A 57,671-nucleotide genomic window follows, 5' to 3' on the forward strand; every position below is an offset into this window, starting at 1 on the left:
ACACCCCTTCACTGCCGCGCTCAAATACCTTGGCCGCCAGCTCCAGCTGCGCTTCGCTCTGCACTTGCTGGCTGATATCAATGTGGGTGCCCACGGTGATGCCCCGCAACTCTCCCTCTTCGTTGCGCAGGGACTGCCCCCGGGACAGCACCCACACCCAGTGGCCATCGGCGTGGGTCATCCGGAAGCGGTTTTCGTAGGTGCCCTCGGCGCCCTGGTCGATGTAGTCCTTGAACACCGCGACGGCGTTGGCGCGGTCCTCGGGGTGGATCAGTTCGGCCCAGACCTTCGTCAGGTTGGGGCGGCCGTCCATAGGGTAGTCGCTCAGGTAGCGACCCAGCATGGAAAAGTACTCCGGACTGCACTCAAGGTAGTCATCGGCGTGGAAGTATTCCCAGGCGCCGGTATTGGACGCGGCGATCAACGAGCGGTAGCGGTCCAGACTGGTCAACAGCTCGTCGGTTCGGCTGGCTACCTCGCGCTCCAGGTGGCGTTTGTGCCAGCGCAGCTCGAACAGCACCTTGGCGAGATAGCCCAATAGCATGGGGAGTAGCAGGGCAATCCCCCAGGCCATGAAGTACCAGGAACCCTGAAGCCAACCGCGAGCGGGGGCAATGGAAAGTACCCAGGGATTGTTGGGCACTTCGATGCGCTGCTCCACCGGCTGATTCAGAGGCTGAGGTGCATTGCCCGAGATGATGGCAGGTTCGCCGGGGGCTTGCTCCAGCCGTTTCAGCTCATAGTGGTACCCCTGGCGCTCCAGCTCGTCGAGCCGGGCGACCTCCAACAGGCGGTCCAGTCGCATAGTGACGTTGGCAAACCCCCAGAAGGCACCTTTTACCTCAACGGGGTAGCGCCCCACGATGCCGTCCATACCTTGTACCAGCCGCAAGGGGCCGGCGACTCGCAGCTCGTTGTCCTCCAGGGTCAATCGGCTTTCCCGTCCCTGTATCGGGTCGGCAAGTTGGTTGAATCCGATCGCCGCACGGTTTTGGTCCAGTGGGCTGGCATAGCGAATAATGCCCCCCGGTGATAGAGACAGGCTTTGCACGTCCGGGAAATAGCGCAGCATATCGTCGGTCACGGCCTGAAATCGATCACCGACATTCTCGACGTTGCGCACATAGGTGGCCAGGGTGTAGGCCGCCGAGAGCGAGTGGCGCAGGTTGGCTTCAATGATTCGGGCGTGGTTGGCCGCAAGGGTGCTGGCGAGCAGTCGCTGCTCGCGAATCAGGGAGTCGCGCTCCTTGCTCATCCAGGCGATGGTCAGCGCGCCGCTGGCAATCAGGGTCACCAGTGCCACAATCCAACTGAGGGTTTTGGGGTGGCGCTGTTCAAGGGAGCGAAAATTCATGGGTAGCCGTGGGTAACCCTGGTGGGGGATGCGTCGGTCATACTGGCGAGTATAGCGGCAACGACGGCGGTTTGGCCAAGTATTCGAGTCGAGAGGCTGAGCGCTGCTTTGTTATGATGGCCGCCGATTCTGCAAGTGGGAGCGTTACCATGATCGATATTGGAGTGAATCTGACCTCGGGCCGTTTCAGCAAGGACCGCGAGCAGGTGCTGGAGAGCGCCTGGGCGCAGGGCATCAATGCGCTGATCATTACCGGCACCTCGGTGGAGGGCAGTCGGGACGCGGCAGCGCTGGCGGCGTCGGATAGCCGGCGATTGTTCGCGACCGCCGGGGTGCACCCACATGAGGCGAAAACCTGGGATGAGGCGGCCGCGCAGCAGCTCCGGACTCTGGTACAGCAGCCCCAGGTGGTGGCGATAGGGGAGTGTGGGTTGGATTTCAACCGCGATTTCTCCCCTCGCCCCGATCAGTTGGCCTGCTTTGAGGCGCAACTGGCATTGGCGGCGGAGATGGGCAAGCCGGTGTTTCTACACCAGCGGGATGCCCATGAGGAGTTTATGCCCATTCTCCGTCGCTATCGGGATCAGCTGCCGGGTGCCGTGGTGCACTGCTTTACCGGTACGGGGGAAGAGCTGGAGGATTACCTGTCACTGGATTGCCATGTCGGCGTGACCGGTTGGGTGTGTGATGAAAAGCGCGGTGGCGAGTTGCGCGAACTGGTGAGCCGGATTCCGGCCGATCGCCTGTTGGTGGAAACCGATGCTCCTTACCTGACGCCTCACAATCTGCCCAAAAAACCCAAAGGCAATCGCAACGAGCCGGCGTTTCTGACTTATGTGATCGAGAAGATTGCACAGTGCCGCAACGAATCGTTTGAAGCCCTGGCGGAAACAACGGCTTACAACGCGGAGAAATTTTTCCAGTTGCCCCGGAACTGAGTCCGTCCGGTCGCGTAGGGCGGGTAAGGCCAAAGGCCGCACCCGCCGCAACAAAAGGCTCACCTACGGCACCCAGCGGTGCCGCTCAACAATACCTTACCAGACCTGAGGCGGCGTATCCGGATTGATCACCTCTTCGGATACACCGCTGCCGAGTTGGACCTCATCTTCGTTGATGTTGCCGCCGTCAATAAAAATCGCACCGGAGTACCGGCCCTCAACCCGCAGCGGGCCGCCGCTGACATTATCACTCAGGCTGACGTTATTGAGATGCACCTCGTAGGCATCATCAATGGTCATGGCCAGGGAGTCCGACTCAATGGAGACGTTTTCCATCTTCAGGTTTTTCATGCGCACGATACGCGCACCCATTTCAGCATTCTTCACCGTGACATTGGTCAGGGTCACATCCTCCACCCATTTTTCGGGCAGGCCAATCAGTGAAATGGCGGTGGGCACACCGTCAATCGATACGTCACTGATATGGATGTTGCGGGCGGTCGGAGCCACGCCCATGGCCTCCGGGCCGGTATAGAAGCTGTTGAAATTGATCGCTTCATAGGTGATGTTCTTCATCACCACGTCGCGCACAAAAATGTTCTCGATCACATTGCCCCGGCCGCGCTCGGTCTTGAACCGGATGCCGCGATCCGCACCGTCAAAGTAAGCGTCGTGCACGTAGACATTGCGAATACCACCCGAGGTTTCGCTACCGAATACCACACCACCACTGCCGGTGCGCACATTTTTCGCTTCGAAATGACGAACGACGACGTTTTCCGTGGGAATGTTGATTTTCAGGGCCTCTTCATTGAAGCCGGATTTCAGCACCACCGCATCGTCACCGGTCTGGAAGTGGTTGTACTCGATCAGGACATTTTTCGAGGAGTCCACGACCACGCCGTCGCCATTGGGGGCGCGCAGGCTATCAATGCGCACGTCGCGAACAATGATGTTCTCGCTGTAAATCAGGTGCACATTCCACATCGGTGAGTCGAGCAGCTTCACGCCCTCTACCAGAATATCCTCGGACTCCCAGAACACCATAAAGCTCGGGCGCATGCCTTCTTTCTCGGCACCCTTACCCCAGTCGCGGCGTGACAGGGGCACCTGGGTGGCGATACCACGAGGCGGTGGGCCGTACTCTTCGAACCACTCCCACCAGTGGTCGCCCTGAGCGTTCAGAAGGCCTTTGCCAGTGATGGCCACGTTTCTGACGTTGGCCGCATAAATCATCGGTGCATAGTTGTAGGCTTCGACGCCCTCGTGCCGTTGGTGCACCACCGGCAGGTAGTCGTCTTTATCGGTGCTGAACAGCACCTCGGCCCCTTCTTCCAGGTGCAGGTTGATGTTGGATTTGAGGTGCAGTGAGCCACTGAGCCACTTGCCTTTGGGGATCAGCACCCGGCCGCCGCCAGCACTGTGGGCCGCTTCAATGGCCTGGTGCACGGCATCGGTAATCTGGTTCCGACGATCATTGGACATTTCGCGCGCGCCAAAGTCGCGAATGTTGAACGTCCGGTCGGGAAAGCTGGGCCGCTCGAGCTGAGGCATTTCAAAAGGCGGGCTCAGCGGCGCAATTTCTTGTGGGACAGGGCCCATCTGGGCGGCCAGAGGCAGGCTGATGGCGGCCAGTACACCGGCTACCAGCCAGGTATGCAGACGCCGCAGTGGCCTCCGCTGATGTTCTGTTGTTGATGAATGCATAGGTTACTCCCGGTTAAACAACCCTATGGTTGGCTGTTTTTGGTTATTGGCGTAGCGTACACCCTGTGCGGGCGAACCCGGAGGCTCTCACTTCCTCCGGGAGAAGGGATATTAGCACTTTTGATGGGGGCTGTTGACCGACCCGGCGTCTCGTCCGAGGTTAAGTTGTGTCAAAAACGCCACAGGCGAGTGATCAGCATGGCCGCCGCGCAGGACAGCCCGACAATCAGCGCCAGCCAGAAACCGTCGGCTCCCTGAGCCGGCACCAACCAATCGGTAAAGGTCAGCACATAGCCCAGGGGCAGACAGATCCCCCAGAAGGACAGCAGCATGATCAGCAGGGGCAGGCGGGTGTCCTTGTAGCCGCGCAACGCGCTGATGGCGGTCACCTGAAGAATATCCGCGAGCTGGAAAATGGCGGCAAACACCAGCAGCTGTGTGGCCACCGCAATCACCTCTGAATCGCTGGTGTACAGGGATACCAGTAGATGCCGGCCCAGTAGCACGATGGGCATATGAATCAGGGCGATGGTCAGCCCCAGAAGCAGCGTGCTACGCGCCAGCAGCCGCGCGGTGCCTGGGGTACCTGCCCCCACCAGAAAACTCACCCGCAGGGTCAGCGCCATGCCCAGACTCAGGGGCACCATAAAGAGCACGGAGGTGATGTTGAGCACGATCTGGTGACCCGCCACTACAATGGCCCCCAGCGGTGCCAGAAATAGGGCAATCACACCGAACATGCTCACCTCCACAAACATGCTGGCCCCGATGGGCAGCCCCAGTTTGAGCAGTGAGCGAATGCGGCGCCAACTGGGGGCCACCCAGTCGGCCAGCAGATGATAGGCACGGTAATAGCGACTGAAATTCAGGTAGCCAAGCATCACCAGGGCCGCCGCGGTGTTGGAGATGGCGGTGGCCCAACCGCAACCCACGCCGCCGAGCTCCGGTGCGCCCAGCTTGCCGTAAATCAGGATGTAGTTGAGCGGCAGGTTGATCAGGGTCGATATCAGCGAAATCACCATGATCACGCGCGTATGCCCCAGACCATCGGTCAGGCCGCGCAGCGAGGTGATCAGCAGGAGCCCGGGCACCCCCCAGACAAAGGCCTGCAGATAGCCCTGGGTGACTGCCGAAGTGACCTCGTCCAGACCCAGAAGCGGCATCAGGGGGCCGGCACTGAGCAGCAGTCCGGCCATCAGCACCATGGACACCAGTGCGATGTACAGACCCTGCCAGGTGACCGGCATGATCTGGTCCTGTTGGCCGGCACCCCGATGCCCGGAGATGGTGGGCTGTTGGGCACTCAATACGCCGTAAAAGAACAGTAGCAGGGGCATCCAGAGGCTGCTGCCGATGCCCACCGCCGCGAGATCCTCGGCGCTGTAGTGGCCCGCCATGATGGTGTCGATCAAGCCGTTGGCCATTTGCGCCAGTTGGGCGACCAGAATGGGGCCGCCGAGCAGTGCCAGGGTTTTCCACTCGGTCAATATCTGGGCAACGCGGCCACCACTGGGGCGCGTGGGCAGTGGCTGGTGGTGTTCGTCCATCGGGACAGCATTCCTGATTCATAACAACGGGCGCATCACTATACCCGAGTTGCACGCCGGTTTGGCAAAAGCCCTTGACCTTGGATGGGCAGGCGCCACAATAGGCCGGCATTCGGAGGCCGGTCGGCATCACGTTGGATTGCGGCGGGTGCGCGCTTCGCGGGTCTATACCGCTGCGCTCGGCCGTAGGGCGGATAAGCGCGAAGCGCGCATCCGCCGTTCCCCAAACCGCGATAACCTATCAATCCGGAGCTCAATCTTGGCCAGCAAATCCAAAACCAAAACCGCCTACGTGTGCAACGAGTGCGGCGCCGACTTCACCAAATGGCAGGGCCAGTGCAGCGAATGCGGCACCTGGAACAGCCTGTCGGAAGTGCGCCTCGGGCCCACCCCGAGCAACCGCAGCGCCCGCTTTGAGGGCTATGCGGGGGCGCCCGCGGGAGAAGTGCAGACCCTGGCCGAGATCAGCCTGGAAGACCTGCCGCGCCTGAGCTCCGGGGCCGGGGAGTTCGACCGGGTGCTGGGCGGTGGTTTTGTGGCCGGCTCGGTGGTGCTGATTGGTGGCCATCCGGGCGCAGGGAAGAGTACCCTGCTGCTGCAGACCCTGTGCCATCTGGCCGGGCAGATGCCGGCGCTGTATGTAACCGGCGAGGAGTCCCTGCAGCAGGTGGCCATGCGCGCCCAGCGCCTGGGGGTGCCCACGGACAAGCTGCAGATGCTGAGCGAGACCAACGTCGAGAGCATTTGCGCCACGGCCCAGAAGATTGCGCCCAAAGTGATGGTGGTGGACTCCATCCAGGTGGTGCACATGAGCGATATCCAGTCCGCGCCCGGGTCCGTCTCCCAGGTGCGGGAAAGTGCGGCTTACCTGACCCGGTTTGCCAAGCAGACGGGTACAGTGGTGATTCTGGTCGGGCACGTGACCAAGGACGGCTCCCTGGCCGGGCCCAAGGTGCTGGAGCATATGATCGACTGCTCCATTCTGCTGGAGGGCGACAATGACTCGCGCTTTCGCACCCTGCGGGGCAATAAAAACCGCTTCGGGGCGGTGAACGAGCTGGGGGTGTTCGCCATGACCGAACAGGGCATGAAAGCGGTGAACAACCCCTCGGCCATCTTTCTCCAGCGCGCCGATGAGATCGCCTCCGGCTCGGTGGTGATGGTGATGTGGGAGGGCACCCGCCCGCTGCTGGTGGAAATTCAGGCGCTGGTCGACGACAGCCATACCGGCAACCCCCGCCGGGTCGCGGTGGGGCTGGATCAGAACCGGCTGGCGATGCTGCTGGCGGTATTGCACCGTCACGGCGGCATCATGATGGCGGATCAGGATGTGTTTGTGAACGTGGTCGGCGGTGTGCGGGTGATGGAAACCAGTGCGGACCTGGCACTGTTGCTGGCGATTGTGTCCAGCTTCCGCGATCGCGCCCTGCCGGAGGACCTGATGGTCTTCGGTGAAGTGGGCTTGTCCGGGGAGATCCGCCCGGTGCCCAGCGGCCAGGAGCGGCTGCGCGAGGCGGCCAAGCACGGCTTCAGAAAGGCGATCGTGCCCAAGGGGAATGCGCCCCGCGAAAAAAAAGAGGGCCTGGAAGTGATCGCTGTGCGCTCTTTGGCCGAAGCACTGGATGCGATCGAATAGCGCCTGAGCGGTGGATGACGGCCTGCGGCCTTATGCCACCCTACAATTGCGCGGCACCGAACCACGCGGCACTGATTTATACACTATAGTTTCTAAAGCCGGTGTGACCTGACACCGAACACCTAAGATTCAAAGGCATACCGGTTCTCCCTCGCATCGACACCCGGTGTCGATTTTCACTTGCATAAGGAGGACACGTGGCAAAGCGATCATCGCAATTCTTGGGGGCCACAGCGCTCACGGCGGCCAGTCTGATTCTGCCCGCTACCGCATTCGCGGAAAACACCTTCTCGGCCGGCGTCTGGGGCACCTACGCCTACTTGCCGGACGACGATACCAGCCAGGACACCTGGGGCGCCTTCGAAGGTGAAGCCCTGATCCTGTACGCTGACGGCAACGCCGAGCCGGACGAAGGGCGCTGGCTCTACTCGGCGGAAATGCGCCTGGGCCCAGGCAGCTTCACCGATCCGGCCAACAACTCCACCGGCGACCAATTCACGCTGCACAAGGCCTGGGTGGGCTGGCAGCTGGATGATGATCATGTGGTCAAGGTCGGTAAGAGTCAGGTGCCTTTCGGTTGGAAAACCGTCAACTTCTGGCCCGGCGACGTGCTGCTGGCCGGCTTTGGCGATCAGATGGACGTCGGGGTCAAACTCTCCGGCGAGCGCGATGCCTGGCGCTACGATGCGGCGCTGTACCTGGCCGATGACTGGGGCGGCACCAGCACCGATACCGTGGATGACAACGGCCACTGGGGTAGCTCAACGACTTTCCGGAAAGTGCAGACCTGGGTCGGCAATGTCGAGTACGAGTGGGTGGAAAACCACTCCATTGGTCTTTCACTGCAGAGCGGCAAGCTGCAGGATCTGACCGGGCTTGGCGACAACGGTGTGGATGGTAGCCATGATGCCGCGGTGTTGCATTATCAGGGGCGCTTCGACGCCTTCTACGCCAAAGCCTCCTACATCACCATGTCCCGGGATTTGCCGTCGCTCTACAGGGACGATGCCGGCCTGCCGGGCACCATTGAAAACCAGCGCGTGGCGGTGGAACTTGGCTACGATGTCGGCCCCTGGTCCTATTACATCGACCTGAGCAATGCCAACCCAGACACCGCGGGCAGCTCCGCTGGCCGAGTCAATGCCATTGCGCCCGGATTACGCTATGACTACGGCCCCGGTTGGGTGTATGTCGAATACCTGACGCAAGACGGTTTCGTTGACCGCAATGGCCAGGTCGGCGAGGGCGACTTCGATGCACTGTATGTCTCGTTGGACTTCTACCTGTAAGTTCGTCTATTTGTAAATTCACATTCTCAAGCTAGGGGTTACCATGGCTGACGATAACACCAAACCTGAGCGGGTATCCGCCATTCCCGAGGGTGCCCAGGATGCTCTGCCGAGCTGGATAAAAATCAATCCGCCCGTATTCGTGGGCTCGGCCGTTTTGTGTCTGCTGTTTGTTTTGGGCACGATCATCGCGCCGGAAATGGCGGGCAAACTGTTTACCAGTGTGCAGAACTGGGTGGTCAACACGGCCGGCTGGTTTTATGTGCTTGCTGTGGCTCTGTTTCTGATCTTTGTCGTGGTCTTGGCGATGTCGAGCTACGGGAAAATCAAACTGGGGCCCGATCACAGCGAACCGGATTACACTTACATGTCCTGGTTTGCCATGCTGTTCTCGGCCGGTATGGGGATCGGCCTGATGTTCTTTGGTGTGGCGGAGCCGGTCATGCACCTGATGAGTCCACCGGTGGGGGATGAAGCCACGGCAGAGGCGGCACGGGAAGCAATGCGGATCACCTTCTTTCACTGGGGTATGCACGCCTGGGCAATTTATGCCGTGGTGGCATTGTCGCTTGCCTACTTTGCCTTCCGCCAGAATCTCCCGTTGACCATTCGCTCGGCGCTGTATCCGTTGATCGGTGAGCGAATTTATGGGCCCATCGGCCACGCGGTGGACATCTTCGCGGTGCTCGGCACGCTATTTGGCGTCGCCACCTCTTTGGGGCTGGGGGTCATGCAGATCAACTCCGGACTCAACTATCTGTTTGATGTGCCCAGCAGCGTCGGTGTCCAGATACTGTTGATCGCCGGGGTCACCGGCCTTGCGACCATTTCCGTGGTGTTGGGGCTGGATGGCGGCATCCGCCGGATCTCCGAGCTCAACCTGATTCTTGCGGTCATACTGGTGCTCTTTGTACTCTTCGCCGGCCCCACGCTGTATCTGCTACAAACCTTTGTGCAGAACACCGGTTACTATATTTCCCGCCTGGTGGACACTACCTTCAACCTCAACGCCTATGAACCCAAAGGCTGGCTGGGCGGTTGGACGCTCTTCTACTGGGGCTGGTGGATCGCCTGGTCGCCCTTTGTCGGCATGTTCATTGCTCGGGTTTCGCGGGGACGCACCATTCGGGAGTTTGTTACCGGCGTGCTGTTTGTACCGGTCGGCTTTACCTTCATGTGGATGACCTTTTTCGGCAACACCGGTATTCACATGATCATGGAGCAGGGGATCACCCAACTGTCAGACGCTGTGGCCGCCGACTCGTCGGTCGCGCTGTTCCAGTTCTTTGAGTACCTGCCGCTGACCACTATTGCCTCGATGATTGCCACCGTTCTGGTTGTCACTTTCTTTGTCACCTCATCTGACTCCGGTTCGCTGGTGGTCGACATGCTGACCTCCGGTGGCACTGACGATGATTCACCCGTGTGGCAGCGCATATTCTGGTCGGTCACCGAGGGTGTCATTGCCGCAGCTCTTCTGCTCGCCGGGGGACTGAGTGCGCTCCAGACGGCCACCATTGCCAGCGCGTTGCCCTTCACCATCATCATGCTCTTGATGTGTTGGGGGCTGTTACGCGCACTGCGGCTGGAAATTTTCAAACGCACCAGCCTCAAAGAGGCCATGCTGGCACCCAGGGTGTCTTCGCAGTCTGACTCCTGGCAGCGTCGCCTCGCCCGGGTGATCCGTCATCCGAAGCGTCAGGATGTGCTGACCTTTATTAATGATACGGTGCATCCAGCCCTGGGTGAGGTCTGCAAAGAGTTTGAAAAACAGTCCCTGAGTGCCCGGGTCGTCCAGGACGACAATGACCGCTGCTGGATCGAAGTCTCTCACGGTGAGGAGATGGACTTTTTCTATTCGGTGCATGCCCGGCCCTATACGCCGCCGACTTTTGTGATGAGCGATGTTCGCACCAAGCGCGGTGAGCAGCTCCGCTACTACCGGGCGGAGGTGTATTTGCGCGAAGGCGGGCAAGATTACGATGTCATGGGCTGGACTCGCGAACAGCTCATTGCCGATGTGATCGATCAGTACGAAAAGCACATGCACTTCCTGCAAAGCGTTCGCTAGTGCTTTTCTTGGACCTTTAGAAGGCCAAGGATTTTCACGTCGTTTCCGAATCGGGGCGGCGTGAAAATTTTCCTTCCCTGTTAACCACCCCACATTGTCGATAATTCCTGGCATGGATTGTCACGACTGACTGGCGTTGCGGCGTTTAGCCGCTATTATGCGCCGGACATTTTCGGTCGTGATCGACAGGGTGAAATACATGGCGACAATAACAATAATCCGCTGGCACCGCCTGGCAGCCATCGCCGTCGGCGGTGGTTGTCTGGGTGTGTTTCCAGCGCTTTCTCATGCACATGTCAAATGGTTCTCGGAGCCCGTGGCCGAGCCGGCGCCGGCGTTGCCGGACAGCACCACCGTGGTAGTGCTCTGCGTTCTGGTTGCGGTGGGTACCTTACTGGCAAAAGCGGTGGACCTGTTGAGCCGGGCCTATTCCCTGACACCGCGCTGCCTTCGCAGCCGCTCCACAGGCCCGCTGCGGCTTGTGTATTATCTGATCGCCGGCTATTTTCTCGGCGCCGCCCTGACCGGAACGTTTCTGGTGCCTCACCTTCATGTTGCCGACCCCTTGTTGACCTTGGGGGTGGCGGCGCAGCTGGTGATTTATAGTGCCTTGTTGCTCGAACGGGGTCGGGCGTTGTGTGCTTCTCTGATTGTGATGCTGTTTGTCATCGCCGGTCTGCACGATCCGCTCTTTGTCATGGAATATCCGGTGCTGTTGGGCTTGGCGTGGGTGGTATTGTTCGCCGATAAAACGCCCACGCCGTTGGGAATTTTTCTGGTCCGCTGTCTGCTCGGCGCCTCATTGATCAGTCTGGCCTTCACCGAAAAACTGCATGATCCCGCGCGAGCCATCGCGCTTCTGGATCACTACTCGCTCAATTTTATGAGTGAGTTTGGGCTGGCGTACAGTGACCGGCTGTTTGTCTACTCGGCCGGAGTGGTGGAGTTACTTATTGGGGTGGTCTTTCTGAGCGGCTGGGTGACCCGGCTGACGGTTGGGGTTCTGTTCGTTTTTATGGTCGCAACTAACAGTTACTTTTTCTGGATCGGAGAGTACCGCATGGCAATGATCGAGCTGGTCGGGCACTTGCCGATCTTTGCCTGTGGAATATTGTTACTGTTTTATCATCCGGTCAGTGACAAAACCGGTTCTGTCACCAGTCATCCGGGCGTGCCAGCAACAGCGTCAGAAGCACCTGGTCGACCTCGCTGAGCGGGCGGTACTCCACCCCCGCCGCCAGTCCGCTATCGGTTTCCTGGCAGTGCACCAGCGTTCCGCGCAAACGGACCAGTTTGCGCGACTGGTACGCCAGCACGTCAGATACGTCGGGTGAATCAAAGTCTTCCAGCTCGATGGTCAGTGTGATTTCATCCCCTTCGTCCAGAGGTAACGTCTCCTGAAGGTTGAGGCGTGCGCCGTTGAAGGACATATCCACCACTTCAACCGAACAGCAACGGTTGTCCTGTGCCACCCGGGCTATGGCTCGAACCGGGTGACGAGTGTGCTCGCGACGTTCTGGGGGCGCCATGGCGGGCATGGTGGCATCCTCGAAGTACGACGGGTTCAGGGTTGTTGACTGGGGGCGATGAGCTCGCACAACTCCCGTTCCATGGCGTCCGAACTTCCGATGTTGAGCTCAATAAGACGACGCAAGTGCTGTATGCTCTCCAGATCAATGGATTGGCACTCCAGGCCCAGCCGGCCCGATTCCTGATGGGCCACACGGCCCTGCATGAAAATATCGATCTGGTCGCTCAGGTGGATATCCACGGAAATGGGGGTGTCGACGTTGACCGAGTGGCTGGCGGGCCACTCAAACAAGGCGCCTTTCAACGACAGGTCCAACACCTCGGCTTCAAAGGTGTCGGAGCCAATGGTCAGTTGTGCGGGAGCATTGAAATGAATGCGGCTGAACGGGCGTCGCTCCTGATGTTGCGGCATACCGGGCCTCACTGACGGGGTTATCCCCTAAGTGTAGTCGTTTTTTGATTGGCCACAAGGGGTGTTTGCGCCGGATGATACCGGTTACCTATAATCGGACCCCCGATAATGAACGACGAGCCCCTGTTATGACGCAGTTTCGAATCGGTATTGATCTCGGTGGTACCAAAACCGAGGTGATTCTTCTCAATGGCGACAGTGACACGCTGTTCCGCACCCGTATTCCCACGCTCAAGGGGGATTATCAGGCGACGCTGTCCGCCATAGCCGATCTGGTGGCGCAAGCGGAGGCGCAAGTTAATCTTCAGGGGTTGCCGGTCGGCGTGGGGATTCCCGGCTCGGTTTCCCGAAAGACCGGGAAAGTGAAAAATGCCAACTCGACCTGGTTGAATGGGCAACCGCTGCATGCGGACCTGTCCCGACGGCTCGAGCGCGATGTCAAAGTGGTCAATGATGCCAACTGCCTGGCGGTGTCCGAGGCCACCGATGGTGCCGCTGCCGGATACGAGTGGACCTTCGCGGCGATTCTGGGCACTGGATGCGGCGCCGGTCTGGCCTGGCGTGGACAGGCCGTGGTAGGGCCCAATGGTGTTGCCGGGGAGTGGGGGCACAACCCGCTGCCCTGGACATCGGACACCGAGTTGCAGTCCCGCCGCTGCTATTGTGGCCGCTTTGGCTGTCAGGAGACTTTTCTCTCGGGGACGGGGCTGTGTCTGTCCTATGAGCGGATGACCGGAGAGGCTCTCACTGGGCAGCTCATTGCGGAACGGGCCGGGTCGGGTGAGCGTGCGGCGGTGACGGTGGTGAATCACTATCTGGATGGATTGGCGCGCGGGCTGGCGGCGGTGATCAACGTGCTGGACCCGGACGTGATTGTGCTTGGCGGAGGTGTGTCCAATCTTTCGGTGATTTACGAGCGGATGCCCGAGTTGCTGCCGCGCTATGTATTTGGAGGGGAGTGCGACACGCCGGTGGTGCAGGCCGTGCACGGGGATTCCAGTGGTGTGAGAGGAGCCGCCTGGCTGAACCCCATCGTGTCATGAGTGGCAACCAGGCGGAAGCGCTTCATCCAAATAAGCTGAAGCTGTTTATTCAAATAAGCTGAAGCTCTCTACCCAAACAGGCTGAAGCTCTCCACATTCAGCCACAGGTGGACAAGAATGCTGGCGATGTAACCCAGGGCGATCACCGGGGTCCACTTCAGGTGGCCGAAGAAGGTGTAGGCACCGCGGGCCTGGCCCATCAGGGCCACGCCGGCGGCGGAACCGATCGACAGCATGCTGCCGCCGGTACCCGCGGTCAGGGTGATCAGCAACCATTGGCCGTGGGACATTTCCGGCTCCATGGTCAGTACCGCGAACATCACCGGAATGTTATCAATCAGCGCCGAGGCGACACCCAGCGTCACGTTGGCGAAGGTCGGGCCCCAGCCGTTGTAGAGAATGTCGGACATCATTGCCAGGTAACCCATAAAGCCCAGGCCACCCACACACATTACCACGCCGTAGAAAAACAGCAGGGTATCCCATTCCGCGCGAGCCACACGGTTGAATACATCAAAGGGCACCACACTCCCCAGTCGACGCAGGGCGGCCTCGTCACCCGCGCGCTCGGCGAGTGCCCGTTTGCGGGCGAGGGAGCCGGGCAGGGTGCGGCGCAGGAAGTAACCGAAGAACTGCAGATAGCCCAGGCCCATCATCATGCCGGCGACCGGGGGCAGATGCAGGAAGGTGTGGCAGGCCACGGCGGTGGCGACGGTAAACAGGAACAACGTCATGATACGCAGGGCGCCGCGTTTCAGTTCCACCTCTTCCACCACCGCGTGGGGTTTGCGGTTCTCGACGAAGAAACTCATCACCAACGCCGGGATACCGTAATTTACCAGGGCGGGAATAAACAACGAGAAGAACTCCTGGAATTGAACAATGCCGGCCTGCCAGACCATCAGGGTGGTGATGTCGCCGAAGGGGCTGAAGGCACCGCCGGCGTTGGCGGCGATGACGATATTGATACAGCACAGATTGATGAAACGGTTGTCGTCCGGGGCCATTTTGGTGACCACGGCACACATTAGCAGAGCCGTGGTCAGGTTGTCGGCAATGGGCGAGATCATGAATGACAGTATCCCGGTCATCCAGAACAGCGTTTTGTAGTTGAAGCCTTTGCGCACCATCCAGGCTCTGAGTACATCGAACAGGCGCCGCTCTTCCAGGGCGTTGATGTAGGTCATGGCCACCAGCAGGAACAGCATCAACTCGGCAAATTCCAGCAGGGTATGACGGAAAGCGGACTCGGACTCCGAGGACATGCCACCCTGCACATACACCCAGCCAATCATCATCCAGATGATGCCGGCCGCCACCAGTACCGGCTTGGATTTACGCAGGTGCAGTTTTTCTTCGCCCATGACCAGCAGATAGGCAATGACGAAGACGGTCAGGGCGACATAGCCGACACCGCTGTCGGTGAGATCCATACTGCCGACGGCAGCGAATGTCTGGGGACTGAATAGCGCGAGCAAAACGCCCGCTAATACCGAAGTAAGCGCGAATGTTTGGGGCATTGTGAATTCCGTGTTGTGAGAGTCGGAAAAGAATAACCGAGGGCGGTTTAACGCGGGCGCGATATTACCATAACGTCTTTCCAAAATCCCCTCTAAAGCCCGCCACTCTGGGGTTTGCTACCCATTGAGAAGTAGTCCGAATTACCATTTTTGTGCTGTGAGTGGCGAACAAAGTGTCTGCTCAGTCACAGCATTGCCCGGTCATGGGGTGTACGCTGACGTCCATCGATGTACTCAATGAGGCAATCCCCCCATGGCCCTGTTAGCTCGCACCCTATCGGACGCTCCGGTCGAAGAAACCCGTGACTGGTTGGTCACGGAAATTGCTCCGCATCAGTTCAGCGCCCACCGCTCCGCACTGGTTCAGGGGAGCTGGACGGGCTGGTTTGATATGGCGGTCTGGCTGAAAACGCCGGCGGGTGCCATGCAGCCGCTGCAACTGGAGCTGGTCTATCGCGATAGTACCGGGGAGCAGCGGGTGGCCATTGACCGGTGTCCGGTCGGGGGGCACCGCACGGTTCTGTTGAACGCCTCGCTACCACTGACCATTTCCGGACGGGTGCAGTGGGCGGCGTTTGTCCTCAAGCGGCTGGCGCCGGAAGCCAAGGTCAGCCTGGATCTGTGCCACCTGGTTCCTCAGGAGCGTCGCCAGCGTTTCGCCTGATCCATTGCCCTGATGACCGCCTGCTATACTGAGGGCTCTGTTCGGAGTCCCCAGTATGTCTATTGTTTTTCCACGGTTGGGCGCGTTTGTGGTCTGGATCGCCTCCCTGCCGGTTTTTGCCACCAATGTTCAGCTCGGCACCAATGTGTCGGACTTTGAGCAGTTCTACAATCGCGGTGGCGGCTCCGTCGAACACATTCAATGTATCTTCGACCACTTGGGGTATACCCCCGAGATTCAGCGTATGCCCTGGAGACGCGCTCGACAGGAGGTGTCCACGGGCAAGATCGATGGGTTTTTTACCGCGATTCACACCCCTGAAGTGGACAAGTACGCCACTCTGTCGTCTCCCCTGTTACTGGAAAACTGGTATTGGTATTGGCCCGCGGGCACGAAAGCGCCGGGCGAAGCGCGCCGAGGAGGACTCCGGATAGGCGCCATTCTGGGCAGTCACCAGGCGGTCTGGCTGGATCAGCAGGGCTACCCGATCCACATGCGGATCAACAGCTTGCCGCAGTTGCTCAAGCTGCTCTTGAGCGGCCGCATCGATGCGTTTATCGCCGACCGGGACCACATGAAGGCGGCGGTCGAGGCGCTGGGGATCGACCAGAACCAGTATCAGGAGCGGTTTTTACGCTATACGCCGCTGGGCGTGTACTTTGGCGATGAGTTCCTGACCGCCCGCCCGGAATTTCTGAAGGCCTTCAACCGGCATATCATCGAGTGCACGGAGAGCGGGTTTGTCATGTCGGCCCTCGAGCAGGCTGAGCTGCACAGCTGGCTATCGCCCCTGTTGAACGAGTGGCAGCGCACCCCAGGATTGGTCGCAGCACTGAGGGCACAGAATCGGCGGCACTCCGACCTGGCACAAGAGGCGTTGGTACAAATGGATCAGCTTTGGCAGGAGGCCTTCCGCCAAGGGGCTTATGAGGAGGTTCAATCCTGGCTGGATCGGGGACTGTCGGATCGACTGCGGGCCCTGGCCGTCGATGCCGATGGCCGCATCACCGAGGTGATTCTCACCGACTCACAGGGCTTCAATGTGGCCATTAGTGATATGACCTCGGATTATTGGCAGTGGGATGAGGCCAAGTTTCAGCGGGCGCTCGCGCTGAGCGCCGGGCAGTTGAATTTCGAACCGGTGGAGTACGATGAGTCCACCCGGCGCTTTCAGGTGCATGTCAGTCAGCCGGTGATGGACCCGGACAGTGGCGAGCTGCTGGGGGTACTGATTGTCGGAGTGGACATTGACAAGGCCATGTCTCGCCCCCACTGACCGGGGCGTCTTAGGCCTTGGCCACCTCTGGTTCGGTGTCGCCCGCCTCGGCGGCCCGGCGCACTTCGTTTTTGCGCTGGGCTTCGGCCACAAGCACCGAGCCCCAGCTCCGCAACCGCTCAAACACCCACAGGCAGAAGCCCAGGGCGGCCACCGCCAGTGCGATTCCGACCAGCCCCAGGGCCTCCTGCTCGGCAAAACAGGTCCAGACGAACTGCCCGACACACAGGGTTGCCACCACCAGCAGGATCGGTTTGCGGCCGATTTTCTCGACGATGAACACGCCCAGAGGCGCGCCCAGAGCGACCACCGGTGCCGCGGCCAGCCAGTTCTCAAACACCCCGGGTTGCCAGCTGTGGGTGACGCTCTTGATCAGGACCCCGTACACGGAGGCCAGGGCCATGATGACCACCGAGGTGGGAATCGCGATCTTCAGGTCCGCCCGGCACAGCAGTACCAGCGCCGCATAGAGCACCATATCAATGCCCACGCCGGTGACCGACACCGCCAGCAGGCAGGCAACCAGCCCGAGCACAAACCCGACCCGGTGATCCCAGTGTTCGTCGAACTCGGTCATACCGACATGGCCGGCAATTTCACCAATCCGGTACAGGTGCAGTACGCCAAAGCTGCCCCAGAGCACCGCGAAGGTGACCTTGATCCACAGGTCCGGAATCAGTGGGGCGAAGAAGAGAATGCCAATGGGGGTACCGATCAGGCCGCCCACCACGGCGCCCTTGAGCATGGACCAGGCCAGTGGCTGGCGGCGTGCCAGAATGAAAATGGTGGCGCTCACCATGCCGATGGACTGCACGGCGAAGCTGAAATCCCGGCCGAGCGTGGCGGGCATGTCGAACAACAACACCAGCACAGGAAAGCCGACCGTGCCTCCGCCCATAGGGGTGGAACCGGCCGCATAGCTGCCGATCGCCATGGCCAGCGCCATGGGCCAGTGATCTATGGCCGCCTGCCAGTGGCCGTCCATCTGAACCAGAAACAGCCAGGCGGTGTAGAACAACCCCAGCCATAGAAACCAGACCCATAAGTGACGCTTGGGTGGCGCTTTGATGTTCATTATTTTTGACCGAATTCAGGTAATGGTATGGGTGGGTTACGGCTCGCCTTTTATGGCGGATGCGCCTTCGGCTTATCCGCCCTACGCATATCACGGGAGGTTGTGTAGGGCGGATAAGCGCGCAGCGCGCATCCGCCGCAACCCAACGCCAAACTTACTTCAACGGCTTGTACTTCACCCGCCGCGGCTGCGCATTCTCACCTTTACGCTTCACAAAGTCCTCGTGGTACTCGGTGTAGTTGCCCTCAAAGAACACCACCTCCGAGTCACCCTCGTAGGCGAGAATGTGGGTGGCCACCCGGTCCAGGAACCAGCGGTCATGCGAGATCACCATCACGCAGCCGGGGAAGGCCAGAATCGCTTCCTCCAACGCGCGCAGGGTTTCAATGTCCAGGTCGTTGGACGGTTCGTCCAACAGCAACACGTTGGCGCCCTGCTTGAGGGTGTTGGCCAGGTGCAGACGGCCGCGCTCACCACCGGAGAGTTCGCCCACGCGTTTCTGCTGGTCCGAGCCCTTGAAGTTGAAACGGCCCACATAGGAGCGCGAGTTCACTTCGTAGTTGCCGATGCGCAGAATGTCCTGGCCACCGGAGATGGCTTCCCATACGGTCTGGTCATCCTTCAGGTTCTCTCGGCTCTGTTCCACGTAGGCCACCTGCACGGTTTCGCCCAGCTCTATCTTGCCGCTGTCGGGCTGCTCGGTACCGGCGATCATCCGGAACAGGGTGGACTTACCGGCGCCGTTACCACCGACAATACCGACCACGGCGCCCTTGGGTACGCTCATGGTCAGGTTGTCGATCAGAAGGCGGTCGCCGTAGCCCTTGGAGACATTTTCCAGCTCGATCACTTTGTCCCCCAGGCGCTCGCCCGGCGGAATGTAGATTTCATTGGTTTCGTTGCGGGCCTGGAATTCCTGGCTCTGCAGCTCATCGAAGCGGGACAGGCGGGCTTTGTTCTTGGCCTGACGGCCCTTGGGGTTCTGGCGCACCCACTCCAGTTCCGCCTTTACAGCCTTCTGGTGTGCGGCTTCAGACTTGGCTTCCTGTTCCAGACGCTTCTCTTTGGCTTCCAGCCAGTCGCTGTAGTTGCCCTCATAGGGAATGCCGTGGCCGCGGTCCAGCTCCAGAATCCAGCCGGCGGCATTGTCCAGGAAGTAGCGGTCGTGGGTGATGGCCACCACGGTACCGGGGAACTGCTGCAGGAACTGCTCCAGCCAGTAGACACTCTCGGCGTCCAGGTGGTTGGTGGGTTCGTCCAGCAGCAGCATGTCCGGGCGGGACAACAGCAGGCGGCACAGGGCCACCCGACGGCGTTCACCCCCGGAGAGTTTGGTGACATCCGCATCCCAGGGAGGCAGACGCAGGGCGTCGGCGGCCACTTCCAGCTTGTGGTCGAGGTTGTGGGCATCCCAGGCGGAGATGATGTCTTCCAGCTCGCCCTGACGCTTGGCCAGCGCATCGAAATCCGCGTCCGGCTCGGCGTAGGCGGCGTAGATCTGATCCAGCTCAGCCAGGGCGTCCACCGCCTCGCGCACGCCGTCTTCCACATTGCCGCGTACGTCTTTTTCCGGGTCCAGTTGAGGCTCCTGGGGCAGGTAGCCCACGGAGATACCCGGCATGGGCCGCGCTTCACCGTTATAGTCCTTGTCCACCCCGGCCATGATCCGCAACAGGGTGGATTTACCGGCGCCGTTCAGGCCCAGAACACCGATTTTCGCGCCAGGGAAGAAGGACAGGGAGATGTCTTTCAGAATTTCTTTCTTGGGCGGCACCACCTTGCCAACCCGATTCATGCTATAGACGTACTGCGCCATGGGGGCTACAACCTCATTGAGACGGGGAATTCGCTGGTTACTATAAAGAAACGCGCAAGGTACCGAAAGCGCGGGAAGAGTGCAATCAGCACGAAGAGGGGGGAGGGGGCTGTCGGATTACGGCCTCCGGCCTAATCCGACCTACTCAGACTATGGAATATCAAGCCATCCAGTAGGTCGGATTAGGCCGAAGGCCGTAATCCGACAAGGTGCTCACACAGGTTACTGACGAGTGCAGTAAGGCCCAATCAGGGTGCCCACAAAACCACCGGCCACATTGGTGCTGAGGTTGGTGGCATCCACCCCTTCGGCCAGGGTGTGACGCTCGCCATTCACCTCATAATGGGCACTCATCTGCCCGGCATCAAACGCCATAGACAGAACCACATTCTCGGTGGTCGACAGCGCGGCCGCATTCACCAGGGTGTCTTCGGTCGAACCCTGACGACGGTAAAGCGCTACCTGGTCTTCGCCGCCGTCCTGGGTGATGGCCAGGAAGATCAGGTTTTCATCGTTCTGCACCGCCGCTAGACCGGCCCGGTCCTGATCGGCCTGGGGATCAAAGGTCACCGTGGTGGACAGGTCGGCAATGTGGTGCTGCTGGCGCCGACCCAGGAAGGCGGGTACCGAGTCCAGGTCGCCCAGGCCATTCTGACAGTTCAGGCTGAGCGTGCCGTTATTCACGTCATGGAAAACGCCGCTGTCCGGGTCGCGAACACCCATCCAGCCCAGCGCCAATTGGTCGCCATCGAATTCATCGGTATAGCCAAAGTCACCCGACTGGGGCGGATTTGGTGTGGGCTGTTCGGGCAGTTCCGGTTTTTCCAGGGCAAAGGGAATGCGCTCGCCCTGAGGCAGAATATAAGGCCAATCGTTTTCCCAGCGCACCGGCAACAGGAAGGTCTCCCGGCCAATGTTAAACATGTCATTGTCGTAGGCGCGGATCGCCAGGAAGGTGGCCCACCAGTCGCCATTGGGAATCTGTACGAATTTGGCGTGGCCGGCGGCGATGATCGGGTTGTCCCGCTCAAAGTCCAGGTCGCGCTGGGTCAGGATCGGGTTGTGCTCGGCGGGGGTGTAGGGGCCCCAGACGTCGTCGGACCGGAAAATGGTCTGGGAGTGATGCACGCTGGTGCCGCCCTCGGCCGCGGTGATGTAGTAGTAGCCGTTGCGCTGGATGATGTGCGGCCCTTCGATCCAAACCGGCTGGGTGGAGATGTCGACCCCGCCGTTGATCAGCTGCTTCCGCTCACCAACCATGGTCAGGTTCTGCCAGTCAAACTCCTGAATCCAGATGGCGCGGTGGCCGTCGTAGCGGGGCTCCTCATTGGGGGCGCCGTTGTTCAGGATGTAGGCCTTGCCGCTGTCGTCCCAGTGGATGGAGGGGTCGATGCCCTCAAAGCCCAGCCAGTGCGGGTCCGACCAGGGGCCGGTCGGGCTGTCGGCGGTCATCACAAAGTTGCCGCCGCAATCCACACAGGTGGAGGCCAGGTAGTAGGTGCCTTCATGGAAGGAGATGTCCGGTGCGAAAATCCCCCGGGACACTTCCAGACCTTTGTAATCAAACTGGTCGGGCCGGTCGATCGCGTTGCCGATCTGGGTCCAGTTGACCAGGTCTTTGGAGTGGTAGATCGGTAGCCCCGGAAAGTGGGTGAACGACGAGGTGACAACATAATAGTCGTCGCCCACCCGCGCCACGGTGGGGTCGGGGGCATAGCCGGAAATGATCGGGTTGCGGAATTCGCCTTCGCCCACCTCGACCTGCTCCTGGGACTGGCCCTCGTAGGTAAACCGGCTGAACTGGGCGGCTGTGGCCGACGCCGTGCTCTCGGATGCGCTGGCCTCCGGGGACGATGAAGCCGCGTCCGGACTGCCGTCACTGGTGGAGTCGCAGCCGACCAGGAGGGCAAACACACTCAACAGTGAGCCTTTTATCAGTTTATTCATACTATAAGTCCTCGTTATCCTGATGAAGAGTCGGATTTCAGTGGGCTGTTCTGACTCCCGATCCCGCGCGTAATCTAGCGTTTTGACCTAAAAAATATGACAGAAATGCTAATAATTTCTGCAAAGTGCAAGTATTTCAGCCACTTGCGGCTGTGAAGGTTATCCATCTGACAATAATATAATAATCACATATGGTACGAATAACTATAACGCCTTTTGTCGCCTCACTCAATTCCTTCCCTTTCGGGGGCTCAGGGTGGCTGGCGGAATTTTCTACCGTATGCGCGGTGGCCTGAGGGCCAGACGATAACCATAAAACGCAAGGTAGGTACTAGCGATGGAAGTTCCCTTTGAAAGACGACCCTTGTTCAGACTGTTTGGTGCGAGTGTGCTGGCGTTGAGCCTTTCGGCCGTCGCACACCCGGGCTATGCGCAGGAATCAGACGAAGAGACCGACGAGGTGTCCGGGGCCGAAGCCGAGCCGTCGATGTCAGAGGCCGCGCCGGCACAGCCCTCCATGGAGGAGCTGGTAGTGGTAGGTGCGCGGCTTTCACTGGAGACCGCACGGGACATCAAACGTGAGTCCACCAATATTGTCGACTCGGTGACGGCGGTCGACGTCGGCGCCCTGCCGGACAAATCGGTGGCCGAGGCCCTGCAGCGGCTGCCCGGCATCACCGTGTCCCGCTTCGCCGCAAACAACGACACCCAGCACTTCTCTGCTGAACCCTCCGGCGTGGTGATCCGCGGCCTGGACCATGTGCGCTCGGAATTCAACGGCCGGGATACCTTCTCCGCCGACAGCTCCCGGGGGCTAAGCTGGGAAGACGTATCGCCGGAGCTGATGAGCCGGGTGGATGTGTATAAAAACCAGAGCGCCAACCTGATCGAAGGCGGGATCGCCGGGGTGGTGGATCTGCACACCCGTGTGCCCTTCGACTTTGATGGCGAAATGCTGGTCGGCTCCGCCGAGGTCAACTACAGCGAGGTGGCTGACTCCTTCGACCCCAATGTCTCTGGCCTGTACAGCAACCGGTGGGAAACGGCTCTGGGTGACTTTGGCCTGCTGGGGCAGATTGCCACCTCCCGTCTGGATACCCGCAGCGAGGGCATATACCTCGGGCGTATGGGCATTCACGAGCCGGGCTATTTCGAGGAAACCCTGCCCGACGGCACCGTCCGTCCCACTCAGGAAGAGACCTATGTGCCCACCTTTATCACCGCCCGGGACAACCTGTACCAGCGGGAGCGCACCGGTGGTGCTTTTGCCGCCCAGTGGCAGAGTCCCGATGAAGAAATCGTGACCACCTTCCAGTTCAACCGCTCGGAGTACGAGCAGTTGAACACCGAGTACAGTGCACTGAACTTCCTGTTTGCCCTGTGGGGGCAACCGGCGGACCATGTCATTCCTGCGGACTGGCCCGACGGTACCTACCCCATGCCCGGGGAGACTTTCATGTTTCGAGAGGATCGCAGCTTTCTCGCCGGTGAGCCCACCGCCGGACCGGGCTGGTGGGGTGGCAGTGAAGAAGAGGCGGCCGCCTTCGGGGTGAACGAAGAAGGCATCCCCCTGATGAATCCCACCGGCTGTGGCTGGGGCACCTCTCAGGAGTATCTTGAGGAATACTGTGAGGAGCCCTACGACCAGCGGGCCGTCGGGATGGAAACCAATTCCCGGCAGATTCACAGCGAAAGCATGACCCAGGATGCGTCCATCAATATCAAGTGGGCACCCACTCACCAATTCCGCGCCAACTTCGACCTGCAATATGTCGATGCCACGCGGGACAGCTATGGTACCGCTGGCGCATTGCAGAGCTATACCGGCATGTACGCCGATTTCCGCGGGGAGCTTCCCTTTGTCGAATACCGGGATCCGCTCAACGTCAACTTCTCGGAGGGTGGGCTACAGAACCCCAACTCCTGGAATTACGCCTGGGTTCAGGACCACAAGAGTGCCAGTGAAGGGGAGTCTCTGGCGTTCAAAGCGGACGGTGAGTACGACCTGAACGGCACCGACTGGGTGGAGTCGATCGCCTTCGGTGCGCGCACGGTCAACCGGGAGCAACTCGTGCGCGAAGCGTGGAACTTCCGTGGCATCACCAGTCGCTGGGAAAGTGCGGCCTATTTCAACGCCGACAAAACCGACCCCATCGATTCGGTCACCTATGCCGGGCAGGAAACCTTCTTTGGCGGCTACCCTGACCCCGAGGAATCATTGACCTATCGGGCCTTCCCCACGGATTACATGGGTGGCGGCGTGATGGACTCCACCGAGTTCCTCTATATCGACCCGGAAGTCCTGGGTGATCCGGCCCGGGTGAATGAGTACTTTGATCGCCGCAACCTGGGGATCGGTCAGTTCTATCCAATCTGCTCCGCCGAAGGGCCCACCCGGGGTCAGGAAGTTCTGGATGCCAATGGCGACTCCACCTGCTTTACGCCCGGCGAGACGCTCACGGTGGAAGAAGAAGTGCATGCCGCTTACGTCATGGTCAACTACGGAGGGCCGGCGGCCACGCTGTTCAATACCGATATCGGTGTGTCGGGCAACGTGGGTGTACGCTACGTGGAAACCAACACCCGCAGCGAAGGCAGTGTGAATTACGGCTCCTTCACTGACAGTCAGTTGGAGTGTTACGAATTGACCGAGGGCAATCAGGATAACCCCGATGCGCCCAACACGGCGCCGCCGTCCACGCCTTATTCAAGCGGCTGTTACCTGATCGGTGCCGAGGCGCACAACGAACAGGTGCCGGATATGCCCGACACGGTGGATGATGGCAACGGCAACATCATCGACAACCCGGCCAAGGTGTATCTGCCCGAGCACATTGAAGGGTCCCGTGAGGACCTGGCGTTTCACGACGGCACCATTGCGCCCGTAGTCGGTGACAAAACCCATTACCACCTGTTGCCCAGTGCGAACCTGAAACTGGATGTGACGGAGAATGTGATTGTCCGTTTTGCCTACTCCAAGGCCATGGCGAGACCGGACTTCAGCATGTTCCGCTACGCCGCCAACATCAACGAGCCGGGTATTGATGTGGGTTACTCCGCCCAGTGCAAAACCTACAATCAGGAAACCGACTCGGTGGAATCGGTGCCCAACTGTACGCCCAGCCCGGAACTCAGTTATGACGATCAGGGCCGTCTGACCGGCGCTCGACCTCGTTACTCGGTCAATACCGGTAACCCGTACCTGGAGCCGATCACGGCGGATAACTACGATGCGACCTTCGAGTATTACTTCGACGGCGCTGGCATGTTTACCGTCAACCTGTTCCAGAAGGACTTTGAAAACTACATCACCTACGGCACCACCGTGGTACCGGTGACCAACAATGGCGTCACCCGGGATATGTATATCAACGGTCCGGTCAACGGCGAAGGTGCCAGTGTCTGGGGCTACGAGGCGAACGTCCAGCGCTTCCTGGACTTCCTGCCCTCGCCCTGGGACGGTATCGGGTTTCAGGCCAACTACACGAAAATCTACAACCAGGGCATTGAAAACACCAACTACGATGGTGCTGGCGGCGCGGTGGACGCCGATGCCGAACGCTACGTGAAAACCGATGCACTGCAGGGTATGTCCGAGGACGCCTACAACCTGGTGCTGATGTACGAAAAAGGCGACTTCGCCTTCCGCACCGCGTACAACTGGCGCTCGGAGTATCTGGTGACCGCGAACGATTGCTGCAACCTGCCGGTGTGGCAGAGCGATCAGGGCTTCCTGGATGCCTCCATTCGCTACCGCCTGACGGATGGGCTGGAAGTGAGCCTGCAGGCAAGCAACATCCTCGATACCACCACCAACCTGCTGCAACAGGTGCGCGGCTCCGATCACGAAGACTACCCGAACCACAAGGTACCCACCGCCTGGTTCAAGAGTGATCGCCGCCTCTCTCTGGGGTTGCGCATGCGGTATTGATGGGTTCGTAACTCTCCCCTGCGAGGAGCCTTGCCCCGGACGCGGTGATTGACCCCGCCCCGGGGCCTTTTTGTTATAGTCGACATAACCAACAAGAGGTCAATAACGTGAATTGGATAAAACCCATGGGCATGGCCGCCTTGATGCTGTTGTCCGGCTGTAGTGGGCCGCCCGGTACGCTCGGTCAGTCAGAGCGCGGCGCGCACGATGCAAGTGTCTCATCGACGTCGCCGGATCAACGGGCGAGCAACCCGCTCATCTGGGCCGATGTGCCGGACCCGTCTGTCATTCGTGTGGGCGACACCTATTACATGAGCAGCACCACCATGCACATGAACCCCGGCCTGCCCATCATGAAATCCCACAATCTGGTGGATTGGGAGCTGCTGGGTTATGCCTATGACATCCTGTCGGACGGCAACGAATCCACCTTGAGCCAGGGCGAGCAATCCTACGGGCAGGGCTCTTGGGCCAGTAGTCTTCGCTATCATCAGGGGCGCTTTTACGTCAGCACCTTCGCCAATCACACCGGCAAGACGTATATTTTTTCCACCAACGATATTGAAAACGGTGACTGGGAGCGGGCTACTATTGATGAGCTCTTCCACGACGCTTCACTGGTGTTTGATCAGGGGCGGGTGTTCCTGATCTATGGCAACGATGACATCAATCTGGTCGAACTCAATGCCGAGGCCACCGCGGTCAAACCCGATGGTTTGCGCACCACACTCATTGAAAAAGCCTCATCCATCGCGGGCGATGAATTCTGGGTGCCCTCCGAGGGCGCGCAACTGACCCGTAAAGACGGCATGTACTACCTCAATCTGATCAGTTGGCCCGCCGGCGGTATGCGCACCCAGTTGGTGTATCGGGCCGAGCAGCTCACCGGGCCCTATGAAGGACGCATCGTGCTGGAAGACCGGGGCATTGCCCAGGGCGGCCTGATCGATACCCCGGACGGGGACTGGTACGCGTTTCTGTTTCGCGATTTTGGTGCGGTGGGGCGCATTCCCTATCTGGTCCCCGTGCAGTGGCGGGACGGCTGGCCCGAGTACGGCATTGACGGCCAGGTGCCCGAGCGGTTGCCCATCGTCGCCACAGGTGATGGGCTGAACAACATCGTGGCCTCGGATGACTTTGATTATGCCTCCGATGCCGATCTGAAGCTCGCCTGGCAGTGGAATCACAACCCGAATGACAGGGGCTGGTCGGTCACCGAGCAACCCGGCTATCTGACCCTCACCAATCAGCGCGTGGACTCTGGGCTGCTCGATACCCGCAATACGCTCACCCAGCGGACCTTCGGCCCCGAATCCCGGGCCACGGCTGCTCTGGATGTCTCCGAACTGCGCTTCGGTGACCGGGCCGGTCTGGCCGCACTACAGGCCAATTACGGGTTTGTCGGTGTGGAGCAGACTGACAGCGGTCGCGCGCTGGTGATGGTGAGCGGCAACTCCGAGCAGGAACAGGTGCAGGCGCGCATTCCGCTGACTCAGTCCATCGTGTATCTCCAGATCCGGGCTGACTTCGAGGGCCAGCGTGATCAGGCCAGCTTCTGGTACAGTCTGGATCAGGAACAGTGGACCCGAATCGGCGAGCCCCTGGCGATGGAATACACCTTGCCCCATTTCATGGGCTACCGCTTCGCCCTGTTCAGCTACGCCACCGAGCAGACTGGCGGTCGGGCCGCCTTTGATTATTACCGGGTGGAATGAATCGTTAGCGCCGCCCTGCATGAGTTGCCGGGCGGCCAAGGCCGCCCAGATAGATTACAAGTAAAACTATATTTCTATATGAAAAATTGTGCGATTTGCGGTAGTCTTCCCTTACCCCCAATAACAAACCACCTCTGAGTCAGTTGCCATGTTCAATCGTCTGTTGTCCGTCCTGCATCGTCCGACCTTACTTAAAGGGTTGGGGATCGTCTCACTGTCACTGCTGACGGCCTGTCAGCCCACCGATACCACATCCCCGGATACGGTGGCGGTGGACGCCCAGCCGCTGACTTTCTGGTACGACCGGCCCGCCGAGGCCTGGACCGAAGCGCTGCCGCTGGGTAACGGTCGCCTCGGTGCCATGGTTTTTGGCGGGGTGGATCATGCCGTGTTGCAGCTGAACGAGGACACCGTCTGGGCCGGCGGCCCGCAGAATAACGTCAAGCCCTCGCTCAAGCCCCATCTGGAAAAAGTCGCGGAACTGGTGCTCGCCAACCGCCACGAGGAGGCCCAGGCCTACGCGGACGAGCACATCAAGTCTCATCACGATGGCATGCCTTACCAGACCGTGGGCAATCTGGTCATCGATCCGCAACACCCGGCGCAGGCCAATGAATACCGTCGCACGCTGGATATCGGTCAGGCGTTGGCGCAGGTCCGCTACGAGGTCGACGGCGTGACCTACCAGCGGGAGACGTTCGCCGCCCTGTCCGCCCCCGTCATTGTGACCCGATGGACCGCCAGTGAGGCCGGAAAACTGGATCTGGACTTGGGTTTCAACAGCCCCATGGAGCATAGCGTTTCCGTGGACAACCAGCGCCTGCGAGTGGAAGGCAAGGGCGGTGACCACGAGGGCGTGGAGGGACAAATCCGCTTTACCGCACTGGTCAATCCGATTCTGGAGGGCGGCACGCTGGATAGCACCGATACCGGGTTACGAATTCGCGGCGCCGACAGCGTGACCGTCTACACCGCCATGGCCAGCAACTTTGTCCGCTATGACGATGTGTCCGCGGACCCGACGGCCCGAGCCGAGCAGCACCTGGCCGACGGCCTGCGCCGTTCTTACGAGGAACTCCGCTCGGCCCACATCGCCGCCTATCGGGATCAGTTCGATCGCGTCTCCCTGGACCTCGGGCCGGCGCCAGCGGAGGACCAGCCCACGGACCAGCGCCTGGCGAACTTCCGTGAGCAGAAGGATCCACACCTGGCGGCGCTCTACTTTCAGTTCGGCCGTTATCTGCTGATCAGCAGTTCCCAGCCCGGCACCCAGCCGGCCAACCTCCAGGGCATCTGGAATGATCAACTGACGCCACCCTGGGACAGCAAGTACACCCTCAACATCAACGCCGAGATGAACTACTGGCCGGCCGAGTCCACCAACCTGTCCGAACTGCACGAACCACTGTTCGGCATGCTCAAGGATCTTTCGGTGACGGGTCGGGAAAGCGCGCGGGAACTGTACGACGCCGACGGCTGGATGGTGCACCACAACACTGATATCTGGCGCATTACCGGCCAGGTGGATGGAGCCTATATGTGGGGCCAGTGGCTGGGCGGCGCCGCCTGGCTCAGCCAGCATATTGGCTACCGTTACCACCATACCGGCAATCGGGATTTCCTCGCCGAGCATTATCCCATTCTGCGCGATGCGGCGCGCTTCTACGCCAGCGTAATGACGGAAGATCCGGATACCGGCTGGCTGGTTCTGGTGCCCAGTAATTCCCCGGAGAACGATTACCTGCACCGGGATGACGGGGTGCAGGCCGCCATCGACGCCGGCGTCACCATGGACAACCAGTTGGTCTTCGACCTCTTCTCTCTGGTTGTGGAAGCGGCCGAGGTGCTGGGGCAGGATGCGGAGTTGGCAGCGGAGCTGAGACAGTTGCGCGACCGGTTGCCTCCCATGCAGATCGGCCAGCATGGGCAACTGCAGGAATGGTTGCAGGACTGGGACAGCCCCGAAGACAAGCATCGCCATGTCTCCCACCTGTACGGCCTGCATCCGAGCAACCAGATCTCGCCCTACCGCACCCCGGAGCTGTTCAGTGCCGTGCGCACCAGCATGGAAATGCGCGGGGATGAGTCCACCGGTTGGTCCATGGGCTGGAAAGTGGGTATCTGGGCGCGCCTGCAGGATGGCAACCGCGCCTACAAACTGCTCACCGATCAGATCAAACTGGTCACCGAGGACAGCGCCCAGTTTGAGGCCGGCGGCACCTACGCCAATATGTTTGCGGCCCACCCGCCGTACCAGATCGACGGCAACTTCGGCGTGACCGCAGGCATCGCGGAGATGCTGGTGCAGAGCCACGACGGCGCCATTCACCTGTTGCCGGCGCTGCCGGATGCCTGGCCGGAGGGTGACGTCAAAGGGCTGGTAACCCGAGGTGGCTTTATCATCGATATGCGCTGGCGTGAGGGCAAAGTCAGTGAACTGAGTGTCCGCTCGACTCTGGGCGGCCCTCTACGCTTGCGCGTGCACTCGGAGCTGACACCGGCCGGTGACTTCGCGCTGGAGCCGGTCCGGGAGGGCGCACCGAGCGACAATCCGCTGCTGCAGGTCCCGGTGATCAAACCGCCCATCATTCACCAACCCGAGGCGGTGCAACCGGTGGACGTGGCGCCCAGTCAATTGGTGGAAGTGGTAACAGAGCGCGGCGAAATGTATCATTTCCGTCGTTGATCGGACACGGGCTTTTTGAGGAACGACGCGATGTTTGACAGTAAAGAGCACTACGGCAAGGTAACCCGGTTCTTCCACTGGGGAATGGCCGTGTTGATCCTGTGGCAGTTCCTGACCGTGGGCTCTCGGGTCCTGATGGAAGATACCGCGGTGGAGCAGTTTATGTGGGGAACGCATAAACCGTTGGGGGTGCTCCTGTTGTTGCTCATCGCGGCGCGTATTACCTGGGCGCTGCTGAACCTCTCGCGTCGGCCCCCGTCAGTCAACCTTCTGGCAACCCTCGGCCATATTGCGTTGTATGCGCTGCTGCTGATCGTTCCCACCCTGGGACTGCTGCGCCAATATGGCTCCGGCCGATCGTTTGAACCTTTCGGTATTCCGTTATTCAGTGGTTTTGAAGGGAAAATTGAATTTCTGGTGGAGCCCGGTAACTTACTGCACGGCTCTCTCGGCTGGACACTCCTGGCCCTGATTGTCGGCCACATCGCTATGGCCGTCTGGCATCGTAAACGCGAAGGGGCAATCGACGTTCTGCCCAGAATGTGGCGCTGAGCCGCGCCCACCCCACGTCATCGACACGACATGGGTGCCCTACAATCGGAGTCGCGTAGGGCACCGGTGCGGTGGCGCCTGAACGTGGGGCAGACTCTCAATTGAGCTCAAACACAAACCGGTTGCGTACACCGTGTACGTCCACCGCCACACCGTCCTGTACTCGTGGCTGATACTTGAACTGCTCCGCCGCGGCAATGGCCGCCCGATCAAATACCGATGTGGTCTGGCCCTCGGTGGTGACTGCTTCCACAATCACCACATCGGCCGTTCTTCCGGTGGCGGTGACCGTATATTCCACCGTCACGAACCCCTCGATACCGCGAGTTGCCGCCAGGCGTGGATACTGTGGTGCGACCTTGACGACGGCCATCAGATCACCGCCGGTGGAAACCGTAAGGGTTTGAGTGCGAGACAGCGAGGGTAACGCAACACTGACCTCGGTGACCGAGGTCACCTGTGTCTCCACGACCGGCTCGGCGATCGGCTCCGGCGCCCGGGCGGGAGGTTCTGGTCGGGTGGGTGCTTCGATGATGGCTTCAATGGGCTCCGGCTTGGCCATGACCACCGGTTCGATTTTCGGAGGGTCGGTCACTACCGGCAGTTCAAAGTCGGTGTTGATCAGAGAGTACATCAGTAACAGCAGGCCGAAGGTGGTCACCAGGGCCATGGGTGGGGCATAGACATGGGAAGCGCGCATAGGCTTGATCTCCTTGATCCATGAGAAAGTAGAATCATTCCCACTTTCACTGTAAGCCTAGTTCGCGGTTATTACGCCAGCAAAGACGAATTGGAAATATTCCCGAGGTTTGAACCACTGATTCGCTATAAAAAATCCGGTATCTACCCGGTGCGCGTATTACAGTGCGGCGGATCCATTGTGGTGCTTGCGATAAGCCAGCGGTGTCGCGCCCAGCATCCGTTTGAAGTGGCGAATGAAGCTGCTGTGATCGTAAAACCCGCAGTCCAGCGCCACATCGGAAATGGGCGCCTTGCTCGTGCGCAGGTGCTCGCAGGCAATCAGGATCCGCAGCCGGATAATATACTCCCGCGGACTCGCCCCGAAGGTCTCCATAAAGCGGCGTTCCAGCTGGCGCTGGGAGAAACCGAACTGTTCGGCAATCTCGGGGATGTTCAAGCGCTGGGCGTAGTGAGAGCGGATGTGTTCCACCACTTTAAAAACCGGCAGTTCGGGGTGATCGTGCATGCGCTCGTAGCTTTGCACGATACCGCACAGCCCGACCACACCGCCTTCGCGGTCAAACAGCGGCACCTTGTGGGTGACGCACCACTCCGGTAGGCCCTCACGGGTCGGGAAAAGCTCAATCAGATCATGCAGCGGCTCGGCGGTCGCAAAAACGGTCGCATCATCCCGCCGAAATTTTTCCACCATATACAGCGGAAACAGAGTGTCATCCCGGCGGCCGTACAGTTCGTCGGCGGAAGCGCAGCCGCAGCGCTCGGCAAAGGCCTGGTTGCCCGTCATGATGTGCCCTTCGCGGTCTTTGACGAAGTAGAGCACGCTGGGCATAAACTCGAAAATCCGCCCTGCGGAGTATCGGGGGTCGAGCTGAGCAAGCCAGGGATCGAATTCATTCATGTCGAAATAATACAATTTTTTTACGACAAGGTACAAGCCGCGGCTGTTCAATAGCGCTAGCATGAGTCCCAGTAATAAATCTAATGAATGGGGAGTACCGCTATGCAATTTGGCGCCAGCACCTGGCTTTGGACATCGCCCTTTACCAGTGACCAGGTGGAGCTTCTGGAGAAGATCGCCGGTCTGGGCTTCGACTTTGTCGAGTTTCCGGTTGAAGACCCCGAACACTATGCGGTGGACGAGCTTCGGCCCGTGTTGCGTGATCTGGGCCTCGATGCGGTGGTTTGCTCGGCGGTGGTAGGTGAGCGCGATCTCAGTGCCGAAGACCCGGCCATTCGACGAAAAGCCCTCGATTACTTCGGTTCCTGCCTGAAACTGGCCGAGGGCCTTGAATCGGAGGTACTGGTCGGCCCCCTGTACGCCCCCGTGGCCAAGCCCCGACTGTCGACCGAAGCGCTGCGTCAAGCGGAGTGGGAACGGTCCGTCGGCAGCCTCACAGAGTTGTCCCGCACCGCCGGTGAACACGGTGTCCGGCTGGGCCTTGAGCCGCTCAACCGGTTCGAGACCGATATGGTCTGCACTGTGGCCGACGCCCGGCGCATGCTGGCCGATGTGGACAGCCCGCATCTGGGCATCGCCCTGGACAGTTTTCATATGAATATCGAAGAAACCGATTTTCTCGACGCGGTCCGTCAGTGCGGTGACAAACTGGTGCATGTGCAGGTGTCCGACAGTCACCGGGGCGTTCCCGGTGAGGGCAACAGCGATTGGGCCGGGCTGCGCGAGGGGCTGCGCAGCGTGGGCTATGACGGCAAGCTGTCGATCGAGAGCTTTTCACCGGACGCGTCCAGTCTCGCCGAGGCAGTATGCATCTGGCGCCGCTTTGCTCCCAACCAGGACGAATTCGCGCGCCGGGGGATCGCCTTCCTGCGCGACTGGTGGGCACACATCTGATTCTGATGACCTGACGCTACGTTAACGAGAACGAGAAATCCGCGCCGCGTAGGTCAGGTAAGCAAAGCGCACCTGACGGGTCAGGTTGAAACCTCTCGGCGCATGACGAATTAGCAACGACATTCTGAGTAACAGCATTAGACAGGAGAGTGATTATGAGCAAGCTGAAAGTAGGACTGGTCGGACTGGGCTTTGGTGCCGAGTTCATCCCCATTTATCAGGCGCACCCGAATGCCGAAGTCGTGGCCCTGTGCCAGCGCAACGAAGCGAGCCTCAACGAGCTGGCGGACAAGTTCGATGTGCCCGCCGGCGGACGCTACACCACCTATGAAGACATGCTGGCCGACCCCAATGTGGACGCGGTGCACATCAACACCCCGATTGGCGATCACGCCAAGCACAGCATCATGGCCCTGGAAGCGGGCAAGCATGTGGCCTGTACGGTTCCGATGGCCACCAGCGTGGAAGATTGTGAGCGCATCGTGAAAGCCACCAAAGCCAGCGGCAAGGTTTACATGATGATGGAAACCGTGGTTTACAGCCGTGAGTATCTGTTTGTGAAGGAAATGTACGACCGGGGCGACTTGGGTCGCATTCAGTTCCTGCAGGCAAGTCACCAGCAGGATATGGACGGTTGGCCCAGCTATTGGGAGGGGATGCCGCCCATGCACTACGCCACGCATTGCGTCGGTCCGGTGCTCGGTTTGCAGCGCAAGCTGGCCAGCCAGGTGCAGTGCATCGGCTCCGGCAAAATCCGCGACGAGTTTGCCGGCATTTACGGCTCGCCCTTCGCCATCGAATCCTGCCACATCCAGATGCAGGACTCGGACGTGGGTGCCCGCATCTATCGCTCCCTGTACGATACCGCTCGCCAATATCGCGAGAGCTTCGATGTGTACGGTTCAGAGAAGTCCTATGAGTGGCCTCTGATCGAGGGCGAAGACCCGGTCATGCACACCCGGGGCAAGCCCGAGCCGGAAGTGCCCGAGCGCGTCAAGGTGCCGGATTACGCTCACCTGTTGCCGGAAGAAATTCAGTCCTTCACCGGCCAGGGCGTGTACGATGAAGAGCACGAACACCTGAGCTTCACCCAGGGTGGTGGTCACGGCGGTTCGCACCCGCACCTGGTGCACAACTTCATTCGCGCTGTGCTCGAAGGCTATAACGCTTACCCGAACGTGGTGGAGTCCGCCAACATTACCTGTGTGGGTATTCTGGCCCACGAATCCGCTATGGCCGGTGGCGAAGTGAAGACCATGCCGGCGTTTGCGCTTGAGGTGGAGTAGCGCCTCATCGAGAACCCAGAAAAACAATAATCCATAGAGACCGGTTTGCCCGGTGGCGGTCACGCGCCGGGCAGCCTGATACCAACACAGTGAAATAACGGTAATAATATGAATAAATTCGAACAACAATGGGCCGCGTGGCGGTCCCGGCTGGGCACGGTCATCCTGTCGGCGTTGTTACTGCCGGCCATCGGTTGCTCAAGCGGCGATCGCGATGCATCGGTCGCCAGCACTACCGAGGCGTCGCAAGACGGTGTGATCAATCTGCTGTTCATTGGCCACGGCCATCGCGAGGGCGACGGCATCCACATGTCCTACCGTAACGCGCCCCTGTTCAACCAGTCGCTGGGCCGCGAAAAGATTTTCATGGAGTACGTGGAAAATCTGGATCGCCTGAGCGAGGAAGGGCTGGAGGACGTCGATGCGGTCATGTTGTACGCCAACTACAACGAACTGTCCCCCGAGCGGGAAGCGGCACTGCTGAGCTTCGTGGAGGAAGGCGGCGCCTTCCTGCCGGTCCACAGTGCCAGCGCCTGCTTCGGCCATTCCGACGCCTTTGTCGATCTGGTCGGTGGACGCTTCAAGAGTCACGGTGCCGGTGAATTCACCGCGACCATCGCGCCGGGGCAGGAAAACCATCCGATCATGAAAGGTTTCCAGACCTTTGAAACCTGGGATGAAACCTACGTTCACGCCGATCACAACGAAGAAAACCGCACCGTGCTCATGCAGCGCGAGGAAGAGCCCTGGACCTGGACCCGTGAGCAGGGTGAAGGCCGGGTGTTCTACACCGCCTATGGTCACGATGAGCGCACCTGGGGTCAGCCTGAATTTCACGACCTGTTGATTCGTGGCATCCTCTGGGCCGTGGGCGAGGAGAAGCGTGAAGCCAACCGCGCGCTGGTAGAAACCTTGCCCGAAGCCGCCTATGAAGAAGCGGGTACCATTCCCAACTACCGTCGTATTGAGCCGGCCCCGAAATTCCAGAAAGCGTTCAGCGTGGAAGACTCCATGGCCCTGACCATGGTGCCGGAAGGCTTTGAATTGCAGTTGTTTGTCAGTGAGCCGGATATCGTCAACCCCATCGCCTTTACCTGGGATGAGCAGGGTCGCCTGTTCGTGCTGGAGTCCGTCGACTACCCCAACAATCAGGCGGAAGACGGCCGAGGTAACGATCGTATCAGTATGTGTGTCGATACCGACGGCGACGGCCGGGCCAATGGCTGCGAAGTGTTTGCCGAGGAGCTGAGCGTGCCCACCAGCATTACCCCGCTCAACGGCGGTTTTGTGGTATCCCAGGCGCCGGACTTTCTGTTCCTGAAAGACACGGACGGTGATGACAAAGCCGACGTTCGTGAAGTATTCAATACTGGCTGGGGCACCCGGGACACCCATGCCGGGCCATCGAACCTGAAATACGGCCACGACAATCGCCTTTGGGGCGCGGTCGGCTACTCTGAAGCACCGGAAGATGAAAGCGGTGAATCCTTCCAGAATGGCGTCTACCGGATGAACCTGGATGGCACCGATATCGAGCCGATCGGCCAGTTCAATAACAACACCTGGGGCCTGTCGTTCAGTGAAGACTTCGAGGTGTTCGGCTCCACCGCCAATAATGCCCCCGTCTTCCATGTGCCTCTGTGGCGCAGCTACGTTTACGGTAAAGATGAAGACGTGGTTCCCGGGCTGGCGGCCCAGGCTTACGACTTCCCCAACATCTTCCCCTCTACCTATAACTTCCTCCAGGTGGACTTTCACGGCCGTTACACCGCCGGTTCCGGGCTGAGCCTCTACACGGCGCGAACCTTCCCGGAAAAATTCTGGAATCGTGGCGCCTTTATGGGCGAGCCCACCGCACATCTGCTCGGTCAGTTTTTTATCGACGCGCAACCCGATAGCGTCGGGTACAAAGCCAAAAACCGTGGTTCGATTCTGAGCAGTACCGATGAGTGGCTCTCGCCGGTGCAGATGGACGTGGGCCCCGACGGACACTTGTGGGTCGCCGACTGGTACAACTTCATCATCCAGCACAACCCGATTCCCTCCAAAGAATCCGCCGGTTTTGATGCCGAAGAAGGCAAAGGCAATGCCCACGTCAACCCGCTGCGGGACCGGGAGCGGGGCCGGATTTACCGGCTGGTGGCCAAAGACGCCCCCGAGTATGAGCCGCTGGATCTGAGCAACGCCGACACTGAAACATTGGTGGACACCCTGTCCAACGACAACATGTTCTGGCGCATGACCGCCCAGCGCCTGTTGGTCACCGAACAGCGCACCGATGCCATACCGGCCTTGCGGGCCATACTGACCGGCAACCCGGATCGTGATTCACTGGGCCTGGATGTGGCTTCGATTCATGCCATCTGGACGCTACACGGCCTGGGAGCGTTTACCGTCACCGACGAAGCCTCGGACACGGCCGTACGTAACGCCTTGCGCCATCCGTCCGGCGCCACCCGCAAAAACGCGGTACAGGCATTGGTCGAAAACGCCGCGCCGGCGGATCTGGCGCTGGCGGCCGAGTCTATTGACGATGAAGAACCGCGCGCGCGGCTCTGGGCAATGCTGGCCCTGGCCGAGCAGGCGCCTTCGGAGCAGGCGGGTGAGCAGTTGCTGCGTCTGCGCACCGAGCTGCCGGTCGATGAGTGGAGCGCTCAGGCATTCAGTCTCGCGGCGTTGAATAACGACGCTCATTACTGGAAGGCGTTGAATGATTCGGACATTACCGTGCAGGGTCGCTTTCTGGAAAACTTTGAAAGCCCCGAACGCACGCCCGAGTACCTGCTGGCCAAACGTTTTCTCGCTGAGGAAGCGGACGATCTGACTGACACCCTGAAGGACTGGACGGCGCTGCCCGCCGGACGCCTCGGGTTGATGAGCCTGGCGGTGCTGGATCTCTGGCGCGACCGCGGCGCCGAGCCCAGCGATGCCGAGCTGGCTGCTTTTCAGACCGTGGTTGACGAGTTGGACAGCGAATCGCAGATGGCCCTCAAACTGCGCTCTCCTGGCTTGGACCTGAACTTCGGGCAGGTCGAGGAAGAGGCTTATGCCGAGTACCACAAAAAACACGGTTTTGAGCCGAGCTTCCGACAGTGGAGCAGTGCCTCCAAAGGGGAGACGCTTTACCAGCAACATTGCGCAGGCTGCCACGGTGGCGACGCCGGCGGCGATCGCGCTCAGGCAGCGCCCCCCATTGCGGGCATCGAGAACTGGTACGCCCAGGCCCAGCTGCAGAAATTCCACGCCGGTGTGCGCGGTACCCACTTCCGGGACCCGAACGGCATGTCGATGCGTGCGGCGCTCGAGTTTCTGAAAAGCGAGTCTGAGCCCATTCGTCCGATCGCTGATCTGTCGCGTTACTTGAGCGAGCTGGAAAGACGGGAAACCGTTGCCACCGTCGAAGGCAACGCGAGCGCCGGTGAGCAGCATTACGCCGTCTGTGCTTCATGCCACGGTGCCGAAGGGCAGGGCAATCGCGAACTCGGCGCCCCAGCACTCGCCGGCCAGGCGGACTGGTACCTGCTGAATCAATTGCAGAACTACCGCTCCGGCGCCCGCGGCAGCGACCCACGCGACCCGCTCGGCCAACAAATGGCCACCTTCGCCAACACCCTGCCGGATGAGCAGGCTCTGAAGGATGTCGTCACCTACATCCGAACCCTGGATGGCGAAGAGTAGTTCAATCTAACTCCGGCGGATGCGCCTACGGCTCCGAAGCGTCGGACCGATCCGCCCTACGGGTACTGCGGAGGTTGCGTAGGGCGGATAAGCGAAGCGCATCCGCCGTTACCCAAGCCGATAGCCCGTAGATCGGATTAGCCCCGCAAGGGGCATAATCCGACTCCACTCAATATCAGCTCCCGAAAGTTGTTGGCCTGGTTCCTGCTTATTCCCTGCCATAATGAGAGTGCTCGACGCGAGTGCTGAGTGGCACTGGCGACGATGAATCGACCTGTGCTCGCAATGCGCCAAAATGGTACACCACCCGGCGGCGTATGACTTATTGCGGTGCACCTCCAGTGTGGGCACCTCTGAAGACAGCCGAACGGGAGACGACGTGATCGATATCGGTAGAGTAAAAGCCATCTGGCGTTATCCCATCAAGGGGATGGCGGGAGAGCACGTCGAGTCGGTCCAGCTGGGCCCAATGGGGGTGCCGGGGGATCGCGTCATGGCGGTGCAGGACGTGGCTCGACAGGAAATTCAAAGTTGCAAATTCCGGCCACAGCTCCTCCAGTGCCGAGCCCAAACCGTAAACCCGCAGACGCTCGACGGCCCCATCGAAATTCAGTTCCCGGACGGCTCCCGCCTGTCCGCGACCGATCCTCAAACAGATCGACGTCTCTCGGCATTGCTCGGGCACGAGAGCCGTTTACAGCGGTTGCGCCCGGCCAGCGACGAGGCTTTTTACCGTCGATACAAAGCGGACGATCACACCTGGCTAGAGGAACTGAAAGCAACCTTCGAACGCGAGCCGGGTGAGCCGTTGCCAGCGCTGGACCAACTCCCCGAGGAAACACAAAACTATGTTTCACTGCGGGGAAGCTTTTTCCTGGTCTCTCCGTTTCACATCGTTTCTACCGCGAGTCTGGTGCACCTGGCGGAGCTGAATGCCCAGGCCGATTGGGATATCGAACGGTTCCGTCCCAATCTGGTGATTGAAACACCACCGGGCATGACGGGGTTGGCCGAACAGGCCTGGTTGGGAAAGGCGCTGAGAATAGGTAGTGCGCGAATAGAGTGCTCCGAACCCGCTCCCCGGTGCGGCGCGGTTGTGCGAGCGCAGCAGGGCTTTGGTTCGGATACCAGTATACTGCGGACGATTGTCCGCGAGGCCGATCAAAACCTCGGAATTTATGGCGATGTCACCGACAGTGGTCAGATTACTGTGGGAGATCGCGTGTTTATTGACAACGGCCCAATCAAGTAGTGGGCCGTGATGTGAGCGCTACTGGGCGTTGCTGTCCATTTCTTGCGCCATGGTTCGAAAGGCTTCTACCAGGGTGTCGGCCTCCTGCGCCCCGGAAATCAGATAACGCTGATTGACCACAAACGCCGGCACCGCCGTCACCCCGGCGTTCTGGTAACTGCGTTCCTCCTCCATCACCGCCTGCCCAAACTCGTCGCTCTCCAGGATCCGCTGCGCCTCGTCGGCATCCAGCCCGGCGGCCTTGGCGCAACCGATCAATACGCCGGGTTTTGAAACATCCTCGGCACGGCCGAAATACGCCTCAAACAGGGCTTTTTTCAAAAACGTGGCTTTGTCCTGGGGCGCCGCCCACTTGAGCAGCCGGTGCGCATCAAAGGTATTGCAGGTATAGCGTTCCTGCATTTTCTCAAAGTTGAGCCCCAACGACTTGGCAATGCCCATCATCTCTGCCTGGGCCGCCTGCATCTCCGCCTCCGGCCGACCGTACTTGCGCGCCAGTGCCGGCAGTATCGGCTCTGGCTGGGCGTCATCGTCCGGATTCAGCTCAAACGCACGCCACTGCTCGGTAAACTCGATCTCCCCCGCCAGCGCCCGCTTCGCCTGGTCCAGCCGGGCATAGCCAATGGCACACCAAGGGCAGGCTATGTCGGACACGATATCGATATGTAGGTGCTTCATGGGGTACTCCGCGACACATTTGATGACTCAGTGTACCAGAGGCGGGATACGGTGCAGGCTGCTCGGGATGGCGGCTATTGAGCGCTTGATAAGGGGCGTGTGGAGAGTCAGTAAAGGCCTTGACGCGGCGTCAGGATGCCAGCGTCAGCTCGGTGAAACGGCGGGTAGGTGACTTGAGGCGTTTCTCGATAGCCTCCGTCCCTTCACCGGTCTCGATAGCGCTCGAGCTGGCCACCGCTCTCTGAATACGGGACCGGGATACGGTGATTTTGGTGGTAGACGTGGACTTGCGGACCATATAGGTACTCCCAAGATGGCTCAACTCAGTTAATTATAGCATTCGGGGTGTTAAAGTGTCTCGCCGCAGACTCCGAAACCGTTGAAAATGGTGCCACGCACGTCTCGGGCTCAATGCAGACAACACCTCTTGTACTTCTTACCGCTGCCGCAAGGGCAGGGGTCATTGCGCCCCACTTTTGGACCCGTCTGCACCGGCTGCGCAGAGGGAGGTGGGGCACGCAACTCCAGGCTGCATGCGTGCAACTGACGGGCGGCGACCGGTACGGTGTTCGCCAAAGTCGGTAAGCTTTCGGGGCTTTCGTGCTGAATTTGTTCGAACATCTCCCCTGTTCCGAAAACGTTGATCAGGCCGAGAAAGTAGAGGTACTCCTCCGGTAGACTTTCCCACGCATCGCCGGCGGCCATAATGGCTCGGGTGTAACCGGTGCACCAGTCTTCTACGCCATACACGTCCTGACGCTCTTGAGGTTCGTTGAATACCGGGTAGAACTCATCGGGTTGATCAATCAGGGTATGGATGATGCTATTCATGTACTCAAACACCAGGCCAAAAAAACGCTCGAATTCACCCTCCGAGGACCAGTTTGGCTCTTGCTCGGGCCCGCCCCAGAGAGCGCCTATCCACTGACTGGGCATAACCGGCTCCGGGCTTGAGGCAATGGATGTCAGAAACCCATCCAGTGCGCTGATGTTGGGCAGAGACGCCGGCGTACCGTAGTCGCGCAACACTTGGGCCAGAAACGCCATATCCTTCGCCGGAAGCCCGCGATCCACAGGCCTGTAGACGTCCCCCGTTGGCAGCTCGTCGAGCTCTGCGGCAAATTCGGCCGCCAGATCGCCGCCCAAATCGTAGTCCCATGCCTCATCATAAGGATTGGGGAATTCGCCCTCGGGCGTATCGACGAACGGATGGGGCGCCAGGCCACTGCCAAAGCGGTACAGGCCATCGTCCATAAACCGAGGCACCGGGTCGAAACGCTCTTTTTTGCCCTCCGGGTTCTTCGCGGTTTTGGGCAGGTCGCTGATGTAACGCCCCAGGGCAAACGCCTGCTCCGGGTCGAGCTGCGCCAACTGCTCGTGCGCCAGGGTCTCCCGAACCCACTGCTCGGCCTCGGTGACATGGCCGTTCACGCTCGGGTCCGTATTGCGGACATACACCATGCCGGCGGCGCGCTCAGTGAAATTCTGCACTACCTGTTCAAACTGATCGTCGTCCACAAAGCCACCCTCGACCATCAACTCAAACAGGTTGCCGACCCAGGCCTCGACCAGATCCACCCAGAACTTCTCCGGGGACGGGCGCTGACGGTATGGAAGCAACAGCGTGAAGCGGCTATGGGCCTCCACCGCTATGGCTGTGTAAAGACCACTGCCGGGCCGATTCTCGATCACATGGCACTGCCAACTCACCAGATCAGCGTTGGTGATCAACGGCTGGGTACCCACCCGCTTACCATCCGGGCTGGGCAGCCGGTCAAAAGTGCCACCCAGCCATTTTTCCAGCGCTTTGGTGGCGGCGACATGGACGAACATTCTGGGAGTTGGCATAACGAATCGGTTTGTCAGTGAGTGGGTGTGTAGCGTCAAACCGTAATGCTACCCCATCGCTACGGCGCCTGCGACGTGGAACGATGGTTGAAACTGGCCTTTGAGCCGAATATCGAAACTAATCGGCTCATATGTTGAGCTGAATGCCGACGATAACCGGCCAATGATACGTATCCGCATAACCCGGCACTCGCTCACATTCCGGACAGTACCGGGCTAATCTGGCTTGACTGTATCTCGTTTGAGATACAAAATAGGGTGTATTTATGCTCTGGAGGTCGCGCTTATGGCCCATACATCGATGCTGCATGTTAGGGTGGACGACAAACTCAAGGCGGATGCGGCGAACAAACTGGCCGATGTCGGCCTGACTGTGTCGGACGCCGTCCGTATTCTATTGACTCGTGTCTGCAAAGAAGGGGGCTTGCCCGCAGGCCTTACGACCGATGAAAAGGCTCACGACCTCTGGTTTCGGGAGAAGGTCTTGGAGGCACTGGCGGACACTGGTCCAGGAAACTCTCATCAACAGGTTATTGATGAAGCCCGGGCTGTAATTGAAAGGAAGCAGAGTAATGACCGACATACACTGGTCGGCGCTGGCTCGCGCTGATCTCTTGGACATTGTCGATTACATATCAGACGATAACCCTGTGGCTGCGCTGCAGGTCTTGGACGACATTAACACCAAGGTCGGCCAGCTAGCACACTTCCCACAATCGGGCCGCTTGGGCAGAGTTGAAGGAACCCGGGAGTTGGTCGTACTGGCGAACTATGTCGTTGTGTACCAAGAGGATGCGATTGCACCGCGTGTATTGCGAGTGTTACATGCCGCGCAACAATGGCCTTCGACGCCGGAGTAGAGCGTTAGAAGCCGAAGCTGAAAATCCCCCTCCGTGTTCAATATGCTTTTCCTATTTCGGCATTGGTACCGGAAAATCCAATCCTGTAAAGTACTGGCTAGACAGAAAAGCCGTTCAGAGACATGGATATGCAGCCCTTACTGACACCCAGCCCGCTCGATTTCGACGTTTTCGCTGCACCTCACTCCGTGCCCAGCCAAAATCGGGAGGCCGGTAAATGAGCCAGGGTGAACTGATCATCTACCGCACGGATGACGGGCAGGCGGAGATCCAGCTGCGTGCCGAGGGCGACACTGTCTGGTTGACACAGGCCGAAATGGCCGGACTTTTTGATACCACCCCTCAAGCCATAACCCAGCATATTCGGGCGATCTACGGGGACCAGGAGCTGGACCCGGAGGCAACTTGTAAGGAACTCTTACAAGTTCGCCAAGAAGGAAAGCGTAGGGTCCGTCGGCAGCTCAAGACATACAGCCTTCCCATGATCCTCGCGGTTGGCTACCGAGTGCGCTCCCCCCGCGGCACCCAATTCCGCCAATGGGCCACCGCACACCTGGAGGAGTACCTGGTCAAGGGCTTCATCATGGACGACCAGCGCCTGAGGGAGCCCGGCGGCTGGGACTACTTCGACGAGCTTCTGGCGCGCATCCGTGACATCCGCGCCTCCGAGAAGCGCTTTTACCAGAAGGTTCGCGATCTATTTACCCTCTCCAGCGACTACCAGCCTGGCGACCAGGCAGCCCAGCAGTTCTTCGCTGAAGTCCAGAACAAACTGCTCTACGCCGTCACCAGTAATACCGCCGCCGAGCTGGTGGTACACCGTGCCGACCCGCAGGAGCCCAACATGGCGCTGACCAGTTGGAAAGGCGCGCGGGTCCGCAAAACAGACGTCACAATAGCCAAGAATTATCTGACCGCTGACGAAGTGGATACCCTTAACCGGCTGGTGGTGATCTTCCTGGAGCAGGCTGAATTGCGGGCCAAAGGCCGGAAAGACCTGACGCTGGATTACTGGCGCAACAACGTCGACCGCCTGCTGGAATTCAACGAGAGGCCCGTCCTGCAAGGCGCGGGCGCCATGAGCGCAGAACAGGCAAAGCACATTGTCCACGAGCGATACGAGCAATTCGATACCCAAAGGCGACAAAATGAAGCGCTGGCAGCTGATGCCGAAGATCTGCGAGCACTGGAAGTGCTGGAGCAGGAGGTTAAACGGAAGGGGAAGAAGCCCTCCTAAGCTGAATACCAGAAACCGTCAATCAGCAATCTGCCCAAAATTCCCGCTCTGAAAATCCCGCATGGCCTGGCGGATTTCCTCCTCCGTGTTCATCACAAACGGCCCGTAACCAACAATTGGCTCGTCGATCGGCTCGCCACTGAGCAGCAACACCACCGCATCGCTGTTGGCCTCCAGCAACACCTCCGTACCGCTGGAGGTCAGCGTCACCAGATCCGCCTCGCGGGCGACCTCCTGGCCGTTCACCTGCACCGTGCCGGTCGCGTTGCCAAAATGCCCGGCGATCACCCGCACAAGGCCCACGCCATCGGGCAGCGACACGCTGGGAATTTGCGCATCGGTAATGCCCTGATAGCCCGGCGGCGTCATCTTGTCCTTCGCGGGCAAATTGACCCATAGCTGCACCATCTCCAGCGTGCCGCCCGCCTTGGTAAAGGCCGGGCTGTGAAACTCTTCGTGCAGAATGCCCGCGCCGGCGGTCATCCACTGTACATCCCCGGGGCCAATCACGCCGCCGTTGCCAGTACTGTCTTTGTGGGCCACCTCGCCCGCATAGACGATGGTGACCGTCTCAAACCCACGGTGCGGATGCTGCCCCACGCCACGCGGCTTGGCTGCCGGGGTGAATTCATAGGGCCCGGCATAATCCAGCAGCAGAAAGGGGCTCAGAGCCTTGGGCTGGCCGCCGTAGCTGAACAGCGAGCGCACAGGAAAGCCATCCCCGACCCAGTGGCCGGTGCCAGAAGGAACGCGTTCGATAACTGTTTTCATAGTTGTCTCCTGCGGCAGGACGATATTTAGCTCAGGTGCTCGCCGACGGTACCAGGCTGTATCGCAGCGCCCTAGACAGGCCTACCCAGGCTATTGTCGACGACATCGACATATCATACTAACATGTCGATTATTAGCGGTTTTATCGACATATTGCCCGGGAGATTGCCGGGTCACTCAATATGAATGGCGGCCACGCTTATGACATTTGAAGGCTGGATGCGGCTTAGGGGGCTTTCACCCTCTTCTATCAAAAAATATGACGGTGCTATTAAGGGGCCTATGTCCGAATGGGCAATGGACGGAGGACTTATAGAAGGCCCCCTCACATCGATTCAGAATCACGGCCAATTCGAGACCATTGCCTCGGCGTTGAGGGACCTCCCGATATATCAGGAAAGGAACGAGCGTGGTCACAATATGTACAATAGCGCGCTCAATAAGTATGCCGATTACTTAGCTGAGAAGTTCGATAGCGACGTTGAGTCAGATATTGATGCCATCCTATCTGAAAATCACACCTCAGAGACGGAGAAGAGCAACCTTATCAAGAGCCGCATTGGCCAGGGTGTTTTTCGTCAGAAGCTGATAGCGTTCTGGGGTGGCTGCTCAGTGACCGGTTACAACGACCCAGTGATGCTAGTCGCCTCCCATATCAAACCTTGGAGTGCCGCAACGAATTCAGAGAGGCTCGATCGGTACAACGGACTGCTACTGTTACCCACCCTGGACAGGGCCTTTGACTCCGGCCTGATCACGTTTGGCGAAAGCGGCGGCATCATGATATCGCCTCAGCTAGAAAGTCCCGAGCTACTATCTGTGTCGCCCGCCATGGGTGTACGGCTTCGTCCGATGCATGGTGAATATATGAAGTTCCATCGAGAGAGGGTATATCGTCATTCTTAGTTGCCTGCTCGCCGGCTCATGGGTTGGTGTATTAAGTCTCACACAAAATCGATGCGGCCCTATTCGCTTCACCAAGGCTCTTTTGGAAAGTTGGAATATCCTTTTTCGGGAGGAAGATGAGACCTACGTGCATAAGCTGGCTTCATTCGTGACCTAGATGGGAGCAAAGGGAGTGTTCCATGAACGAGCTTTTAATTCCTTTTGGAATTCACTTGGAAACGGGCGAAATTATAGAGCCTGAAGACGCGCCCAGTGGACGCGCCTGCAATTGTCTGTGCCCTGGTTGTCGATCCCCTTTATTGTCTCGGCACCCAAAGGTCAAACGTTATCACTTTGCTCACGATTCGCGCCGATACGGCAAGAAGCCAGAGGAGGACTGTCCGTTTAACTCCGCAGTAGCGGTTGCGATGATGGCGCGTGAAATGGCGAGCGAGTTGCCTGGGAGGGTACTTGAAACACCACCGTTGAAAGATAGCCTCTTCTGCTCTTCATGCGGCGGCTCGGATAGCGTTCAGGTTAGCCTCGGTGCACAGAATACAGTTGAGCGGGCACAGGCCCGTGTGAACGTTTGCGGTCATTATGTTGACTTAATGGTAGAGGTGGGAGGCTATAAAATCCTCCTGGATTTGGTGTACAAAGGTAAGCCTCCCATTACGGTGATTCCGAGTAAGCTGCAGGAGAACCAAGTCGCTCTCTTGACTTTGGATTGTGATAGCTTCTCTATATCGTCCTTTAAAAGAGACCGTAACCTTCGATTCTCAGAAGCCGTTTTGGCCTTTATGTTGAGTGACGGGGTTAAGGAGTGGGCATTCCACCCTAAGGCCGCCTCAAGTATGGAGAAAGCCAGGCGAAATCATCGGTGCGTCTCGCCAAAGCCTTCTAAGGGCTCCTTTGGAGCCAAAATTCGCCGCCGTACTCCTCCCGCTGAACAGAGAGTGGCGGAGTCTAAGATTGAGCCAAAGCACTATCAGTGCGTTATCTGTGGTGTTGAGTGGATACATGACGTCCCAAGCGCGCCTCGCTGCCCCAAGTGCCAAAACAGCCACCTCTATGCTCGAGAAGTTGATTGACTAGCCCACCAAGCTAGAGTTTTGGCGACATATTACTGCCTGATGTGGTCCTAAGCCTGACATATATCGGTGTCCGGAGTGTGGAGGAAATGGCCGCCAATGGCTTTTTGTGACTGAAGTCACAACTGGTTAGTTGCCCCAAAGTCTGGAATTGACAGTCTTGTTTAAGACAAATTAAGGTTCACATAGCTATTGAAAGGAGCTTCAAGTGAAATATCTCTCTTTTGTAATTGGCTTTGCCATTTTCCTGCAGGCTTGTGCCTCGACCCCGTCGCCTTATATTACTGAGTGTGCTCAGCCTGCGTGCGAGCGACAGGCCTCCGAACAATCACTGGCCAGCCGTGCTTCGGACGGAATAGAAGTCGTAACCAATAGTCACTTATCGTTCTATATCAGTAGCACACCAAAGAAGCTTGTTCATCAGCAGGATATGCTGTTCATCATCTTCTCTGGCGACCCGAAAATCGCCGCATCAACCTTATCAGTAAGCGATTTCGGCCTGAATGACAGTGAGCTTTCCGCTTCTTCGCTCCTAAACCTGTCGTTAATGGAAAAGTTCAGTTCGTTACCGAACAGCCTAAGCCGGGCCGAACGGCATGTCATTCGGTCAATAAAGCTGGATGCGATGAGCGGTGGCGAAGCAGTGCGTTACACCCGCGAAAATATTGCCATCTACCTCTATTCTGAAACAGACAATAAGCACAAGGCCTATGTGGTATCTGGGAGAGAGTCAACGTCCTGGACAATGCTGGACTTTTACGGTCTGACGGGAGATGACGTCAAAGACGTGCTTTCCACTATTAAACCGTTCTAATACCAACTTCTGTAAGGAGACACTATGAGCGAACCTCTTACCGCATCCGAAGTTCAAGACACCAAGGACATTCTCCAAAACTTTTACGGTGCACAAACACAGAACTGGCGGATTACCGTGAAGACTCTAGAAGTCCTGGGCCGTCTGATTGAAAAAACGAGGGCTTGTGACAGCATGATGGATTTAGTCCCTAGGCCCTTTGGTGGTGGCTCGGTAATCAAGTGGGGGCAGAAGCAGGTACGAAAAGCCGTGCTCAGAAAGTTAAAAGACGGTAGCGGGAAACACTATATTGCCTGCATGAAGGCCTCCGCCGCGTCTATGAGGACTGACTTTTATATGTCAGGCCTCTAAGCGTATTTAGTTCGCTGGCTCCCCAACGGTCACTGTACTGAGCTGTTGGGTGTTTGAAGAAAGATGGCGGATGCGCATGCTTATCCGCCCTACGGGAAGTCGTGGTGGGGCGGATAAGCGAAGCGCATCCGCCGTTGCCTGTCTGAGCTCTAGTTCAGTATTTCTCTTAAGTACTGTCCCGTATAAGACTTCTTTCGTTTGATCACAGTGTCGGGCTTGCCTTGGGCGATCACTTTGCCGCCCTGGCTTCCACCTTCCGGCCCCATATCAATCACCCAGTCCGCCTCAGCAATCACATCCAGGTTGTGCTCAATCACCAGTACGGAGTTGCCCGCATCCACCAACCGGTGTAGCACGTGCAGCAGTTTGTCCACATCGGCCATATGCAGACCGACGGTGGGTTCGTCGAGTACGTAGAGGTTGTGGGCTGACCTTCTTCCTTTGTTGTCTTCCGGGGTCATGTTGGCTTTGCTGAGTTCGGCCACCAGTTTGATGCGTTGGGCTTCGCCACCGCTTAATGTTGGGCTTTGTTGGCCCAGGGTCAGGTAGCCCAGGCCCACGTCCTGCAGCAGGCGCAGGGCGTGGTGGACTTTGCTGATGGGGGCGAAGAACTCGACCGCCTCGTCGATGTTCATGGCGAGGACGTCGCCGATGTGTTTGCCCTTGTAGGTGACGCTCAGGGTTTCGTCGTTGAAACGCCAGCCGTGGCACACGTCGCAGGGCACGCGCACGTCGGGGAGGAAGTTCATCTCTATCTTCTGTTCGCCCTGGCCGCCGCAGGCGCTGCAGCGTCCGTCGCCCGCGTTGAACGAGAAGCGCGCAGGGGTGTAGCCGCGCAGTCTCGCGTCCACGGTGCCTGCAAAAAGTTTGCGGATGGTGTCCCAGATGCCGATGTAGGTGGCCGGGCAGGAGCGCGGGGTTTTGCCGATGGGGGTCTGGTCCACTTCCAGGATGCGGTCGACGCTTTCCCAGCCGGTGATCTGGCTGGCGCCGGTCCAGGTCTGTTTGGTTTTGCGTTTCTGGGCGATGGCCTGTTTCAGGTTGGGGTAGAGCACGCCCCGAATCAACGTACTTTTACCGCTGCCGCTGACGCCGGTGATGGTCACCAGTTGGCGCAGGGGAATGCTCACATTGACCTTGCGCAGGTTGTTCTGGTGAGCGCCCTCGATGTGCAGGCTCTCTTTGTCCCAGAGCTGACGCATGGTGGCGTTGCGCAGGTCGGGCATGGGGTGACGCAGCGGTTCGGAGAGCATCTGCCCGGTAAGCGAGCGCTTGTTGCCCATCACCTGTTTGAGGCTGCCGTGTGCTACCACTTCGCCGCCGTTGACGCCCGCGCGCGGGCCCATGTCGATCAGGTGGTCGGCTTCGCGGATGGTGTCTTCATCGTGCTCGACCACGACCACGGTGTTGCCCTGTTGTTGCAGCTCGCGCAGGGTGTCGATCAGTTTGCGGTTGTCCCGGGTGTGCAGGCCGATGGTGGGTTCGTCCAGTACGTAGCACACGCCCTGGAGGCTGGAACCCAGTTGCGCCGCCAGGCGGATGCGCTGGGCTTCGCCGCCGCTCAGGGTGGGCGCGGCGCGGTCCAGGCTCAGGTAGTCGAGTCCGACTTTCTGCAGGAACTGCAGGCGGCTGTGCATTTCCGCCAGCAGGTCCCGGGCGATGGCCTGTTCGTTGGTTTTCAGTTTGAGTGTTTTGAACCACTGCTCGGCGGCGTCCACGGGTAGCGATGCCAGCTCGGCAATGGAGCGGTCCCGGAAGCGCACGGCGAGGGCGGTGGGGTTCAGGCGTTGGCCGTTACAGCCCGGGCAGACTTTTTCCGTACCCGCTTCTTCGTCCGGCAGCCAGGTGCGCTCCTCGCCAGTCTGTTCTTCGTCAAAGCCTTTGATGATTTGCCCGGTGCCGTAGCAGCGCTGGCACCAGCCGTGTTTGGAGTTGTAGGAGAAGAGGCGCGGGTCCAGTTCATCGAAACCGTCGCCGCAGCTCGGGCAGGCGCGCTGGGTGGAGAACAGGCGTTCGCCGGCGGCTTGCTTGCCAGTACGTTTGTCGACGGGCGCCACAATCACAATGCCGTTCCCAAGATCCAATGCCTGTTCCAGACCATCCATCAAGGCCCGTTCGTTCTTGGCGGAAACGGTGACGTCGGTCAGCGGCAGCTCGATGTTGTGTTCGCGGTAGCGGTCGAGCTTGGGCCAGTTGTCGGTGGGTTGGTATTCGCCGTCCACGCGCAGCCTGGTGTAGCCGCGGGCGGCGGCCCACTCGGCCAGTTCGCGGTAGATGCCCTTGCGCGCCACCACCATGGGCGCGAGCAGCGTGACTTCGCGCTGGCGATAGTCTTTCTGCACCCGCGCCAGAATGGCGGCGGGCGTTTGCGGCTCGATGGGCACCTCACATTTCGGGCAGTGCTGGGTGCCGAGCTTGACGTAGAGCAGGCGCAGGTAGTGATAGATTTCGGTCAGGGTCGCCAGGGTACTTTTGCGGCCGCCGCGACTCGTGCGTTGCTCAATGGCCACCGCCGGGGGGATGCCGTAGATGGCATCCACATCCGGGCGCGAGGCGGGCTGCACAAACTGCCGGGCGTAGGCGTTCAACGATTCCAGGTAGCGACGCTGGCCTTCGCCGAAAATCAGATCAAAGGCGAGAGTGCTTTTGCCACTGCCGCTGACGCCTGAGATGACCGTGAGCTTGTCGCGCGGAATGGTGACGTCGATATTCTTCAGGTTGTGTTCGCGGGCGTGGTGCACGCTGATGACCTGATCGGTTTTGCGCTTGCGCTTTTTCGCGGGCGCGGGCAGAGCGACCCCTTGCGTCAAGGACGCGTCGTACTCGCGCAATGCCTGGGCGGTATAACTGTTGTTGCTGGCCATGATCTCGGCTGGGCTGCCCGCCGCCAGCAGTTCCCCGCCGGCGTCGCCGCCTTCCGGCCCAATATCGATCAACCAGTCTGCAGCGCGAATCACATCCAGGTTGTGTTCGATCACCAGCAGCGAATGTCCTGCGGCCTGCAGTTGCCGGAAGGCGCCCATGAGGGTGGCGATGTCGGCGAAGTGCAGACCGGTGGTGGGTTCGTCGAACAGGAACAGGATGTGCTCTTTGTCTTTTGCTTTAGTGTTCGCCAAATGCCCCGCGAGCTTCAACCGCTGCGCTTCACCGCCGCTAAGGGTGGGCACGGCCTGGCCCAATTGCACATAGTCGAGGCCCACGTCCGCCAGCGGTTGCAGGCTGCGCTGGACCTCGGGTTTATCGTGGAAGAACGCCAGCGCTTCGGCCACGGTCATCGCCAGGGCGTCGGCAATGGACAGCGCCCGGCGACCCTCGTCGGCATCCTGCAGCAGTTTCACTTCCAGAATTTCATCGCGGAAGCGTTTTCCATCGCAGTCCGGGCAGCGCAGATACACATCGCTCAGAAACTGCATTTCCACATGCTCGAAGCCGTTGCCCTGGCAAGTGGGGCAACGGCCGTTGCCGGAGTTGAAACTGAAGGTGCCCGGCGTATAGCCGCGCTCTTTGGCCAGGGGTGTGGCGACAAAGAGTTTACGAATGGCGTCAAAGGCGCCCACGTAGGTGGCGGGTGTGGAGCGGGTGGTTTTGCCAATGGGGCTCTGGTCGACCATCACGGCCCGGTCGATCTGGTCCAGCCCGTCGATACGTTGGTGAACGCCGGGCGCTTCGGTCTGCTCGCCCAGGTGTTTGAGAGTCGCCGGGTAGAGTATCTGGCGCATCAGGGTGGATTTACCCGAGCCGCTCACACCGGTCAGGCACACCAGCTGTTTCAGCGGAATGGTGACGTCGATGTTTTTCAGGTTGTGTTCGCTGGCGCCGTGGATGGTCAGTGCCTGTTTTTCTGAAGTGCCCTCGATAGCGTGTGGGCTGGACACCTGTTCCTTGCCGCTCAGGTAGCGGGCGGTAAGGTTGCTCGCCTTGCGCATCAATGCGTTGGGCGTGCCGAAGAATTCGATATTGCCGCCGTGGCGGCCCGGGCCGGGGCCGATATCCAGAATGCGGTCGGCGGCGAGAATCACCTGGGGGTCGTGCTCCACCACCAGCAGGGAGTTGCCGGCGTCGCGCAGGCGGTGCAGCACTTTGACCAGCCGCTGAATATCGCGCGGGTGCAGGCCGGTGCTGGGCTCATCCAGCACGAACAGGGTATTCACCAGGGAGGTGCCCAGCGCCGTGGTCAGGTTGATGCGCTGCACTTCGCCGCCGCTCAGGGTTCGAGACTGGCGGTCCAGGGTCAGGTAGTCCAGGCCCACTTCGCACAGGTAGCCCAGCCGCGAACGGATTTCTTCCAATAGCAGTTGTGTGGGTTCGTCGGCGTTGGCGTCACCCATCTGCTCGAAAAACTCACCGCAGCGTATCAGGGGCAAACGCATCACATCGGCAATGTTGAGACCGGGCAACTGGTTGAACCGATCCGCTGCCAGCGTGTTGCCTTTGGGCATAAAACGGGCACGACCGGACAGCGCCTGTTCGGCCGCCTCGAAGGAGCCTACCCGCCACCAGAGCGAGGCGGGTTTCAGGCGGGCGCCGCCGCAGTCATGGCAGGGCGTGTAGGAGCGGTATTTGGACAGCAGCACCCGGATGTGCATTTTATAGGATTTGCTTTCCAACCAGTCGAAAAATTCCTTGATGCCGTACCAGCGCCCGCTGCTCCAGGAGCCTTCACCCTCGCCCTGAATGACCCACTGTTGTTGCTCGTCGGTCAGCTCCGCCCAAGGTTTGGTGATGGGGATGCCGCGCTTTTTGGCGAAGCGAATCAGGTCCCGTTGGACTTCGTTGAACGACGGCGTCTGAATCGGTTTGATCGCGCCGTCCTTCAGGCTCAGGCGCTCGTCCGGAATCACCAGGCCATAGTCCACCCCGATAATGCGGCCAAAGCCCCGGCAGCTGTCACAGGCGCCCAAAGGCGAGTTGAAGGAGAACTGACTGGGCGTCGGCTCCGGGTAGTCGATATCGCAGCTCGGGCAGTGGTGGTGGCTGGAAAAACGTTCCGGCTTGCTCACCGTTTTATCGGCGCCCATCGGGTAGATCAGCACATGGCCCTTGCCGTAGTGCAGGGCGGTTTCCACCGCCTCGGTCAGCCGACCCCGATTCTCGTCGGTCAGCTTGAGCCGGTCCTGCACCACTTTCACCCGGCTGCCGTCCCGCTCATGGATGCGGGCATAGCCCTGCTGGTTGAGCAATTGCAGCACTTCATCGTCGCTGAGCGTCTCCGGCACGGTAATGGGCAGGCATACCATCAATCGCTGGCCATTGGGCCAGTCCCGATACAGGGCTTCCACCACGCTCTGGGCGGTGTCGCACACCACCTCCCGGCCACAGCCCTGGCAATACAGATGGGCCAGGCGGGAGAAGAGCAGCTTCAGGTAGTCGTTCAGTTCGGTCATGGTGCCCACGGTGGAGCGGGAAGTGCGTACCGTATTGCTCTGCTCGATCGCAATGGCCGGCGGGATGCCGTCGATCAGGTCCACCGCCGGCTTGTCCATCCGGTCCAGAAACTGACGGGCGTAGGCGGAGAAGGTCTCCACATAGCGGCGCTGGCCCTCGGCGTAGATGGTATCGAACGCCAGAGTGGACTTGCCCGAGCCGCTGACGCCGGTGACCACCACCATCTCTCCCAGGGGGATATCCAGATCCAGGTTCTTCAGGTTGTTCTGGCGGGCGCCGCGGACAATGATGGCATCGTGGGACATAAGCGGGGGACAACTCCGGTGTAGGCTGAGGGGCTCAATATACGGGAGTTGGTCAGTACGACCAAGGGGCCCGGATGGATGTCAGCCCATTGGCTCAGTGCTCGCCTCGCCAGTAGAACATTCCGGCCCGCTTACCCAGCACCCGAATCGATTCGTGTTCGTCTGCCGGCCGCTGCGCCAGGCCGTAGCACAGGTGCAGGGGCAGCAGGTGTTCCTCGCGGGGGTGACAGTAGCGGGCTTCCGGAGCCGTGCTCCAGTCTACCAGTCGCCCTGACCGCTCGGTCTCGCTCAGAGCCGGGTTGATCAGGGTGTCGGTCAACCAGTCTTCGAAGGCTTTATTGCGCGCATCGCTCTGCGCTGTGACTGGCTCGAAAAAAGCCTTCATGTTGTGAAAAGAAAAGCCTGAGCCGATCACCAGCAGGTTGTCCCACTCCAGGCTCTGCAACGCCCGCCCCAGGGCGATGTGGGTCGCCGGGTCCAGGGACTTCAGCAGCGACAGTTGGATACAGGGAATATCCGCCTCGGGGTATAGGAGCTTGAGGGGCACAAACAGCCCGTGATCAAAGCCCCGTTCCGCGTCTTGCACGGCGTCCAGTCCCGCCTGGCTGAGCGCCTGACTGACCTGAGTGGCCAGTCCCGGCGCGCCGGGGGCGGGGTACTGAATCTCGTACGACTCGGGCGGAAAGCCGGAGTAGTCGTAAATCAGCGGCGGCTGGGCACCGCTGGTGACGGCGGCGACGGGTGCTTCCCAGTGGGCACTGACCACAATGATCGCCGAGGGCCGACGTAGGCGCTTACCCAATGAGGACAGTTGTGTCACCAGCTCGCTGTGCGCCGGGTCCCCCAGCAGCGGCAGAGGGCCGCCGCCGTGGGAGATATAGAGAATGTCGGGCTTGTTGGCCATGACGGTGTGCCTCCGGGTTTCCCGTTAAATGCGTTTGGCGATCAGGTTGTCCAGTGACAGTCGCCCGGCGCCCAACAGGGTCAGGGCCGCTGTGGCGGCGAGCAGGCTGAGCGCAAACTCGTAACCATTGTTGGCCATAAACAGGCCATTACCAATGTGCACGCTGAAAATCGCCACCACCATGGTAAAGGCTGACACCAGAGCGGCCGGTCGGGTGAGCAGGCCAAACATCAGGGCCAGGCCACCAAAAAACTCGGCGCTGCCCGCCAGTAGAGCCATCAACAGGCCCGGTTGAAGACCGATGCTTGCCAGCCATTGCCCGGTACCTTCGAGGCCGTAACCACCAAACCAGCCAAAGAGTTTCTGCGCGCCATGGGCCGCCAGGATGATGCCGATGGGAAGTCGCAGGAGCAGAGCGCCAAAGCCGGCGTCGGATTGCAAAGCGTTTTTAATCAATGGGTGTGACATGGGGAATCTCCAATAACTAGTGGCTGTGGGTAATCAACGGTTTCAGATTACTATCAACTCATGAGCAAATTAATGGGTTGTTTGTTGTATTATTGTCAACAAATCGTTGATAGTTGAATGTTTTCGACAACGGGAGGCTGGCCATGGACCGTTTGACCGCTATGCGCGCCTTTGTCACGGTGGTGGCCGAGGGCTCCTTTACGCGGGCCTCTGAGCAAATGGGGGTGTCCACGCAGTTGGTCAGCAAGTACGTGGGGCAGTTGGAGGTACACCTGGGAGTGCGTTTGCTCAACCGTACGACGCGCCAACTGCACCTGACCGAAGCGGGCACTGCTTATCACGCCCGCGCGAAACCGTTGCTGGACGAGTTGGAAGCCGTGGAAAGCCAGCTAGGTAACTGGCAGCACCAGGCGCGCGGACGTCTGCGCATCAGTGCCCCGGTGTCCTTCGCCGCATCGCATATGGGGCCGCTTCTGGCGGACTTTCAGCAGACCTATCCGGGCATCGAAATCGATCTGCAGCTCAATGATCGCAAGGTGGATATTGTCGATGAGGGCTTCGATATTGCTTTGCGTATCGGCCGACTGCAGAGCTCCTCATTGGTTGCCAAGCGGATCGCACCGGTGCGCATGGTGCTCTGTGCTTCCCCTGCCTATCTGGCTGCCCGAGGAACACCCTATAGTCTCGCTTCGCTCAAGGGGCATCGCTTTCTGCATTACAGCTATATGGATGAGAGCAGCGAGCCACTGCTCAAGTGGTTGATACCCGAGGCCGAGGAGCCGGCCGGGCTGGCGACCAACAATGGTGATGTGCTGGGGCGGCTGGCCGAGGCCGGCGCGGGCCTGGTGCTGCAGCCCACCTTCATAGTTGGCCCGGCGATTCAGGCCGGGCGGCTTCAGGTTCTGTTACCGGACCACGAGCCGGAATCCCTGGCTCTTTATGTCGTTTACGCCCACCGACGCCTGCTCGCCACGAAAGTGCGCGCCTTTGTGGACTTCATTGAGGGCTACTTCGGGGATCCACCCTATTGGGATGGGTTTGATGGTCAGCCCAATCGCGGTGTTACAATTTGCTCAGACTAGAGGAGACCCCATGGATACTCAAACCCAAACCGAACTCGAAGCGGCGGCCTTTCGGCGCCTGCTCAAACATCTGGATGAACGCAAGGACGTCCAGAATATCGATCTCATGGAGCTGGCCGGCTTCTGCCGCAATTGCCTGAGCAAGTGGTATATGGAGGCGGCCCAAGAGCGTGGCCTGGACGTGGACAAGGACACGGCGCGGGAAATGGTCTACGGCATGCCCTATGAGGAGTGGAAGGCCCGCTATCAGACACCCCGCTGATCGGCCTGCCTTATTGTCATATTGTATTTAAGGGCGGTTCTGCTAGTATCCCTGCATCATAAGTAAATCGATAAGGGGTCGTTATGAACCGTCTTTCCCGCCTGTGTCTGTCCGCACTTCTGTTGTTCACTCTGGTGGCCTGCGCCACGTCCTCCGATAAGCCCAATGAGGCCAGCGTCCGCACCTGGGAGATGCAGCAACTGGTTTTCCACGCCGAGAACCCCTACGACAACCCCTACACCGAAGTGGACGTCTGGGTGCAGCTCAAGGGGCCCGATTTCGACAAGCGGGTGTACGGCTTCTGGGACGGCGGCAACCGCTTTGTGGTGCGCCTGGTGGCCACGGCGCCGGGGGACTGGTCCTGGGAGCTGGGCTCCAACCAACCGCAAGACGCCGGGCTGAATGACCGCCAGGGGGCCTTTACCGCCACCGGCTGGAGCGAGGCGGAAAAACGGGAGAACCCCAACCGGCGCGGGTTTGTGCGCGTCAGCGACAATGGCCACGCGCTGGAATACGCCGATGGCACGCCGTTTTTTATGGTGGGCGACACCTGGCTGGCGGGGTCCACCTGGCGGCTGCCGTTCCGCAACGCCGCCACCTCCGATGAGTACGAACCCGGTCCCGGCATAGGGTTCGAGGATGCGGTCAACTACCGCAAGAACCAGGGGTTCAACTCCGTCAGTATGATCTCGGCGTTCCCCAACTGGGAGGCGGACCTGAACCCGAGCACCTATGCCGATGAGAACGGTATTTACCTGCGCAACGCCTGGGAGAAGTTCGGCTACGATGTGTCCGATGAGCAGGGCACCGATGCGTCGGGTGGCGTGAGTTACTGGGGCACCTTCACCGCCAAGAATATGCGCGATGAGTACGGCCACCTGCCGTTTGCACTCTCCGATCAGCACCCGGGGGTATCGGACTTCAATCGTCTGACACCGGCCTATTTCCAGAGCCTGGATAAAAAAATGGCGCACCTGTCCGAGGTCGGTTTTGTGCCACTTTTGGAAACCGTGCGTCGGGATGTCGGCCCGTCCTGGAATGCCTATTTTGATTTCAAAGAGAGCTTTGCCCGCTTCGCGCAGTATCTGATTGCCCGTTACGGGGCCTATAACTTCGTGTTCAGTGGCATTCACCTGGATTGGGTGCCGGAAGACTTCAGCCTGACCGCCGATCAGTTTAACGAGGCACTGACTTATCATCTGGAGACCTATGGTCGCCCGCCCTTTGGTCAGATTCACACAGTGTTGATCG

General features: G+C 59.6%; 44 protein-coding genes (2 of these 44 cut by a window edge). 26 read left to right on the plus strand and 18 right to left on the minus strand.

Annotated features, from left to right (window positions below; translation table 11 throughout):
• Positions 1–1,354, minus strand: the 5' end (the start) of a protein-coding gene (locus N645_RS0114125) for an EAL domain-containing protein (protein WP_024462163.1). It extends 1,625 nt beyond the left edge of the window; the window shows 1,354 of its 2,979 coding nt (coding positions 1–1,354); its start codon is at positions 1,352–1,354; its stop codon lies off the left edge, out of view.
• Between the two features lie 149 nt (positions 1,355–1,503).
• Between N645_RS0114125 and N645_RS0114130 the strand changes: the two genes are divergently transcribed.
• Entirely contained in the window at positions 1,504–2,292 is a 789-nt protein-coding gene (locus tag N645_RS0114130; protein ID WP_024462164.1) for a TatD family hydrolase, read from the plus strand.
• 96 nt (positions 2,293–2,388) lie between these two features.
• Here the strand turns inward: N645_RS0114130 and N645_RS0114135 are convergent, their stop codons facing one another.
• Both N645_RS0114135 and N645_RS17185 read right to left on the minus strand, forming a co-directional pair.
• Positions 2,389–3,999 carry a glycoside hydrolase family 28 protein gene (locus tag N645_RS0114135; RefSeq protein ID WP_024462165.1) on the minus strand — a complete coding sequence of 537 codons (1,611 nt, stop codon included), beginning with the start codon at positions 3,997–3,999 and terminating at the stop codon, positions 2,389–2,391.
• Positions 4,000–4,169: 170 nt separating this feature from the next.
• Positions 4,170–5,546 (minus strand): MATE family efflux transporter, encoded by a 1,377-nt coding sequence (locus N645_RS17185; protein WP_036161429.1) that lies wholly within the window; start codon positions 5,544–5,546, stop codon positions 4,170–4,172.
• A gap of 259 nt (positions 5,547–5,805) precedes the next feature.
• On the opposite strand from N645_RS17185, the gene radA reads away from it, so the two are divergent.
• The 4 genes from radA to N645_RS0114160 all read left to right on the plus strand — a co-directional run bounded on the left by radA (position 5,806) and on the right by N645_RS0114160 (position 11,755).
• Positions 5,806–7,182: a DNA repair protein RadA gene (radA, locus tag N645_RS0114145; RefSeq protein ID WP_024462166.1), complete on the plus strand. Its 1,377-nt coding sequence runs from the start codon at positions 5,806–5,808 to the stop codon at positions 7,180–7,182.
• 197 nt (positions 7,183–7,379) lie between these two features.
• The gene (locus N645_RS0114150) at positions 7,380–8,471 is read left to right on the plus strand and encodes a porin (protein WP_024462167.1); all 1,092 of its coding nucleotides are present in this window, start codon (positions 7,380–7,382) and stop codon (positions 8,469–8,471) included.
• 43 nt (positions 8,472–8,514) lie between these two features.
• Positions 8,515–10,542: a choline BCCT transporter BetT gene (locus tag N645_RS0114155; protein WP_081666176.1), complete on the plus strand. Its 2,028-nt coding sequence runs from the start codon at positions 8,515–8,517 to the stop codon at positions 10,540–10,542.
• A 199-nt stretch (positions 10,543–10,741) separates the two neighbouring features.
• Complete coding sequence (locus N645_RS0114160) at positions 10,742–11,755, plus strand: DoxX family membrane protein (RefSeq protein WP_193744989.1); 1,014 nt, start codon at positions 10,742–10,744, stop codon at positions 11,753–11,755.
• On the opposite strand, the gene N645_RS0114165 is transcribed toward N645_RS0114160, so the two are convergent.
• On the minus strand, positions 11,697–12,140 hold the full coding sequence (locus N645_RS0114165) for a PilZ domain-containing protein (RefSeq protein ID WP_152521724.1): 444 nt from the start codon (positions 12,138–12,140) through the stop codon (positions 11,697–11,699). The genes N645_RS0114160 and N645_RS0114165 overlap by 59 nt on opposite strands.
• Positions 12,107–12,484: a PilZ domain-containing protein gene (locus tag N645_RS0114170; protein WP_024462171.1), complete on the minus strand. Its 378-nt coding sequence runs from the start codon at positions 12,482–12,484 to the stop codon at positions 12,107–12,109. The genes N645_RS0114165 and N645_RS0114170 overlap by 34 nt, the downstream gene beginning before the upstream one ends.
• 128 nt (positions 12,485–12,612) lie before the next feature.
• Between N645_RS0114170 and N645_RS0114175 the strand changes: the two genes are divergently transcribed.
• On the plus strand, positions 12,613–13,527 hold the full coding sequence (locus N645_RS0114175; protein WP_036161442.1) for an ROK family protein: 915 nt from the start codon (positions 12,613–12,615) through the stop codon (positions 13,525–13,527).
• Positions 13,528–13,595: 68 nt separating this feature from the next.
• Here N645_RS0114175 and nhaD read toward each other — a convergent pair whose 3' ends face one another.
• A complete protein-coding gene (gene nhaD / locus N645_RS0114180) occupies positions 13,596–15,047 on the minus strand; it encodes a sodium:proton antiporter NhaD (protein WP_024462173.1) in 1,452 nt (483 codons plus the stop codon).
• A 253-nt stretch (positions 15,048–15,300) separates the two neighbouring features.
• Between nhaD and N645_RS0114185 the strand changes: the two genes are divergently transcribed.
• Together N645_RS0114185 and N645_RS0114190 are read left to right on the plus strand one after the other, a co-directional pair.
• The gene (locus tag N645_RS0114185; protein WP_024462174.1) at positions 15,301–15,711 is read left to right on the plus strand and encodes a hypothetical protein; all 411 of its coding nucleotides are present in this window, start codon (positions 15,301–15,303) and stop codon (positions 15,709–15,711) included.
• 55 nt (positions 15,712–15,766) lie between these two features.
• The gene (locus tag N645_RS0114190) at positions 15,767–16,987 is read left to right on the plus strand and encodes a transporter substrate-binding domain-containing protein (RefSeq protein WP_024462175.1); all 1,221 of its coding nucleotides are present in this window, start codon (positions 15,767–15,769) and stop codon (positions 16,985–16,987) included.
• A gap of 10 nt (positions 16,988–16,997) precedes the next feature.
• Here N645_RS0114190 and N645_RS0114195 read toward each other — a convergent pair whose 3' ends face one another.
• The 3 genes from N645_RS0114195 to N645_RS0114205 all read right to left on the minus strand — a co-directional run bounded on the left by N645_RS0114195 (position 16,998) and on the right by N645_RS0114205 (position 21,825).
• Complete coding sequence (locus N645_RS0114195; RefSeq protein WP_024462176.1) at positions 16,998–18,062, minus strand: sulfite exporter TauE/SafE family protein; 1,065 nt, start codon at positions 18,060–18,062, stop codon at positions 16,998–17,000.
• A gap of 154 nt (positions 18,063–18,216) precedes the next feature.
• Positions 18,217–19,878: an energy-dependent translational throttle protein EttA gene (ettA, locus tag N645_RS0114200; protein ID WP_024462177.1), complete on the minus strand. Its 1,662-nt coding sequence runs from the start codon at positions 19,876–19,878 to the stop codon at positions 18,217–18,219.
• A gap of 222 nt (positions 19,879–20,100) precedes the next feature.
• Positions 20,101–21,825 carry a glycoside hydrolase family 43 protein gene (locus N645_RS0114205; protein ID WP_024462178.1) on the minus strand — a complete coding sequence of 575 codons (1,725 nt, stop codon included), beginning with the start codon at positions 21,823–21,825 and terminating at the stop codon, positions 20,101–20,103.
• Positions 21,826–22,189: 364 nt separating this feature from the next.
• Between N645_RS0114205 and N645_RS0114210 the strand changes: the two genes are divergently transcribed.
• The 4 genes from N645_RS0114210 to N645_RS0114225 all read left to right on the plus strand — a co-directional run bounded on the left by N645_RS0114210 (position 22,190) and on the right by N645_RS0114225 (position 30,709).
• Entirely contained in the window at positions 22,190–25,756 is a 3,567-nt protein-coding gene (locus N645_RS0114210) for a TonB-dependent receptor (RefSeq protein ID WP_193744990.1), read from the plus strand.
• 107 nt (positions 25,757–25,863) lie between these two features.
• Entirely contained in the window at positions 25,864–27,471 is a 1,608-nt protein-coding gene (locus tag N645_RS0114215) for a glycoside hydrolase 43 family protein (RefSeq protein WP_238559262.1), read from the plus strand.
• 148 nt (positions 27,472–27,619) lie between these two features.
• Entirely contained in the window at positions 27,620–30,157 is a 2,538-nt protein-coding gene (locus N645_RS0114220; protein WP_024462181.1) for a glycoside hydrolase N-terminal domain-containing protein, read from the plus strand.
• A gap of 30 nt (positions 30,158–30,187) precedes the next feature.
• Positions 30,188–30,709 (plus strand): cytochrome b, encoded by a 522-nt coding sequence (locus N645_RS0114225; protein ID WP_036161450.1) that lies wholly within the window; start codon positions 30,188–30,190, stop codon positions 30,707–30,709.
• Positions 30,710–30,806: 97 nt separating this feature from the next.
• Here the strand turns inward: N645_RS0114225 and N645_RS0114230 are convergent, their stop codons facing one another.
• Together N645_RS0114230 and N645_RS0114235 are read right to left on the minus strand one after the other, a co-directional pair.
• Entirely contained in the window at positions 30,807–31,409 is a 603-nt protein-coding gene (locus N645_RS0114230) for an energy transducer TonB (RefSeq protein ID WP_024462183.1), read from the minus strand.
• A gap of 159 nt (positions 31,410–31,568) precedes the next feature.
• On the minus strand, positions 31,569–32,309 hold the full coding sequence (locus N645_RS0114235; protein ID WP_036161879.1) for an AraC family transcriptional regulator: 741 nt from the start codon (positions 32,307–32,309) through the stop codon (positions 31,569–31,571).
• Between the two features lie 102 nt (positions 32,310–32,411).
• Between N645_RS0114235 and N645_RS0114240 the strand changes: the two genes are divergently transcribed.
• From N645_RS0114240 to N645_RS0114255, 4 genes are all read left to right on the plus strand, one after another.
• Positions 32,412–33,263, plus strand: coding sequence for a sugar phosphate isomerase/epimerase (locus tag N645_RS0114240; protein ID WP_024462185.1), 852 nt, complete (start codon positions 32,412–32,414; stop codon positions 33,261–33,263).
• A 155-nt stretch (positions 33,264–33,418) separates the two neighbouring features.
• Entirely contained in the window at positions 33,419–34,549 is a 1,131-nt protein-coding gene (locus N645_RS0114245) for a Gfo/Idh/MocA family protein (protein ID WP_024462186.1), read from the plus strand.
• A gap of 108 nt (positions 34,550–34,657) precedes the next feature.
• Positions 34,658–38,227 (plus strand): PVC-type heme-binding CxxCH protein, encoded by a 3,570-nt coding sequence (locus N645_RS17195; RefSeq protein ID WP_024462187.1) that lies wholly within the window; start codon positions 34,658–34,660, stop codon positions 38,225–38,227.
• A 343-nt stretch (positions 38,228–38,570) separates the two neighbouring features.
• Positions 38,571–39,479, plus strand: a complete 909-nt coding sequence (locus N645_RS0114255) for an MOSC domain-containing protein (protein ID WP_202960802.1) — start codon at positions 38,571–38,573, stop codon at positions 39,477–39,479.
• A gap of 18 nt (positions 39,480–39,497) precedes the next feature.
• Here N645_RS0114255 and N645_RS0114260 read toward each other — a convergent pair whose 3' ends face one another.
• The 3 genes from N645_RS0114260 to N645_RS17600 form a co-directional block, all read right to left on the minus strand.
• Complete coding sequence (locus N645_RS0114260) at positions 39,498–40,157, minus strand: DsbA family oxidoreductase (RefSeq protein WP_024462189.1); 660 nt, start codon at positions 40,155–40,157, stop codon at positions 39,498–39,500.
• A gap of 130 nt (positions 40,158–40,287) precedes the next feature.
• On the minus strand, positions 40,288–40,455 hold the full coding sequence (locus tag N645_RS18215) for a hypothetical protein (RefSeq protein ID WP_193744991.1): 168 nt from the start codon (positions 40,453–40,455) through the stop codon (positions 40,288–40,290).
• Between the two features lie 110 nt (positions 40,456–40,565).
• The gene (locus N645_RS17600) at positions 40,566–42,005 is read right to left on the minus strand and encodes a UPF0149 family protein (RefSeq protein WP_081666186.1); all 1,440 of its coding nucleotides are present in this window, start codon (positions 42,003–42,005) and stop codon (positions 40,566–40,568) included.
• A 286-nt stretch (positions 42,006–42,291) separates the two neighbouring features.
• Between N645_RS17600 and N645_RS0114275 the strand changes: the two genes are divergently transcribed.
• The 3 genes from N645_RS0114275 to N645_RS0114285 all read left to right on the plus strand — a co-directional run bounded on the left by N645_RS0114275 (position 42,292) and on the right by N645_RS0114285 (position 44,102).
• Positions 42,292–42,615 (plus strand): type II toxin-antitoxin system RelB/DinJ family antitoxin, encoded by a 324-nt coding sequence (locus N645_RS0114275; RefSeq protein ID WP_024462191.1) that lies wholly within the window; start codon positions 42,292–42,294, stop codon positions 42,613–42,615.
• Positions 42,578–42,865 carry a type II toxin-antitoxin system RelE/ParE family toxin gene (locus N645_RS0114280; RefSeq protein WP_024462192.1) on the plus strand — a complete coding sequence of 96 codons (288 nt, stop codon included), beginning with the start codon at positions 42,578–42,580 and terminating at the stop codon, positions 42,863–42,865. Before N645_RS0114275 ends, N645_RS0114280 begins: the two co-directional genes overlap by 38 nt.
• Before the next feature lie 217 nt (positions 42,866–43,082).
• Positions 43,083–44,102 (plus strand): virulence RhuM family protein, encoded by a 1,020-nt coding sequence (locus tag N645_RS0114285; RefSeq protein ID WP_024462193.1) that lies wholly within the window; start codon positions 43,083–43,085, stop codon positions 44,100–44,102.
• An 18-nt stretch (positions 44,103–44,120) separates the two neighbouring features.
• Here N645_RS0114285 and N645_RS0114290 read toward each other — a convergent pair whose 3' ends face one another.
• Positions 44,121–44,873: a pirin family protein gene (locus tag N645_RS0114290; protein ID WP_024462194.1), complete on the minus strand. Its 753-nt coding sequence runs from the start codon at positions 44,871–44,873 to the stop codon at positions 44,121–44,123.
• 201 nt (positions 44,874–45,074) lie between these two features.
• On the opposite strand from N645_RS0114290, the gene N645_RS0114295 reads away from it, so the two are divergent.
• The 4 genes from N645_RS0114295 (at position 45,075) to N645_RS0114310 (ending at position 48,014) form a co-directional block, all read left to right on the plus strand.
• The gene (locus N645_RS0114295; protein ID WP_024462195.1) at positions 45,075–45,779 is read left to right on the plus strand and encodes an HNH endonuclease; all 705 of its coding nucleotides are present in this window, start codon (positions 45,075–45,077) and stop codon (positions 45,777–45,779) included.
• A gap of 179 nt (positions 45,780–45,958) precedes the next feature.
• Positions 45,959–46,849: a hypothetical protein gene (locus N645_RS18395; RefSeq protein WP_238559263.1), complete on the plus strand. Its 891-nt coding sequence runs from the start codon at positions 45,959–45,961 to the stop codon at positions 46,847–46,849.
• 208 nt (positions 46,850–47,057) lie between these two features.
• Complete coding sequence (locus tag N645_RS0114305) at positions 47,058–47,663, plus strand: hypothetical protein (protein ID WP_024462197.1); 606 nt, start codon at positions 47,058–47,060, stop codon at positions 47,661–47,663.
• Positions 47,664–47,687: 24 nt separating this feature from the next.
• Positions 47,688–48,014: a hypothetical protein gene (locus N645_RS0114310; protein WP_024462198.1), complete on the plus strand. Its 327-nt coding sequence runs from the start codon at positions 47,688–47,690 to the stop codon at positions 48,012–48,014.
• Positions 48,015–48,163: 149 nt separating this feature from the next.
• On the opposite strand, the gene uvrA is transcribed toward N645_RS0114310, so the two are convergent.
• The 3 genes from uvrA to N645_RS0114325 all read right to left on the minus strand — a co-directional run bounded on the left by uvrA (position 48,164) and on the right by N645_RS0114325 (position 55,076).
• Positions 48,164–53,704 (minus strand): excinuclease ABC subunit UvrA, encoded by a 5,541-nt coding sequence (gene uvrA, locus N645_RS18555; protein ID WP_024462199.1) that lies wholly within the window; start codon positions 53,702–53,704, stop codon positions 48,164–48,166.
• Positions 53,705–53,798: 94 nt separating this feature from the next.
• Complete coding sequence (locus N645_RS0114320) at positions 53,799–54,608, minus strand: class III extradiol ring-cleavage dioxygenase (protein WP_024462200.1); 810 nt, start codon at positions 54,606–54,608, stop codon at positions 53,799–53,801.
• 24 nt (positions 54,609–54,632) lie between these two features.
• On the minus strand, positions 54,633–55,076 hold the full coding sequence (locus tag N645_RS0114325; protein WP_024462201.1) for a DoxX family protein: 444 nt from the start codon (positions 55,074–55,076) through the stop codon (positions 54,633–54,635).
• 143 nt (positions 55,077–55,219) lie between these two features.
• Between N645_RS0114325 and N645_RS0114330 the strand changes: the two genes are divergently transcribed.
• The 3 genes from N645_RS0114330 to N645_RS0114340 form a co-directional block, all read left to right on the plus strand.
• Entirely contained in the window at positions 55,220–56,158 is a 939-nt protein-coding gene (locus N645_RS0114330) for a LysR family transcriptional regulator (RefSeq protein ID WP_024462202.1), read from the plus strand.
• A 10-nt stretch (positions 56,159–56,168) separates the two neighbouring features.
• Entirely contained in the window at positions 56,169–56,420 is a 252-nt protein-coding gene (locus tag N645_RS0114335; RefSeq protein WP_024462203.1) for a DUF1244 domain-containing protein, read from the plus strand.
• An 83-nt stretch (positions 56,421–56,503) separates the two neighbouring features.
• Positions 56,504–57,671, plus strand: the 5' portion of a protein-coding gene (locus tag N645_RS0114340) for a DUF5060 domain-containing protein (RefSeq protein WP_024462204.1). The gene runs 764 nt beyond the window's last position; 1,168 of the gene's 1,932 nt are visible here — the first part of the coding sequence; its start codon is at positions 56,504–56,506; the stop codon falls past the right edge of the window.

The sequence above is a fragment of the Marinimicrobium sp. LS-A18 genome, from assembly GCF_000463525.1.
GTDB lineage: Bacteria > Pseudomonadota > Gammaproteobacteria > Pseudomonadales > Cellvibrionaceae > Marinimicrobium > Marinimicrobium koreense.

Bases quoted from the DNA above. Each gene is read 5' to 3' on its own strand.
- N645_RS0114130 (WP_024462164.1), top strand. From the start codon at position 1,504: ATGATCGATATTGGAGTGAATCTGACCTCGGGCCGTTTCAGCAAGGAC.
- N645_RS0114135 (WP_024462165.1), bottom strand. From the start codon at position 3,999: ATGCATTCATCAACAACAGAACATCAGCGGAGGCCACTGCGGCGTCTG.
- N645_RS17185 (WP_036161429.1), bottom strand. From the start codon at position 5,546: ATGGACGAACACCACCAGCCACTGCCCACGCGCCCCAGTGGTGGCCGC.
- N645_RS0114155 (WP_081666176.1), top strand. From the start codon at position 8,515: ATGGCTGACGATAACACCAAACCTGAGCGGGTATCCGCCATTCCCGAG.
- N645_RS0114160 (WP_193744989.1), top strand. From the start codon at position 10,742: ATGGCGACAATAACAATAATCCGCTGGCACCGCCTGGCAGCCATCGCC.
- N645_RS0114170 (WP_024462171.1), bottom strand. From the start codon at position 12,484: ATGCCGCAACATCAGGAGCGACGCCCGTTCAGCCGCATTCATTTCAAT.
- N645_RS0114175 (WP_036161442.1), top strand. From the start codon at position 12,613: ATGACGCAGTTTCGAATCGGTATTGATCTCGGTGGTACCAAAACCGAG.
- nhaD (WP_024462173.1), bottom strand. From the start codon at position 15,047: ATGCCCCAAACATTCGCGCTTACTTCGGTATTAGCGGGCGTTTTGCTC.
- N645_RS0114185 (WP_024462174.1), top strand. From the start codon at position 15,301: ATGGCCCTGTTAGCTCGCACCCTATCGGACGCTCCGGTCGAAGAAACC.
- N645_RS0114190 (WP_024462175.1), top strand. From the start codon at position 15,767: ATGTCTATTGTTTTTCCACGGTTGGGCGCGTTTGTGGTCTGGATCGCC.
- N645_RS0114195 (WP_024462176.1), bottom strand. From the start codon at position 18,062: ATGAACATCAAAGCGCCACCCAAGCGTCACTTATGGGTCTGGTTTCTA.
- ettA (WP_024462177.1), bottom strand. From the start codon at position 19,878: ATGGCGCAGTACGTCTATAGCATGAATCGGGTTGGCAAGGTGGTGCCG.
- N645_RS0114205 (WP_024462178.1), bottom strand. From the start codon at position 21,825: ATGAATAAACTGATAAAAGGCTCACTGTTGAGTGTGTTTGCCCTCCTG.
- N645_RS0114220 (WP_024462181.1), top strand. From the start codon at position 27,620: ATGTTCAATCGTCTGTTGTCCGTCCTGCATCGTCCGACCTTACTTAAA.
- N645_RS0114225 (WP_036161450.1), top strand. From the start codon at position 30,188: ATGTTTGACAGTAAAGAGCACTACGGCAAGGTAACCCGGTTCTTCCAC.
- N645_RS0114230 (WP_024462183.1), bottom strand. From the start codon at position 31,409: ATGCGCGCTTCCCATGTCTATGCCCCACCCATGGCCCTGGTGACCACC.
- N645_RS0114235 (WP_036161879.1), bottom strand. From the start codon at position 32,309: ATGAATGAATTCGATCCCTGGCTTGCTCAGCTCGACCCCCGATACTCC.
- N645_RS0114240 (WP_024462185.1), top strand. From the start codon at position 32,412: ATGCAATTTGGCGCCAGCACCTGGCTTTGGACATCGCCCTTTACCAGT.
- N645_RS0114245 (WP_024462186.1), top strand. From the start codon at position 33,419: ATGAGCAAGCTGAAAGTAGGACTGGTCGGACTGGGCTTTGGTGCCGAG.
- N645_RS17195 (WP_024462187.1), top strand. From the start codon at position 34,658: ATGAATAAATTCGAACAACAATGGGCCGCGTGGCGGTCCCGGCTGGGC.
- N645_RS0114260 (WP_024462189.1), bottom strand. From the start codon at position 40,157: ATGAAGCACCTACATATCGATATCGTGTCCGACATAGCCTGCCCTTGG.
- N645_RS18215 (WP_193744991.1), bottom strand. From the start codon at position 40,455: ATGGTCCGCAAGTCCACGTCTACCACCAAAATCACCGTATCCCGGTCC.
- N645_RS17600 (WP_081666186.1), bottom strand. From the start codon at position 42,005: ATGCCAACTCCCAGAATGTTCGTCCATGTCGCCGCCACCAAAGCGCTG.
- N645_RS0114275 (WP_024462191.1), top strand. From the start codon at position 42,292: ATGGCCCATACATCGATGCTGCATGTTAGGGTGGACGACAAACTCAAG.
- N645_RS0114280 (WP_024462192.1), top strand. From the start codon at position 42,578: ATGACCGACATACACTGGTCGGCGCTGGCTCGCGCTGATCTCTTGGAC.
- N645_RS0114285 (WP_024462193.1), top strand. From the start codon at position 43,083: ATGAGCCAGGGTGAACTGATCATCTACCGCACGGATGACGGGCAGGCG.
- N645_RS0114290 (WP_024462194.1), bottom strand. From the start codon at position 44,873: ATGAAAACAGTTATCGAACGCGTTCCTTCTGGCACCGGCCACTGGGTC.
- N645_RS0114295 (WP_024462195.1), top strand. From the start codon at position 45,075: ATGACATTTGAAGGCTGGATGCGGCTTAGGGGGCTTTCACCCTCTTCT.
- N645_RS18395 (WP_238559263.1), top strand. From the start codon at position 45,959: ATGAACGAGCTTTTAATTCCTTTTGGAATTCACTTGGAAACGGGCGAA.
- N645_RS0114310 (WP_024462198.1), top strand. From the start codon at position 47,688: ATGAGCGAACCTCTTACCGCATCCGAAGTTCAAGACACCAAGGACATT.
- uvrA (WP_024462199.1), bottom strand. From the start codon at position 53,704: ATGTCCCACGATGCCATCATTGTCCGCGGCGCCCGCCAGAACAACCTG.
- N645_RS0114320 (WP_024462200.1), bottom strand. From the start codon at position 54,608: ATGGCCAACAAGCCCGACATTCTCTATATCTCCCACGGCGGCGGCCCT.
- N645_RS0114325 (WP_024462201.1), bottom strand. From the start codon at position 55,076: ATGTCACACCCATTGATTAAAAACGCTTTGCAATCCGACGCCGGCTTT.
- N645_RS0114330 (WP_024462202.1), top strand. From the start codon at position 55,220: ATGGACCGTTTGACCGCTATGCGCGCCTTTGTCACGGTGGTGGCCGAG.
- N645_RS0114335 (WP_024462203.1), top strand. From the start codon at position 56,169: ATGGATACTCAAACCCAAACCGAACTCGAAGCGGCGGCCTTTCGGCGC.